At 67.3% G+C, this 57,478-nt stretch carries 52 protein-coding genes, 1 tRNA gene and 1 pseudogene (1 of these 54 cut by a window edge); 26 read left to right on the top strand and 28 right to left on the bottom strand.

The features are described from left to right. Window positions 1–556 carry the 5' portion of a 50S ribosomal protein L3 gene (rplC, locus tag ABC337_RS12000; protein ID WP_290255932.1) on the bottom strand. It extends 95 nt beyond the left edge of the window, so the window shows 556 of its 651 coding nt (coding positions 1–556); it begins with the start codon at window positions 554–556; the stop codon falls past the left edge of the window. 17 nt (window positions 557–573) lie between these two features. Then, window positions 574–882: a 30S ribosomal protein S10 gene (rpsJ, locus tag ABC337_RS11995; RefSeq protein WP_003803825.1), complete on the bottom strand. Its 309-nt coding sequence runs from the start codon at window positions 880–882 to the stop codon at window positions 574–576. Window positions 883–1,277: 395 nt separating this feature from the next. Here rpsJ and ABC337_RS11990 point away from each other — a divergent pair, with 395 nt between their 5' ends. Further along, the gene (locus tag ABC337_RS11990; RefSeq protein WP_412883761.1) at window positions 1,278–2,711 is read left to right on the top strand and encodes a GH1 family beta-glucosidase; all 1,434 of its coding nucleotides are present in this window, start codon (window positions 1,278–1,280) and stop codon (window positions 2,709–2,711) included. Between the two features lie 106 nt (window positions 2,712–2,817). On the opposite strand, the gene tuf is transcribed toward ABC337_RS11990, so the two are convergent. From tuf to rpoB, 6 genes are all read right to left on the bottom strand, one after another. Next, window positions 2,818–4,008, bottom strand: a complete 1,191-nt coding sequence (gene tuf / locus ABC337_RS11985; RefSeq protein WP_290255934.1) for an elongation factor Tu — start codon at window positions 4,006–4,008, stop codon at window positions 2,818–2,820. Between the two features lie 240 nt (window positions 4,009–4,248). After that, the gene (fusA, locus tag ABC337_RS11980) at window positions 4,249–6,363 is read right to left on the bottom strand and encodes an elongation factor G (RefSeq protein ID WP_290255935.1); all 2,115 of its coding nucleotides are present in this window, start codon (window positions 6,361–6,363) and stop codon (window positions 4,249–4,251) included. Between the two features lie 69 nt (window positions 6,364–6,432). Further along, window positions 6,433–6,903 (bottom strand): 30S ribosomal protein S7, encoded by a 471-nt coding sequence (gene rpsG / locus ABC337_RS11975; RefSeq protein ID WP_026531948.1) that lies wholly within the window; start codon window positions 6,901–6,903, stop codon window positions 6,433–6,435. A gap of 1 nt (window position 6,904) precedes the next feature. Next, window positions 6,905–7,279 (bottom strand): 30S ribosomal protein S12, encoded by a 375-nt coding sequence (gene rpsL / locus ABC337_RS11970; protein WP_003803830.1) that lies wholly within the window; start codon window positions 7,277–7,279, stop codon window positions 6,905–6,907. Between the two features lie 453 nt (window positions 7,280–7,732). Next, window positions 7,733–11,632 (bottom strand): DNA-directed RNA polymerase subunit beta', encoded by a 3,900-nt coding sequence (locus ABC337_RS11965; protein ID WP_412883762.1) that lies wholly within the window; start codon window positions 11,630–11,632, stop codon window positions 7,733–7,735. 106 nt (window positions 11,633–11,738) lie between these two features. Next, a complete protein-coding gene (rpoB, locus tag ABC337_RS11960) occupies window positions 11,739–15,251 on the bottom strand; it encodes a DNA-directed RNA polymerase subunit beta (protein ID WP_412883763.1) in 3,513 nt (1,170 codons plus the stop codon). A 421-nt stretch (window positions 15,252–15,672) separates the two neighbouring features. Between rpoB and ABC337_RS11955 the strand changes: the two genes are divergently transcribed. After that, window positions 15,673–16,872 (top strand): acetyl-CoA C-acetyltransferase, encoded by a 1,200-nt coding sequence (locus tag ABC337_RS11955; protein WP_412883764.1) that lies wholly within the window; start codon window positions 15,673–15,675, stop codon window positions 16,870–16,872. Beyond that, on the top strand, window positions 16,872–17,402 hold the full coding sequence (locus ABC337_RS11950) for an aminoacyl-tRNA deacylase (RefSeq protein WP_412883765.1): 531 nt from the start codon (window positions 16,872–16,874) through the stop codon (window positions 17,400–17,402). Before ABC337_RS11955 ends, ABC337_RS11950 begins: the two co-directional genes overlap by 1 nt. 138 nt (window positions 17,403–17,540) lie before the next feature. Here ABC337_RS11950 and ABC337_RS11945 read toward each other — a convergent pair whose 3' ends face one another. The 10 genes from ABC337_RS11945 to ABC337_RS11900 form a co-directional block, all read right to left on the bottom strand. Further along, window positions 17,541–19,382 carry a bifunctional metallophosphatase/5'-nucleotidase gene (locus tag ABC337_RS11945; RefSeq protein ID WP_412883766.1) on the bottom strand — a complete coding sequence of 614 codons (1,842 nt, stop codon included), beginning with the start codon at window positions 19,380–19,382 and terminating at the stop codon, window positions 17,541–17,543. A 202-nt stretch (window positions 19,383–19,584) separates the two neighbouring features. Then, window positions 19,585–19,962 (bottom strand): 50S ribosomal protein L7/L12, encoded by a 378-nt coding sequence (rplL, locus tag ABC337_RS11940; protein ID WP_290255942.1) that lies wholly within the window; start codon window positions 19,960–19,962, stop codon window positions 19,585–19,587. Between the two features lie 76 nt (window positions 19,963–20,038). Further along, complete coding sequence (gene rplJ, locus ABC337_RS11935) at window positions 20,039–20,620, bottom strand: 50S ribosomal protein L10 (RefSeq protein WP_412883767.1); 582 nt, start codon at window positions 20,618–20,620, stop codon at window positions 20,039–20,041. A gap of 292 nt (window positions 20,621–20,912) precedes the next feature. After that, window positions 20,913–22,031: a GNAT family N-acetyltransferase gene (locus ABC337_RS11930; protein ID WP_412883768.1), complete on the bottom strand. Its 1,119-nt coding sequence runs from the start codon at window positions 22,029–22,031 to the stop codon at window positions 20,913–20,915. Between the two features lie 137 nt (window positions 22,032–22,168). Continuing rightward, the gene (locus tag ABC337_RS11925; protein WP_412883769.1) at window positions 22,169–23,278 is read right to left on the bottom strand and encodes a GNAT family N-acetyltransferase; all 1,110 of its coding nucleotides are present in this window, start codon (window positions 23,276–23,278) and stop codon (window positions 22,169–22,171) included. A gap of 111 nt (window positions 23,279–23,389) precedes the next feature. Beyond that, window positions 23,390–24,097, bottom strand: coding sequence for a 50S ribosomal protein L1 (gene rplA, locus ABC337_RS11920; RefSeq protein WP_290255946.1), 708 nt, complete (start codon window positions 24,095–24,097; stop codon window positions 23,390–23,392). A gap of 183 nt (window positions 24,098–24,280) precedes the next feature. Further along, on the bottom strand, window positions 24,281–24,712 hold the full coding sequence (rplK, locus tag ABC337_RS11915) for a 50S ribosomal protein L11 (protein ID WP_003803853.1): 432 nt from the start codon (window positions 24,710–24,712) through the stop codon (window positions 24,281–24,283). 130 nt (window positions 24,713–24,842) lie between these two features. Beyond that, entirely contained in the window at window positions 24,843–25,658 is an 816-nt protein-coding gene (nusG, locus tag ABC337_RS11910) for a transcription termination/antitermination protein NusG (protein ID WP_412883770.1), read from the bottom strand. Window positions 25,659–25,769: 111 nt separating this feature from the next. After that, window positions 25,770–26,054, bottom strand: a complete 285-nt coding sequence (gene secE / locus ABC337_RS11905; RefSeq protein ID WP_290255948.1) for a preprotein translocase subunit SecE — start codon at window positions 26,052–26,054, stop codon at window positions 25,770–25,772. Between the two features lie 79 nt (window positions 26,055–26,133). Next, window positions 26,134–26,206, bottom strand: a tRNA-Trp gene (locus tag ABC337_RS11900). 214 nt (window positions 26,207–26,420) lie between these two features. On the opposite strand from ABC337_RS11900, the gene ABC337_RS11895 reads away from it, so the two are divergent. After that, complete coding sequence (locus ABC337_RS11895) at window positions 26,421–27,638, top strand: pyridoxal phosphate-dependent aminotransferase (RefSeq protein ID WP_400158582.1); 1,218 nt, start codon at window positions 26,421–26,423, stop codon at window positions 27,636–27,638. Between the two features lie 76 nt (window positions 27,639–27,714). Here the strand turns inward: ABC337_RS11895 and ABC337_RS11890 are convergent. Further along, window positions 27,715–28,401, bottom strand: a pseudogene (locus ABC337_RS11890) (LuxR C-terminal-related transcriptional regulator); the annotation flags it as partial. Next, entirely contained in the window at window positions 28,398–29,810 is a 1,413-nt protein-coding gene (locus ABC337_RS11885; RefSeq protein WP_412883772.1) for an ATP-binding protein, read from the bottom strand. The pseudogene ABC337_RS11890 and the gene ABC337_RS11885, both read right to left, overlap by 4 nt. 125 nt (window positions 29,811–29,935) lie before the next feature. Here ABC337_RS11885 and ABC337_RS11880 point away from each other — a divergent pair, with 125 nt between their 5' ends. The 5 genes from ABC337_RS11880 (at window position 29,936) to ABC337_RS11860 (ending at window position 34,045) form a co-directional block, all read left to right on the top strand. Further along, window positions 29,936–31,549, top strand: coding sequence for a PspC domain-containing protein (locus tag ABC337_RS11880; protein ID WP_412883773.1), 1,614 nt, complete (start codon window positions 29,936–29,938; stop codon window positions 31,547–31,549). Between the two features lies 1 nt (window position 31,550). Next, entirely contained in the window at window positions 31,551–31,826 is a 276-nt protein-coding gene (locus ABC337_RS11875; RefSeq protein WP_412883774.1) for a hypothetical protein, read from the top strand. 3 nt (window positions 31,827–31,829) lie between these two features. Then, on the top strand, window positions 31,830–32,084 hold the full coding sequence (locus tag ABC337_RS11870; protein WP_290255953.1) for a PspC domain-containing protein: 255 nt from the start codon (window positions 31,830–31,832) through the stop codon (window positions 32,082–32,084). A gap of 169 nt (window positions 32,085–32,253) precedes the next feature. Next, a complete protein-coding gene (locus tag ABC337_RS11865; RefSeq protein ID WP_290255954.1) occupies window positions 32,254–33,279 on the top strand; it encodes a 6-phosphofructokinase in 1,026 nt (341 codons plus the stop codon). A gap of 55 nt (window positions 33,280–33,334) precedes the next feature. Beyond that, complete coding sequence (locus tag ABC337_RS11860) at window positions 33,335–34,045, top strand: GNAT family N-acetyltransferase (protein ID WP_412883775.1); 711 nt, start codon at window positions 33,335–33,337, stop codon at window positions 34,043–34,045. Window positions 34,046–34,117: 72 nt separating this feature from the next. On the opposite strand, the gene ABC337_RS11855 is transcribed toward ABC337_RS11860, so the two are convergent. The 6 genes from ABC337_RS11855 to ABC337_RS11830 all read right to left on the bottom strand — a co-directional run bounded on the left by ABC337_RS11855 (window position 34,118) and on the right by ABC337_RS11830 (window position 39,631). Beyond that, window positions 34,118–35,686: a DHA2 family efflux MFS transporter permease subunit gene (locus ABC337_RS11855; RefSeq protein WP_412883776.1), complete on the bottom strand. Its 1,569-nt coding sequence runs from the start codon at window positions 35,684–35,686 to the stop codon at window positions 34,118–34,120. A 75-nt stretch (window positions 35,687–35,761) separates the two neighbouring features. Further along, complete coding sequence (locus ABC337_RS11850; protein ID WP_412883777.1) at window positions 35,762–36,169, bottom strand: ankyrin repeat domain-containing protein; 408 nt, start codon at window positions 36,167–36,169, stop codon at window positions 35,762–35,764. Next, the gene (gene ygfZ / locus ABC337_RS11845) at window positions 36,166–37,248 is read right to left on the bottom strand and encodes a CAF17-like 4Fe-4S cluster assembly/insertion protein YgfZ (RefSeq protein WP_412883778.1); all 1,083 of its coding nucleotides are present in this window, start codon (window positions 37,246–37,248) and stop codon (window positions 36,166–36,168) included. Before ygfZ ends, ABC337_RS11850 begins: the two co-directional genes overlap by 4 nt. A 22-nt stretch (window positions 37,249–37,270) precedes the next feature. After that, window positions 37,271–38,005, bottom strand: a complete 735-nt coding sequence (locus ABC337_RS11840; protein WP_412883779.1) for a flavodoxin family protein — start codon at window positions 38,003–38,005, stop codon at window positions 37,271–37,273. Between the two features lie 91 nt (window positions 38,006–38,096). Then, window positions 38,097–38,717 (bottom strand): nitrobindin family protein, encoded by a 621-nt coding sequence (locus ABC337_RS11835; protein WP_412883780.1) that lies wholly within the window; start codon window positions 38,715–38,717, stop codon window positions 38,097–38,099. Window positions 38,718–38,896: 179 nt separating this feature from the next. Next, the gene (locus ABC337_RS11830) at window positions 38,897–39,631 is read right to left on the bottom strand and encodes a permease (protein ID WP_412883781.1); all 735 of its coding nucleotides are present in this window, start codon (window positions 39,629–39,631) and stop codon (window positions 38,897–38,899) included. Between the two features lie 344 nt (window positions 39,632–39,975). On the opposite strand from ABC337_RS11830, the gene ABC337_RS11825 reads away from it, so the two are divergent. The 15 genes from ABC337_RS11825 (at window position 39,976) to asd (ending at window position 54,071) form a co-directional block, all read left to right on the top strand. Beyond that, complete coding sequence (locus ABC337_RS11825; protein ID WP_290255962.1) at window positions 39,976–40,674, top strand: winged helix-turn-helix transcriptional regulator; 699 nt, start codon at window positions 39,976–39,978, stop codon at window positions 40,672–40,674. Window positions 40,675–40,976: 302 nt separating this feature from the next. After that, complete coding sequence (mshD, locus tag ABC337_RS11820) at window positions 40,977–41,990, top strand: mycothiol synthase (protein ID WP_412883782.1); 1,014 nt, start codon at window positions 40,977–40,979, stop codon at window positions 41,988–41,990. A 97-nt stretch (window positions 41,991–42,087) separates the two neighbouring features. Then, on the top strand, window positions 42,088–44,352 hold the full coding sequence (locus tag ABC337_RS11815) for an RNA degradosome polyphosphate kinase (RefSeq protein ID WP_412883783.1): 2,265 nt from the start codon (window positions 42,088–42,090) through the stop codon (window positions 44,350–44,352). A gap of 11 nt (window positions 44,353–44,363) precedes the next feature. After that, window positions 44,364–45,329, top strand: coding sequence for an NUDIX hydrolase (locus ABC337_RS11810; protein ID WP_412883784.1), 966 nt, complete (start codon window positions 44,364–44,366; stop codon window positions 45,327–45,329). A gap of 78 nt (window positions 45,330–45,407) precedes the next feature. Beyond that, window positions 45,408–47,042: a hypothetical protein gene (locus tag ABC337_RS11805; RefSeq protein WP_412883785.1), complete on the top strand. Its 1,635-nt coding sequence runs from the start codon at window positions 45,408–45,410 to the stop codon at window positions 47,040–47,042. After that, window positions 47,039–47,428, top strand: a complete 390-nt coding sequence (locus ABC337_RS11800) for a GntR family transcriptional regulator (protein WP_412883786.1) — start codon at window positions 47,039–47,041, stop codon at window positions 47,426–47,428. The genes ABC337_RS11805 and ABC337_RS11800 overlap by 4 nt, the downstream gene beginning before the upstream one ends. A gap of 57 nt (window positions 47,429–47,485) precedes the next feature. Then, the gene (locus tag ABC337_RS11795; RefSeq protein ID WP_412883787.1) at window positions 47,486–48,289 is read left to right on the top strand and encodes a thymidylate synthase; all 804 of its coding nucleotides are present in this window, start codon (window positions 47,486–47,488) and stop codon (window positions 48,287–48,289) included. Then, entirely contained in the window at window positions 48,286–48,897 is a 612-nt protein-coding gene (locus ABC337_RS11790) for a dihydrofolate reductase (protein WP_412883788.1), read from the top strand. Before ABC337_RS11795 ends, ABC337_RS11790 begins: the two co-directional genes overlap by 4 nt. Continuing rightward, window positions 48,897–49,112, top strand: coding sequence for an NF038396 family protein (locus ABC337_RS11785; protein WP_290255970.1), 216 nt, complete (start codon window positions 48,897–48,899; stop codon window positions 49,110–49,112). The genes ABC337_RS11790 and ABC337_RS11785 overlap by 1 nt, the downstream gene beginning before the upstream one ends. A 197-nt stretch (window positions 49,113–49,309) precedes the next feature. Further along, window positions 49,310–50,389, top strand: a complete 1,080-nt coding sequence (locus ABC337_RS11780; RefSeq protein WP_412893229.1) for a WXG100 family type VII secretion target — start codon at window positions 49,310–49,312, stop codon at window positions 50,387–50,389. A 14-nt stretch (window positions 50,390–50,403) separates the two neighbouring features. After that, complete coding sequence (locus tag ABC337_RS11775) at window positions 50,404–51,057, top strand: hypothetical protein (protein WP_412883790.1); 654 nt, start codon at window positions 50,404–50,406, stop codon at window positions 51,055–51,057. Further along, window positions 51,044–51,445: a hypothetical protein gene (locus ABC337_RS11770; RefSeq protein ID WP_412883791.1), complete on the top strand. Its 402-nt coding sequence runs from the start codon at window positions 51,044–51,046 to the stop codon at window positions 51,443–51,445. The genes ABC337_RS11775 and ABC337_RS11770 overlap by 14 nt, the downstream gene beginning before the upstream one ends. Window positions 51,446–51,705: 260 nt before the next feature. Then, window positions 51,706–52,146, top strand: coding sequence for a hypothetical protein (locus ABC337_RS11765; protein WP_412883792.1), 441 nt, complete (start codon window positions 51,706–51,708; stop codon window positions 52,144–52,146). 492 nt (window positions 52,147–52,638) lie between these two features. Continuing rightward, window positions 52,639–52,836 (top strand): hypothetical protein, encoded by a 198-nt coding sequence (locus ABC337_RS11760; protein ID WP_412883793.1) that lies wholly within the window; start codon window positions 52,639–52,641, stop codon window positions 52,834–52,836. A gap of 92 nt (window positions 52,837–52,928) precedes the next feature. Further along, entirely contained in the window at window positions 52,929–54,071 is a 1,143-nt protein-coding gene (asd, locus tag ABC337_RS11755) for an aspartate-semialdehyde dehydrogenase (protein ID WP_412883794.1), read from the top strand. Window positions 54,072–54,080: 9 nt separating this feature from the next. Here the strand turns inward: asd and ABC337_RS11750 are convergent, their stop codons facing one another. Continuing rightward, the gene (locus ABC337_RS11750; RefSeq protein WP_412883795.1) at window positions 54,081–55,205 is read right to left on the bottom strand and encodes a winged helix DNA-binding domain-containing protein; all 1,125 of its coding nucleotides are present in this window, start codon (window positions 55,203–55,205) and stop codon (window positions 54,081–54,083) included. A gap of 99 nt (window positions 55,206–55,304) precedes the next feature. On the opposite strand from ABC337_RS11750, the gene ABC337_RS11745 reads away from it, so the two are divergent. Both ABC337_RS11745 and ABC337_RS11740 read left to right on the top strand, forming a co-directional pair. Continuing rightward, window positions 55,305–55,787, top strand: coding sequence for a hypothetical protein (locus ABC337_RS11745; protein WP_412883796.1), 483 nt, complete (start codon window positions 55,305–55,307; stop codon window positions 55,785–55,787). 42 nt (window positions 55,788–55,829) lie between these two features. Beyond that, entirely contained in the window at window positions 55,830–56,318 is a 489-nt protein-coding gene (locus ABC337_RS11740; protein ID WP_412883797.1) for a hypothetical protein, read from the top strand. Here ABC337_RS11740 and ABC337_RS11735 read toward each other — a convergent pair. Beyond that, window positions 56,315–57,382, bottom strand: a complete 1,068-nt coding sequence (locus ABC337_RS11735) for a UDP-N-acetylmuramate dehydrogenase (protein ID WP_412883798.1) — start codon at window positions 57,380–57,382, stop codon at window positions 56,315–56,317. The two genes, ABC337_RS11740 and ABC337_RS11735, sit on opposite strands and share 4 nt — an antisense overlap. Window positions 57,383–57,478: the final 96 nt, after the last annotated feature.

Genomic DNA, 57,478 nt, shown 5'->3' with positions numbered 1-57,478 from the left:
CCGCGTGGACCGTGAGGTTCAGCGTGGTGTGACGAACGGCGCCCATGCGGCCGGCCATTTTCATGCCCTTGAAGACGCGGCTCGGGGTGGATGCGCCACCGATTGAACCGGGCTTACGGTGGTTCTTGTGAGCACCGTGGGAAGCTCCAACGCCGTGGAAGCCGTGACGCTTCATAACACCGGCGAAGCCCTTACCCTTGGTGGTGCCGACGACGTCGATCTTCTGGCCGGCTTCGAAGAGCTCAACGGAGAGCTCCTGGCCCAGCTCGTAAGAGTCGGCATCTGCAGTGCGCAGTTCGACGACGTGGCGGCGAGGCGTGACGCCTGCCTTTTCAAAGTGACCAGCCAGCGGCTTGGTGACCTTGCGGGGGTCGATCTGGCCGTAGCCAATCTGAACGGCGACGTAGCCATCAGCCTCTGCGTTGCGCAGCTGGGTGACGACGTTCGAGTCTGCCTGGACCACAGTGACGGGGATGAGCTTGTTGTTCTCGTCCCAGACCTGGGTCATGCCGAGCTTCGTGCCCAGCAGGCCCTTTACGTTACGGGTTGCGGTCATAGTCTCTCAGCACCTCCCTACAGCTTGATTTCGATGTTCACGTCGGCCGGCAGGTCGAGACGCATGAGCGAGTCAACAGCCTTGGGCGTGGGGTCGATGATGTCGATAAGACGCTTGTGCGTGCGCATTTCGAAGTGCTCGCGGCTGTCCTTGTACTTGTGCGGAGAGCGGATAACGCAGTACACGTTCTTCTCCGTCGGCAGCGGCACGGGGCCAACTACAGTTGCGCCTGCGCGCGTGACCGTCTCAACGATCTTCCGTGCTGAAACGTCAATGACCTCGTGGTCGTATGACTTCAGCCGGATGCGGATTTTTTGTCCCGCCATGTCGCCTGACTCTCTTTCAGTCTGTGCTTCCCCTGGTTAGGGCTGCCCTGTTCACTTACGTGTTGTGCGGCTGCCGAAGCATTTGAGGTCGTAACCACCACCCGCCGCACAAGCTGAATCCGGATGAATCCGGGTTCCTCAACCTGCCGGCGTAACCGACCCCCGCGGTCGGGCGTGTCGCGCTGTGCACGCGTACTCGTCCGCAAATTCATGGGGAGTGGGTTATGTTTGGGCTCTTACCTGGACCCTGACACCCGGCATTATCCGGATCGGGACGCGAAAGAGCGCTTGAACAACTCATCTAGTATGCCGGAAATATCAGGCAGACGCCAATTGGCGGGATTTTCGGCCGCCGATCCGTTGCCTTCGGCGCCCACGCGGACGAGGATGTGGTGATGACCGTGCAGGACTCCGCCGCCGTCCGCGACCTCGCCGAACGCCTCCCCGCAGGTTTCCTCCTGGGAGTGGCCTCCGCGGCCTTCCAGATCGAGGGTGCCTTGTCCGCCGGCGGCCGCGGCCCCTCCGGCTGGGATGCCTTCGCCGAGAAGCCCGGAACCATCCAGGACGGCCACTCCCCCGCCGTCGCGTGCGACCACTACCACCGCATGGACGAGGACGTGGACCTCATGCGGGACCTCGGCGTCGACTCCTACCGCTTCTCGCTCTCCTGGCCGCGGATCCAGCCGGACGGGACGGGCCCGGTCAATCCGGCCGGCCTGGACTTCTACGACCGGCTGATCGACCGGCTGCTGGCCGCAGGCATCGCCCCCATGGCCACCCTCTATCACTGGGACACTCCCCTGCCGCTGGAGCACCGCGGCGGCTGGATGAACCGGGATACCGCCCTGCGCTTCGGCGACTACGCCGCCGCGGCGGCCGACCGGTTTGGCGACCGCGTCTCCCACTGGGTGACGCTGAACGAACCGGCCTCGGTGACGCTGAACGGCTATGCCCTCGGCGTGCACGCGCCCGGCCAGGACCTGCTGTTTAACGCCCTGCCCTCCGTCCACCACCAGCTGCTGGCGCACGGCCTGGCGGTGCAGGCCCTCCGCGCCGCCGGCGTCCCCGGGGCGGTGGGCGTCACCAACCTGCACTCCCCCGTGCATCCGGCCAGCCGTTCGTTCCTGGACCGGCTGATGGCCACCGTCTTCGATCTCGCCCTCAACCGGATCTACGCCGACCCGATCCTGCTGGGCCGGTACCCCACGCCCCCGCTCGCGGCCAGGCCCTGGTTCCGCCACCTTTCCCGGGTGTCCGACGCCGATCTGGACACCATCCACCAGCGGCTGGATTTTTACGGGCTGAACTACTACTACCCGGTGCGCGCCGCCGCAGGCCGGGGCCCGGCGGAAAGTCCCGCCGGGACCGCGGAGGCGATGGCACGGCTGCCGTTCCACCTGGCCGCCTTCCCGGAGTACCCCACCACCGGCTTCGGCTGGCCCGTGGCACCGGAGCACCTGGGCACCCTGCTGCGCGGACTCAAGGACCGGTACGGCGCCGCCCTCCCTCCTCTCTTCATCACCGAGAGCGGCGCCAGCTTCCCGGAGCCGGAGCATGTCGACGGGACTCTGCCCGATCCCAGCCGCATCGCCTACCTCGAGGGGCACCTGGGCCAGGCACTGGCGGCGACCGCTCCCGGCGGCATCGCCCACGACGTCGAGCTCCTCGGATACTACGTCTGGACGCTGATGGACAACTTCGAATGGGCCGCCGGCTATTCGCAGCGCTTCGGCCTGGTCCACGTGGACTTCGAGACCCTGGAGCGGACGCCCAAGGAATCCTACTACTGGTACCGCGCGCTCAGCCAGGCCCGCCGCCGGGGTACCTGACAGCGCGCGGCCTCTCTTAAAAGCAAACAGCCCCGCTGCAGTGCAGCGGGGCTGTTGTGATCGTGGCGGCTCCGGGGAGCCGTTCCGATCGTGCTAGGCCATCAAATTACTTGATGATCTTGGTGACACGTCCCGAACCAACGGTGCGGCCGCCTTCACGGATAGCGAAGCCGAGGCCCTCTTCCATTGCGATCGGCTGGATGAGCGCAACGGTCATCTCAGTGTTGTCGCCGGGCATAACCATTTCCGTGCCTTCCGGCAGGGTGATGACGCCGGTAACGTCCGTCGTACGGAAGTAGAACTGCGGGCGGTAGTTCGAGTAGAACGGGTTGTGGCGTCCGCCTTCGTCCTTGGAGAGGATGTAGACGTTGGCCTCGAAGTCGGTGTGCGGGGTGATGGAACCCGGCTTGACGACAACCTGGCCACGCTCGACATCGTCGCGCTTGAGGCCACGGAGCAGCAGGCCACAGTTCTCGCCGGCCCATGCTTCGTCGAGCTGCTTGTGGAACATCTCGATGCCGGTAACCGTGGTCTTCTGGACCGGGCGGATGCCGACGATCTCGACCTCGGAGTTGATGGCGAGGGTGCCACGCTCGGCGCGGCCCGTAACAACGGTGCCACGGCCGGTGATGGTGAAGACGTCTTCGATCGGCATCAGGAACGGCTTGTCGCGGTCACGAACCGGGTCCGGAACGGACTCGTCGACGGCTTCCATCAGGTCCTCAACGGACTTGACCCACTCCGGGTCGCCTTCCAGAGCCTTGAGGCCGGAAACGCGAACGACCGGGGCGTTGTCGCCATCGAAGCCCTGCGAGCTCAGGAGCTCACGAACTTCCATTTCGACGAGGTCGAGGAGCTCTTCGTCGTCGACCATGTCAGCCTTGTTCAGGGCGACCAGCAGGTAGGGAACACCAACCTGGCGGGCGAGCAGAACGTGCTCGCGGGTCTGAGCCATCGGGCCGTCAGTAGCGGCAACCACCAGGATTGCGCCGTCCATCTGGGCAGCACCGGTGATCATGTTCTTGATGTAGTCAGCGTGACCGGGGGCGTCAACGTGTGCGTAGTGACGCTTCTCGGTCTGGTACTCAACGTGGGAGATGTTGATGGTAATGCCGCGCTGACGCTCTTCGGGAGCAGAGTCAATCGAGGCGAAGTCACGCTTCTCGTTGAGAGTCGGGTACTTGTCGTACAGCACCTTGGAAATGGCGGCCGTCAGCGTCGTCTTACCGTGGTCAACGTGACCAATGGTACCGATGTTAACGTGCGGCTTAGTCCGCTCGAACTTTGCCTTTGCCACAGGTTCCTCCTAGAACGTTTTCAAATGACTTACCCTTCGCCCGCGCTTGTCGCGGCCGAAACTCCAGTAAGTCTACTTGGGGGGCTTTGGATTGGTGAAATTGCAGATTCAGGAACTAATACTAGTGCCTCGAGCCTGTTCGTGCTGGCGGCCGGACCGGGTCCGGCCGCCCGCACAAGGTGAATCTCCCCTGGAGGAAACGCACCCGAGTTTTTGTCGCAGCTGCGTGCAGTCCGGAGACTACTCGCCGCGGCTCTTCTGGATGATCTCGTCGGCAACTGCCTTCGGGACCTCCGCGTAGCTGTTGAACGTCATGGAGTACACAGCGCGGCCCTGGGTCTTCGAACGCAGGTCACCGATGTAGCCGAACATGCCGGACAGCGGAACGTGTGCGCGAATGACCTTGACGCCCTGGGCATCCTCCATGGACTGCATCTGGCCACGGCGGGAGTTGAGGTCACCGATAACTTCACCCATGTATTCCTCAGGGGTGCGGACCTCGACATCCATCAGCGGTTCAAGCAGGACAGGGTTCGCCTTGCGGGCGGCTTCCTTGAAAGCCATCCGGCCGGCGATCTTGAACGCCATTTCCGAGGAGTCAACATCGTGGTAAGCGCCGTCAATCAGCGTGGCCTTGATACCGACAACCGGGTAACCGGCCAGGACGCCGTCGTTGAGCGCATCCTGGATGCCGGCGTCAACCGAAGGAATGTATTCGCGCGGAACGCGGCCACCGGTGACCTTGTTCTCGAACTCGTACATCTCGCCCTCGGCGGTGTCCAGCGGCTCGATCGCGATCTGGATCTTTGCGAACTGGCCCGAACCACCGGTCTGCTTCTTGTGCGTGTAGTCGTGACGCTCCACAGCACGCTTGATGGTTTCGCGGTAGGCGACCTGGGGCTTGCCCACGTTTGCCTCGACCTTGAATTCGCGGCGCATGCGGTCCACCAGGATGTCCAGGTGGAGCTCGCCCATGCCGGCGATGATGGTCTGGCCGGTGTCTTCGTTGAGGGAGACCTGGAAGGTCGGGTCCTCAGCGGAGAGCTTCTGGATGGCCGTGGAGAGCTTCTCCTGGTCACCCTTGGTGTTCGGCTCGATGGCAACCGAGATCACGGGCTCCGGGAAGCTCATGGACTCGAGGACGATCTGGTTGGACGCGTCGCACAGGGTGTCGCCCGTGGTGGTGTCCTTCAGGCCGATCGCTGCGTAGATGTGGCCAGCGGTAGCGCCGTCAACCGGCATTTCCTTGTTGGCGTGCATCTGGAACAGCTTGCCGATGCGCTCCTTCTTGCCCTTGGTGGAGTTGACCACCTGGGCGCCGGCCTCAACGTGACCGGAGTACACGCGGATGAAGGTCAGCTGACCGAAGAAGGGGTGTGCGGCGATCTTGAACGCCAGAGCGGAGAACGGCTCGTCAGCGGAAGGCTTACGGGTCAGTTCCTTCTCTTCGTCGCGCGGGTCGTGACCGACCATCGGCGGGACGTCAAGCGGGTTCGGCAGGTAGTCCACGACGGCGTCGAGCATCGGCTGGACACCGCGGTTCTTGAACGCGGAGCCACAGAAGACCGGGTAGAGCTCGGAGTTGATCGTCATCTTGCGGATGCCGGCCTTGAGCTCGTCGATCGTGATCTCTTCGCCCTCGAGGTACTTCTCCATGAGCTCTTCGGAGGACTCGGCAACGGTCTCAACGAGGGCGTTGCGGTACTCCTCGGCCTTTTCCTTGAGGTCAGCCGGGATCTCCTGGATCTCGTACTTGGCACCCATGGTCACGTCGCCCTTGGCATCGCCGGGCCACACCAGGGAGCGCATGTAGAGCAGGTCGACGACGCCGATGAAGTCGTTCTCGGCACCGATCGGCAGCTGCATGACCAGCGGCTTGGCGCCGAGGCGGCTGACGATCGTGTCAACGGTGAAGTAGAAGTCAGCGCCCAGCTTGTCCATCTTGTTGACGAAGCAGATACGCGGAACGTTGTACTTGTCGGCCTGGCGCCAGACAGTCTCAGACTGCGGCTCCACGCCTTCCTTGCCATCGAACACGGCGACTGCACCGTCGAGGACGCGCAGGGAGCGCTCAACCTCAACCGTGAAGTCCACGTGGCCGGGGGTGTCGATGATGTTGATCTGGTTGTTTTCCCAGAAGCAGGTCACGGCGGCAGACGTGATGGTGATGCCGCGTTCCTTTTCCTGTTCCATCCAGTCGGTGGTCGACGCGCCGTCGTGGGTCTCGCCGATCTTGTGGTTCACACCCGTGTAGAACAGGATGCGCTCGGTAGTAGTGGTCTTGCCGGCATCAATGTGGGCCATGATGCCGATGTTGCGGACCTTGCTAAGGTCGGTAAGCACGTCCTGTGCCACGGTGTCTCCCTTTCGGATGGACTGCACGTTCGCCGCCGGCCCGGTTGAGCCGGCGGCGTCCGGGAAGTATTACCAGCGGTAGTGTGCGAAGGCCTTGTTGGACTCGGCCATCTTGTGGGTATCTTCGCGACGCTTTACAGCGGCTCCGAGACCGTTCGAGGCATCCAGGATTTCGTTCTGGAGGCGCTCGGTCATCGTCTTCTCGCGGCGGGCCTTGGAGTAACCGACCAGCCAGCGGAGGGCCAGGGCCGTGGAACGGCCCGGCTTGACCTCAACGGGAACCTGGTAGGTTGCGCCACCGACACGGCGGGAGCGGACCTCGAGGGAAGGCTTGACGTTGTCCATGGCCTTCTTGAGGGCTGCAACGGGGTCGCCGCCGGACTTGGCGCGGGCGCCTTCGAGGGCACCGTAAACGATGCGCTCTGCGGTGGACTTCTTGCCGTCAACCAGCACCTTGTTGATCAGCTGAGTGACCAGCGGGGAGCCGTAAACGGGATCTAGTACTAGCGGCCGCTTGGGGGCCGGACCCTTGCGAGGCATATTACTTCTTCTCCATCTTTGCGCCGTAGCGGCTGCGGGCCTGCTTACGGTTCTTCACGCCCTGGGTATCGAGGGCGCCACGGACGATCTTGTAGCGGACACCCGGGAGGTCCTTCACACGGCCGCCGCGGACGAGCACAATGGAGTGCTCCTGCAGGTTGTGGCCAACACCGGGGATGTAAGCGGTGACTTCAATGCCACCGTTGAGGCGCACACGGGCAACCTTACGCAGAGCCGAGTTCGGCTTCTTCGGGGTGGTCGTGTAGACGCGGGTGCAAACACCGCGGCGCATCGGGCTGCCCTTAAGCGCGGGAGCCTTGGTCTTCGAGACCTTAGGCGTGCGGCCCTTGCGGACCAGCTGGTTAATCGTAGGCACTCTCGTGTTCTCCGTTTTATCCGGAACGGCCGTTGGCGGCCGCTCTCTTGTCGCTGCGCCCCGCCGCTCGAGCTTTGAAGTGATCTCCAGAGCAGCTGAGGCGAAGCCTTAATAGTCGGACCGCACACCAGGGCCGGCGGACTCACGTCCGGGACTACCCCTAGGCATGCAAAAATGTGGCATACGTTGCACAAGAACCCTGCAAACCGGAAACGTCGTCTCGGTTCATCCTCAGCCTGAAGCTGTTTCCTGAACCGGCGCACTCATCCACTGCCACAATAACAATTAGTCTCCAGTCTACCACGGGCGGTCCCCAGCCCTTAATCGGCGCGGAAACCGGGCCCCCGGACCATCGGAAGACGGCGTTAGGCGCGTAAAAGGGAACGGTCCCCCACCGTGAGGTGGAGGACCGTTCCAGAGACCCGTTACCGGGGCGGCGGACCGCCCGGCGGGTTAGCGGAAGTCGCTGCCCAGGTCGTAGTCATCCAGCGGGATGGCGTGGAACTCAGGAGCTCCGTCGCCGCCCAGGGAATCGTAGGAGAAGTCGCTGAACGCGCTCGGGCCGGTGAAGAGATTGGCCTTCGCTTCCTCGGTCGGCTCGACCGTGACCTCGGTGTAGCGCGGGAGACCCGTGCCGGCCGGGATCAGCTTACCGATGATGACGTTCTCCTTGAGGCCCAGCAGCGGATCGCTCTTGCCTTCCATGGCCGCCTGCGTCAGGACGCGGGTGGTCTCCTGGAAGGAAGCTGCGGACAGCCAGGACTCGGTGGCCAGGGAGGCCTTGGTGATACCCATGAGCTCGGGACGGCCGGAGGCCGGCGTCTTGCCCTCGGAAACCACACGGCGGTTCGCGTCCTCGAACCGGCTACGCTCGGCGAGCTCGCCGGGCAGCAGGTCGGATTCACCGGACTCGATGACCGTGACGCGGCGCAGCATCTGGCGGACGATCACCTCGACGTGCTTGTCGTGGATACCGATGCCCTGGCTGCGGTACACGCCCTGGACCTCGTCCACCAGGAACTTCTGCGCGGCACGGGGACCCATGATGCGCAGCACCTGCTTGGGGTCGACCGGACCGTTGATCAGCTTCTGGCCGACGCTGACGTGATCGCCGTCTTCGATCAGGAGACGGGAACGGCGCAGCACCGGATAGGCGATTTCTTCGGAACCGTCATCCGGGGTGATGACCAGACGCATCTGGCGCTCGGACTCTTCGATGGTGATGCGACCGGCTGCCTCGGCAATCGGTGCGACACCCTTCGGGGTACGGGCTTCGAAGAGCTCCTGGATACGGGGCAGACCCTGGGTGATGTCGTCGCCGCCGCCGGCGGACACAGCACCACCGGTGTGGAACGTACGCATGGTCAGCTGGGTACCGGGCTCACCGATGGACTGTGCGGCGATGATGCCGACGGCCTCGCCGATGTCCACGGTCTTGCCGGTGGCCAGCGAACGGCCGTAGCACAGGGCGCAGGTACCGACGCTGGACTCACAGGTGAGTACGGAGCGGACCTTGACCTCGGTGATGCCGGCCGCGAACAGCTCAGCGATGACCACGTCGCCGCAGTCGGTGCCGGCAGCCGCCAGGACCTTGCCCGAGGAGTCGACGACGTCCACGGCCAGGGTGCGGGCATAGGCGCTGTTCTCCACGTTCTCGTCCAGGACCGGCTCGCCGTTGGCGTCAGCCACGGCAATCGGGGTGACGAGGCCGCGTTCGGTGCCGCAGTCCTCTTCACGGACGATGACGTCCTGCGAGACGTCCACCAGACGACGGGTCAGGTAACCCGAGTTGGCGGTACGCAGTGCGGTATCGGCCAGACCCTTACGGGCACCGTGCGTGGCGATGAAGTATTCCAGCACCGACAGGCCCTCGCGGTAGGAGGACTTGATCGGACGCGGGATGATTTCACCCTTCGGGTTGGCCACCAGGCCACGGATACCCGCGATCTGACGGACCTGCATCCAGTTACCACGGGCACCGGAGGACACCATGCGGTTGATGGTGTTCATCGGCGACAGGCTGTCACGCATCGCCTGGGCGATCTCGTTCGTGGCCTTGTTCCAGATCTCGATCAGTTCCTGGCGACGCTCGTCGTCGTCGATCAGGCCCTTGTCGTACTGGCCCTGGATCTTCGCGGCCATGGTCTCGTAACCGGCCAGCAGCTCCGGCTTGGAGGCCGGAACCTCGATGTCGGAGATGGCGACGGTGACGCCCGAGCGGGTGGCCCAGTAGAAACCGGCATCCTTCAGGTTGTCCAGCGTTGCCGCGGTGACGACCTTCGGGTAGCGCTCGGCGAGGTCGTTGACGATCCGGGACAGTTCGCCCTTGTCGGCAACAGCCTCAACCCACGGGTAGTCCGCGGGCAGCGTCTGGTTGAAGATGACCTGGCCCAGGGAGGTCTCGACCAGTGCGGTCTGACCCTGCTCCCAGCCCTCCGGGGCTTCCCAGCCGACGTAGGGCACGAAGCCGTCAAGACGGATCTTGATCTTGGAGTTCAGGTGCAGCTCGTGCAGGTCGAACGCCATGATGGCCTCGGAGATCGAGGAGAAGATCCGGCCTTCGCCCGCCGAACCCACACGCTTGGTGGTCAGGTGGTAGAGGCCGATGATCATGTCCTGCGACGGCAGGGTCACCGGGCGGCCGTCGGACGGCTTCAGGATGTTGTTCGAGGACAGCATCAGGATCCGGGCTTCGGCCTGGGCTTCGGGGCTCAGCGGCAGGTGGACTGCCATCTGGTCGCCGTCGAAGTCGGCGTTGAAGGCGCCACAAACCAGCGGGTGAAGCTGGATGGCCTTGCCTTCGACGAGCTGCGGTTCGAACGCCTGGATGCCGAGGCGGTGCAGGGTAGGTGCACGGTTCAGCAGCACCGGGTGCTCGGTGATGATCTCTTCGAGAACGTCCCAGACCTGCGGACGGTAACGCTCGACCATGCGCTTGGCCGACTTGATGTTCTGGGCGTGGTTGAGGTCAACCAGGCGCTTCATCACGAACGGCTTGAAGAGCTCCAGAGCCATCTGCTTGGGCAGGCCGCACTGGTGCAGCTTCAGCTGCGGGCCGACGACGATGACCGAACGGCCGGAGTAGTCGACGCGCTTGCCGAGGAGGTTCTGGCGGAAGCGACCCTGCTTGCCCTTGAGCATGTCGCTCAGGGACTTCAGCGGGCGGTTGCCCGGTCCGGTGACCGGACGGCCGCGGCGGCCGTTGTCGAACAGGCTGTCGACGGCTTCCTGAAGCATGCGCTTCTCGTTGTTGACGATGATCTCGGGGGCACCGAGGTCCAGGAGCCGCTTGAGGCGGTTGTTGCGGTTGATCACGCGGCGGTACAGGTCATTGAGGTCGGAGGTCGCGAAGCGGCCACCGTCGAGCTGGACCATCGGGCGCAGTTCCGGCGGGATCACCGGGACGGCGTCCAGCACCATGCCCAGGGGGCTGTTGTTGGTGGTCAGGAACGCGTTGACGACCTTGAGGCGCTTGAGGGCGCGGGTCTTGCGCTGGCCCTTGCCGTTGGCGATGATGTCGCGCAGCAGGTCGGACTCGGCCTGCATGTCGAAGCTCTCAAGGCGCTTCTTGATGGCTTCGGCACCCATGGAGCCCTCGAAGAACATGCCGTAGCGGTCACGCAGTTCGCGGTACAGGCCCTCGTCGCCTTCGAGGTCGGCGACCTTGAGGTTCTTGAACCGGTCCCAGACCTGCTCGAGGCGCTCGATGTCGGCGTCGGCACGCTTGCGCACGTTCGCCATCTGGCGGTCGGCGGAGTCGCGGGCCTTCTTCTTGTCGGCAGCCTTCGCGCCTTCGCCCTCGAGGCGTGCGATTTCGCCTTCGAGGTCGCGGGCGATCGCGGCGATGTCGGCGTCGCGGTTGTCGATCAGCTGCTTCTTCTCGATGTCGTGCTCAACCTGCAGGTTGGGCAGTTCCTCGTGGCGGGCATCGGTGTCGACGCTGGTGATCATGTAGGCGGCGAAGTAGATGACCTTTTCGAGGTCCTTCGGAGCCAGGTCAAGGAGGTAGCCCAGACGGGACGGAACACCCTTGAAGTACCAGATGTGCGTGACCGGGGCGGCCAGCTCGATGTGGCCCATGCGCTCACGGCGGACCTTGGCGCGGGTGACCTCAACGCCACACCGCTCGCAGATGATGCCCTTGAAGCGCACGCGCTTGTACTTACCGCAGTAGCACTCCCAGTCGCGGGACGGGCCGAAGATCTTCTCGCAGAAGAGGCCGTCCTTCTCGGGCTTGAGCGTGCGGTAGTTGATGGTTTCCGGCTTCTTAACCTCGCCGTAAGACCAGCCGCGGATGTCTTCCGCGGTGGCGAGGCCGATCTGCATGAGGCCGAAGGAGGATTCGCTGGACATATGGTCCCTGTTCTCTCTTGTTCTCTAAATTCTGAAGTCTTGGGTTACGGGAAGAGGGAGGTCGTCCACGACGGCGGGCGGCAAGCCCGCCGTCGTGGACTCCCTGCTAGACCTCTTCTACGGAACTGGGCTCTGCACGAGACAGATCGATGCCCAGTTCTTCCGCAGCCGTGAAGACTGCGTCATCAGAGTCACGCATTTCAATTGTGGTTCCGTCCGTGGAAAGAACTTCCACGTTCAGGCACAGCGACTGCATTTCCTTGATCAAGACCTTGAAGGACTCAGGAACGCCCGGCTCGGGGATGTTCTCGCCCTTGACGATCGCTTCGTAGACCTTCACACGACCGTGGATGTCATCGGACTTGATCGTGAGGAGTTCCTGGAGCGTGTAGGCGGCGCCATAAGCTTCGAGCGCCCACACTTCCATCTCACCGAAGCGCTGGCCGCCGAACTGTGCCTTACCACCCAGCGGCTGCTGCGTGATCATGGAGTACGGGCCGGTGGAGCGCGCGTGGATCTTGTCGTCCACCAGGTGGTGGAGCTTCAGGATGTACATGTAGCCGACCGAGATCGGATCCGGGAACGGCTCGCCGGAGCGGCCGTCGAACAGGCGGGTCTTGCCGGAGGAGTTGATCAGGCGGTCACCGTCGCGGGTCACGTTGGTGGAGTCCAGCAGACCGGTGATTTCCTCTTCGCGGGCACCGTCGAAGACCGGCGTCGCGACGGTGGTGGAACCACTCTCGCGCGGCAGGTTCGGCAGGTTCTTGACCCACTCGGGCTCGCCTTCGATCTTCCAGCCGGTCTTGGCAACCCAGCCCAGGTGCGTTTCCAACACCTGGCCGACGTTCATACGGCCCGGAACACCCAGCGGGTTCAGGACGATGTCGACGGGGGTGCCGTCGGCAAGGAAGGGCATGTCCTCGATCGGAAGGATCTTGGAGATAACACCCTTGTTGCCGTGGCGGCCGGCGAGCTTGTCACCGTCGGTGATCTTGCGCTTGGCGGCCACGTAGACGCGCACCAGCTGGTTCACGCCCGGGGGCAGCTCGTCGTCGTTGTCGCGGTCGAAGACGCGGACGCCGATGACGGTGCCGGACTCGCCGTGGGGCACCTTCAGGGAGGTGTCGCGCACTTCGCGGGACTTCTCACCGAAGATGGCGCGCAGCAGGCGCTCTTCCGGGGTCAGTTCGGTCTCGCCCTTGGGCGTGACCTTGCCGACCAGGATGTCACCGGCTTCGACCTCGGCACCGATGTGGATGATGCCGCGCTCGTCCAGGCCTGCCAGGACTTCCTCGGACACGTTCGGGATGTCACGGGTGATTTCCTCGGCACCAAGCTTGGTGTCGCGGGCATCGATCTCGTGCTCCTCGATGTGGATCGAGGACAGGACGTCCTCGGCAACGATCCGCTGCGAGAGGATGATGGCGTCCTCGAAGTTGTGGCCTTCCCAGGACATGAATGCCACGAGGAGGTTCTTACCGAGGGCGAGTTCACCTTGGTCCGTTGCCGGGCCGTCGGCGATGATGCCGCCGACCTCGAGGCGCTGGCCTTCGTTGACCAGGACACGGTGGTTGTAGCAGTTGCCCTGGTTGGAGCGGGCGAACTTGTTGATCCGGTAGTTCGTCTCGGTGCCGTCGTCGTTGAGCATGATGACGAGCTCGGCGGAGACCTCGGTGACCACACCGGCCTTCTTCGCGATGACAACGTCACCGGCGTCGACGGCGGCGGCGCGCTCCATGCCGGTGCCGACAAACGGCGCCTCGGAGCGGACCAGCGGCACAGCCTGGCGCTGCATGTTGGCACCCATGAGTGCACGGTTGGCATCGTCATGCTCGAGGAACGGGATCAGGGCGGTAGCCACGGACACCATCTGGCGCGGGGAAACGTCCATGAACTCGACGTCGGCGGCGGGAACCAGCACGGGCTCGCCTCCACCACCACGGGCACGGACAAGCACGGTGTCCTCGGCGAACTTCTTGTTCTCGTCCAGCGGCGCGTTGGCCTGGGCGATCAGCACTTCGGCCTCGTCGTCGGCGGTCAGGTACTGGACGTCGTCGGAAACGACGCCGTCCTTGACCAGGCGGTACGGGGTCTCGATGAAACCGAACGGGTTGATGCGGCCGTAGGACGCCAGCGAACCGATCAGACCAATGTTCGGGCCTTCAGGGGTTTCAATGGGGCACATACGTCCGTAGTGGGACGGGTGCACGTCACGGACTTCCATGCCGGCACGGTCACGGGACAGACCGCCGGGGCCCAGCGCGGACAGGCGGCGCTTGTGGGTCAGGCCCGAGAGCGGGTTGTTCTGGTCCATGAACTGCGAGAGCTGGGAGGTTCCGAAGAACTCCTTGATCGCGGCGACGACCGGGCGGATGTTGATCAGGGTCTGCGGCGTGATCGCTTCGACGTCCTGGGTGGTCATCCGCTCGCGGACAACGCGCTCCATGCGGGACAGGCCGGTGCGGACCTGGTTCTCGATGAGCTCGCCGACGGCGCGGATGCGGCGGTTGCCGAAGTGGTCGATGTCGTCGATCTCGACGCGCAGCTCGTGGTCCTGGCCATCGCGCTTGCCCATGATGGTCTTCTCACCGGCGTGCAGCGCGACGAGGAACTTGATCATGGCGACGATGTCTTCAACGTGCAGGACCGAGGCTTCCTTGTCGCCAAGGGAGCGGTCGATGCCCAGCTTGCGGTTGATCTTGTAACGGCCAACCTTGGCCAGATCGTAGCGCTTGGAGTTGAAGTACAGGTTGTCCAGCAGCGACTGGGCAGCCTCGACGGTGGGCGGCTCGCCCGGTCGCAGCTTCCGGTAGATGTCCAGCAACGCGTCTTCGCGGGTTTCGGTGGCGTCCTTCTCCAGCGTGGCACGCATGGAGTCGTACTGGCCGAACTCCTCGAGGATCTGGCCTTCGGTCCAGCCGAGGGCCTTCAGCAGCACGGTGACGGACTGCTTGCGCTTGCGGTCGAGGCGGACGCCGACCTGGTCGCGCTTGTCGATCTCGAGTTCGAACCAGGCGCCGCGGGACGGGATGATCTTCGCGGTGAAGATGTCCTTGTCGCTGGTCTTGTCGGCGGTGCGCTCGAAGTAGGCGCCCGGCGAACGGACCAGCTGGGAGACGACGACACGCTCGGTGCCGTTGACGACGAAGGTGCCCTTCTCGGTCATCAGCGGGAAGTCACCCATGAACACGGTCTGCTGCTTGATTTCGCCCGTGTTGTTGTTCATGAACTCGGCCTTGACGTAGAGCGGAGCCGAGTACGTAGCGTCCCGGTCCTTGCACTCGGCCATGGTGTACTTGGGGTCAGCGAACTCCGGCTCGGAGAAGCTCAGGGACATGGTGCCCTGGAAGTCCTCGATCGGGGAGATCTCTTCGAAGATGTCGGACAGACCGGACGTCGTTGCGACGCTCAGGTCACCTTCTTCGACTGCCTTCGCTACGCGTGCCTGCCAGCGTTCGTTGCCGACCAGCCAGTCAAAGCTGTCGGTTTGCAGGGCAAGCAGATTCGGAACATCCAGCGGTTCGTGAATCTTAGCGAAGGAGAGCCGGCGGGTGGCACCATCGGTGCTGTCGGCATTAATAGCGGCGTTGTTTTCATTAGAGGTGCTCGAGGCGACCAAGAGGGATCCTTCCACAGACCTTCAGGCGTTTTCAGATCTCCCCCGTCATGCAGTCTGCGGAGTGACTCCGCAGTGCTACCAATCCGGTTCCGCTATATGACCCGGGACCCACACTGCCCATGCTGGTGCACGTTGTAGACGGCACATTGATGGAACAGCTGTCAGGCTAAGCCCACCGCTATATGAAGGCTGAAGGTAAACAGGGAAGACGCAAATATCTACGATACGGCAAAGCAACCTACTTGTCTACCCCACTTGCGCCGTGATTGCAAACACCGGCCCTCCCCCGGGCGGCGGGGTTGGCCACCGGAGCGGGAGTGGGGCGGGCGGCTCGGTGGGCGGCCGGGCCGGTTCCCCGGATAGCCCCGTGATGGGGCTCACGATAACCTTGGGCTATCCCCAAAGATCGGAAAAGACCATCATGAACAACTCGCCGGACAACAACGATGTTGTCATCCTCGCCGCCGCCCGCACCCCGCAGGGCCGGCTGAACGGACAGCTGTCCAGCTTCACCGCCGTCGAGCTCGGCACCCACGCCATCCGCGCGGCCCTCGCCGCCAGCGGTGTCGCCACCGACCAGGTGGACGCCGTGATCATGGGCCAGGTCCTGCAGGCCGGCGCCGGGCAGAACCCCGCCCGCCAGAGCGCCATCGGCGCCGGTGTGGGCTGGAACGTCCCCACCGTCACCATCAACAAGGTCTGCCTCTCCGGCCTGACGGCGGTGATCGACGCCGCCCGGATGATCCGCAGCGGCGACGCCACCGTGGTGGTGGCCGGCGGCCAGGAGTCGATGAGCCGCGCGCCGCACCTGCTACCGGGCTCCCGCCAGGGCTGGACCTACGGCTCCATCCAGGCCCTCGACGCCGCCGCACACGACGGCCTGACGGATGCGTTCGACGGCCAGTCCATGGGCCTCTCCACCGAGAGCAAGAACGTCACCCTGGGCATCGACCGGACCGCGCAGGACGAGGTGGCGGCCGCGTCGCACCAGCGGGCCGCCGCCGCCGGCAAGGACGGCGTCTTCGACGGCGAGATCGCGCCGATCAGCGTGAAGCAGCGCAAGGGTGAACCGGTGACGGTCAGTACGGACGAGGGGGTCCGGCCGGACACCTCCGTGGCGTCCCTCTCCGGGCTCCGCGCCGCCTTCGCCACCGACGGTACGATCACCGCCGGCAATTCCTCCCCGCTCTCCGACGGCGCTGCCGCCCTGGTGCTGACGTCCCGGGCCTACGCCGAGGAGCACGGTCTGGAGTACCTTGCGGTCGTGGGCGCGCCGGGCCAGGTGGCCGGGCCGGACAACTCTCTGCACTCCCAGCCCTCCAACGCCATCAAGAAGGCCCTGCAGCGGGCCGGCTGGACGACGGCGGATCTGGACTTCATCGAGATCAACGAGGCGTTCGGCTCCGTGGCGGTGCAGTCCCTCAAGGATCTGGACTACCCGCTGGAGCAGTGCAACATCCACGGCGGCGCCATCGCGCTCGGCCACCCGATCGGCGCCTCCGGCGCACGGCTGGCCCTGCACGCGGCGCACGAACTGAAGCGGCGCGGCTCCGGCAAGGCGGCGGTGTCCCTCTGCGGCGGCGGCGGACAGGGCGAGGCCCTGCTGCTGTACCGCGACTGATGACCGGTCCGGAGGAGGTCCCGGCGCCCGGCCTGGGCGCCGGGAACGGCCCCGTCGGCGGCGCCGGGCGCCGGCGGTTCCTGGCCGACGCCGCGGCCCGGGGCCTCAGCGTGGAGCTGGTAGAGCGGCAGGCGGCGCGCAGCCTCGAGGAGGCGGCCGCCATCCTGGGGATCACCCCCGCTGACATCGTCAAGTCGCTGGTGGTCAAGCACAAGGACGGCACGTTCCTCTTTGCCCTGGTCCCGGGCGACCGGCAGATCTCCTGGCCCAAGCTGCGCCAGGCGGTCGGGGTCAACAAACTCTCGCTGCCCAGTGCCGACGTCGCCCTCGACGCCACCGGCTACGAACGCGGCACCATCACTCCCCTGGGCAGCACCACGGCGTGGCCGGTCTACGCGGACAGCACGGTCGCCGGCCGGCGGATCTCGATGGGTGCCGGGGAGCACGGCTACAGCGCCTTCGTCGACGCAGACGCGCTGCTGGCCGCCCTCGGCGCCGTCGTCACGGACATCACCGACCCGATGTCCTAGCAGCACCGGTCGAAGTAGCCGGCCCGGGTTAAGACAGCAAAGGTGCCCCGGCGGCCCGCCCCCAGATCGGGGGCGGGCCGCCGGGGCCCCGTGCTGTCCGACGTCCCTAAGCTGCGGGACGGGCTGCGGGGGCGGCCGTCAGGCGGTGACCGTCAGGGGCTGGTCGTTGACGGTCAGGCGCCAGTTCGACTGGCTGAACACCGCGGCGTCCAGGGTTCCCTGCGCCACCACGTAGTCGATGATCCGCTGCCGGATCTCCTGCTGGCTGTTCGAGAGCACCGGGGCGGTCTTGACCGCCGGGAAGTTGCCGCCGCCGCTCTGCCGGTAGTTGTTGATCGCCATGGCGAACTCCTTGCCCGCGGGCAGGGGTACGCCGTCGTAGCTGAGGTTGCGGATCCGGTCCCCCACCGGCCGAGCGAGGTCGATCTCGTAGTTCAGCGGTGCGTCCAGGCCGTAGACGACGTCGTAGTTGTAGTCCGGGGTGCCGTTGGGGGCCAGCGCGGTGGCCGCGTTGGTGATTTGGTCCGCCTGCACGCTGGTACCGCTGGCCGGCTTGAAGTACTGGGCCGACCACTCCAGGTAGTCCTTGACCTGCGCGCCGGTGACCTTGATGGAGAGCAGGGTGTTGTCGAAGATGTACAGGCCCGCCACGTCCCGGATGGTCAGCGGACCGGCTTTGACGTCCACCGACCGGGAGAATGCCGCGGCGATGGAGAGCACCGGTAGGCCGGCGGAGGGGCCGTTGGCGAGCTCGGCCTTGATGGTGCTGGCCTGGACGTAGTTGATGGCGTCAATCGCCGCGGAGTCGGACCAGCAGGCCGTCGCGGTGCTCAGCGGCGCGGTGCACGTGCCGATGACCTGGTTGACGTATTTGACGGTGGCGTCGTGGCCGGCCTGGACGGCGCCGACGACGGCGGGATCGGCGTCGACGGTCTTGGCGTCCAGGAGGTGGGCGTGCGCCGCGGCGACGCTCCACCGGCCCTGCTCCTTGTTCAGCTGCAGGTCGATCACGGCGACGCGCATGCCCCATTTGAGCGGCTCGGTCAGCAGTACCTGGCGGCCGGTGGCCTTGTTGGTGACGAAGCGCTCCGGGATCTCCAGGTGGGCGTGGCCGACCAGAATCGCGTCGATACCCGGGACCTCCTCGGCCAGCTGGGTGGAGGCGTTCTCCGGGAACGGGAGGGCGTCACCGTAGGAGGAAGCCGGGGTGGCGCCCGAGTGGCTGGAGACGATGACGACGTCGGCGCCCGCGGCCTTCATCTCGGGGATGACGGTCCTGGCTTCCTCGACGATGCCATTGAAGTCCAGCTTGCCGTGGACGTTGTCGCGGTCCCAGAGCGCACAGCCGGGCGTGACGAAGCCGACCAGGCCCACGGTGACCCAGCCGCTCTCGGTTTTGACGCGCTTGAGCACGTAGGGCGTGAACGCGCGGCTTCCGCTGACGGCGTCGTGGACGTTGGCGCCCAGGAGCGGGAAGTCCAGCTGCTTCTCCCAGGTCCGCAGCAGGGGGATGCCGTAGTTGAATTCGTGGTTGCCGAGGGCGACGGCGTCGTAGCCGACGGCGTTCATGGCCAGCGCCATGGGGTGCTTCACCTCGGTGGAGATCGGGTTGACCTTGGCGAAGTAGTAGGCCAGCGGAGTGCCCTGGATGGTGTCGCCCGAGTCGATGGTCAGCGTATTGGCGGCCCCGCGCTCGGCGCGTACCGCCTTGATGAGGGTGGCGGCCTGGGCGATGCCGATCTTGTTCCCGGCGGTGTCCGCGTAGGGGGCGTTCTTGAAGTAGTCCCAGTTGAAGACGTTGTTGTGCAGGTCGGTGGTGCCCAGGACGGTCAGGGTGAACTGCTTCTTCGCAGCCCCCTGGCCACCGGCGTCGGCCTGTGCGGCCGGGGCTCCGGCGACGGCGGCCGCCGCGGCGCTGCCTCCGACGAAGGCTGCCGCGAGCATGGCGCGGCGGGACACGTGGGGGTTCGGATCGGTCATGGATGGACTCCTCGGGGTTGGCGGCCGGTTGGCACAATGCCACAGTCTAGGCCGCCGGCTCCCGGCTGAAAAGGAGAGGAGACGATCATTTTCCGAGCGTTTACCGGATGTTTTCTGCCCCGGAACGCAGGAAACCCCGCCCACCGGAGTGGACGGGGTTTCCCGGAGCTGAAAGGCGTGATGCCTTCCGAAGAGCCGGTCGTTACTTGACGGTAACGGTGGCGCCGGCAGCCTCGAGCTGCTCCTTGGCCTTCTCGGCAGCTTCCTTGTTGGCGCCTTCGAGGACGGCCTTCGGGGCGCTGTCAACCAGGTCCTTGGCTTCCTTGAGGCCCAGGGAGGTGATGGCGCGAACTTCCTTGATCACTGCGATCTTCTTGTCGCCAGCAGCCTCGAGGATGACGTCGAAGTCAGTCTTCTCTTCGGCTTCCTCAGCGGCACCGCCACCGGCGGGGCCGGCGACAGCAACAGCAGCTGCGGTAACTTCGAAGGTCTCTTCGAAGAGCTTGACGAACTCGGAGAGCTCGATGATGGTCAGTTCCTTGAAAGCTTCAATGAGCTCTTCGTTGCTGAGCTTCGCCATGGTTTGGCGTCCTTCCTATAGTGGTGCTTGGCGGGCTTGGCCGTGCCGTCACACCGGAGTCTTGGGTGAGAGAGAGTTAGTTCTCTTCGGCGGCTGCGGCTTCGGCCGGAGCCTCGGCTTCTGCTGCGGGGGCTTCTTCAGCGGCGGGTGCTTCGGCTGCTGCCGGGGCACCGTTCTCTTCTTCAAGCTTGAGGCGCAGAGCGTCGATGATACGAGCGGCTGCGGCAGCAGGGGCCTTGAGGACGCCTGCGACCTTGGCGAGCTGAAGCTCGCGGGACTCGAGTGCTGCCAGGGCAGCAACTTCGGTGGCGTTCAGTGCCTTGCCCTCGAAGTAACCGGTCTTGATGACCAGCTGCTTGTTGGCCTTGGCAAAATCCGTCAGGCTCTTTGCAGCGGCAACTGCGTCACCCTTGATGAACGCGATTGCAGTGGGGCCGGCAAGCTGGCCGTCGAATGCTTCGACACCGGCTTCCTTGGCTGCAATGGCGGTCAGGGTGTTCTTGACGACCGAGAACTTGGTTTCCTGGCCGAGAGAAACACGCAGCTGCTTGAGCTGTGCAACGGTGAGCCCACGGTATTCGGTCAGGACAGCGGCGGTCGATTCCTTGAAATCGTTAGTGATCTCAGCTACTGCTGAAACCTTGCTAGGCGTTGCCATAACCCTCCTTCCGGGGATAAATGCCGGTGTGTCCGGGTCCCCTCAGGATCGCTAAAACTAAAAACGCCCCGCGCAGATGCACGGGGCTTGTCTCGACGCGGCGTGCCGCGGAGCTTTGCTTCGTTCACCTGCGCCGGCCGCCCTGCGTTGAGGGGCCTTCGTCCGGAAACCAACTTGAATCCCCCGCACACAACTGCAGAAGTGAGCCATGCTCAGGAGAGTGGATTTCCAACAACCGACGGTCTTTGGTTCTTCAAGGGTACGGGATAGGAGCGGGCCCCACCAAATCGGGTCAGCTGGTGCTGGGCCGCAGGTCCGGGAGCTCCTTCTGCCACAACCCGGTGACACCGGCCGTGGTGAACCCGAGCTTCTGGTTCACCGTGAGGAGATAGCGGTTTTCCGGGGCGTTCCAGGTGTAGAGCACCCGAGCGTCCGGGAACTGTTCCGAGAGCCGTTCCATGTTGGCCAGTTTGATCAGCAGGCCCAGTTTGTTACCGCGGTGCTCGGCCAGGACCACGGTATCGTCCTGGAAGACGACGTCGGGACGCAGTCCCAGGACACTGATCGTGGTCAGCCCCACCAGCGCGCCGCTGGCGATCTCCTCGACGGCGGTGACCACGGTCCGGCGGCCCTGCGCGATGGCGACGTCCTCGGTCTCGCGCAGGAGTTCGCCGTCGAACACCAGCGCGTCCTCAGCCTCCTCCGGCACGCCGCCCTCGCCCGCCCGGTTCTCCAGCAGGGCCACGGCCTCCAGCCAGCGGTCGGGGCACCGGTCCGTCCAGTGGTGCAGCCGGTACCGTCCGGCGTTGGCCTCTTCCGCCTCGGCCTGCAGGTCAGCCACCAGCTGGCTGTCCAGCGGCAGTGTGCAGGCGCTGAACTGTTCGATGTGCTGCAGCGTGTAGCCGGTGAGCCGGGCGAACTCCACCTCGCGGCTGTTCAGCGGGACGTACCCCAGGCCGGCCCCGGGGATCAGCTGGCCCGCCGACTGGTCGGCGAGTGTGACGCCGGGGTGGTTGGTGTCGATCAGGATGATCCGCCGGCCCTCGTCGCGGGCCAGGTGCTCGGCGGCGTCGAGCAGCTGGCGCCCCACGCCGCGGCCCTGGAAGTCAGGGAGAATGTCCAGGGTGAACTCGGCCAGTTCCTGGTTGTCTGCGAGCGGCAGGGCAATGTCCACGGTCCCTACGATCCGTCCGTCGACCTTGGCCACGAGGATGATCTGGCGTTCGTACGGGTCCGCCATTTCCAGCAGTTTCTCCTGCGGGGCATAGGCCAGGTCATCGGTGCCCCAGGTGGCCATCCGGACCTTGCGTCCCACCTCGACGGCGGCGATGAAGTCCGCCGCGTCCTCCCCCTCCAACGAATCCGGGATCCAGAGCTGCTCGATCCTTACATCGCCTGCCTGAGCGGTCATGTTCCCAGCCATTCTGCCGCCTTCGCCTGGCCCCGCTGGTGCCAGGCTTTGAGCGTCAGCATATGCCCGATACCCCTTGCGTTCCATGCCCCGCCACGGGGATTTTTGGCAGCGCGTCGCACCGCGGGCGGCGCGGGCTACTCCCCCGCCAGGCCCGGCCCGGCGACGCGTTGCCACTCGCCATCCCACCCCGCGGGCCGGAAGCCCAGGGCCTCGTTGATGGCGAGCATGTAGCCGTTTTCGGCCGCGTTGAAGGTGGTGACGCGTTCGACGGCGGGGGCGGCCAAGGCGAGGCGGCGGAGGTTCGCGATCTTCACCAGCATGCCCAAGCGGTGTCCGCGGTGCGGGGCGGCGACGAGGGTGTCGTCCTGCTCGGCCAGCCAGGGTTTACCGGCCGGGAGCTCCAGCACCGAGTAGGCGGCGAGGTCCCCGGTGTCCCGGTGCCGTGCGGCGGCCACCAGCGAGGTGTTTCCGGCTTCCTGCCAGGTTTTCTCCACGTGCCGGACCCGCGCCGCGTCCCAGTGTTCCTCTTCATAGCTGATGCCGCCGCTGGGGGCGTCGGAGCTCATCCGGGACATCAGGACGGCCAGTTGCGGCAGCAGCGTCTCCGGGCAGTGGTCGGTCCAGGTGAGGATGTCGTAGCCGCCGGCCTTCGCCAGCGCCTCGGATTCCAGCCGGTCCAACTCCGGGGCCGATGCCGCGATGTCCAGGCTGCTGTACCGCTCGACCTGTTCGAGCCGGTAGCCGGCGGCGGTGGCGAAGCGGACGCTGCGCGCCCCCGCCGGGAGGGCCCCGGTCCCGGTGGCGGGGCGGACCACGGCGCCGCCGTCGACGTCGAAATCCGCATGGTGCTGGGTGGAGCCGAGGAACACGGTCCGGTTCTCGGCGGCTGCGGCGGCTTCGGCGTGGGCCAGCAGGGCCCGTCCGATGCCGCGCCCGGTGTGGGCCTGCAGCACCGCGACCTGGATCCCGGCGCGGTCGAGGTTTTCGGTCAGGCCCAGCCGGACGCTGGCGCGGGCCACCATCCGGCCGTCGGACCGGACGACGAAGAGCCGGGTCCGGCCGTACCCGCTCTCCTGCCAGAAGCGAAGGCGGGACCGGGCCGCCGTCGTCCGGTCGTGGTTGCCCCACGATTCGAGTGCCAGCGCGTCGCAGAGTTCATTGAACTCCCGGAACTCCGCGGCGTCGTCGTCGTCGAGCGAGGCGGGCAGGCGCAGTTCGTCGATGCGGTGGGGTGCTGGATTCACCCGCACAGCCTAGCCGGGGCGCCGACAGCAGAAAAGACCGCCCCGCGGGTGCGGGACGGTCTTCGCTGGCGCCTGCCGCCGAAAGGCGGCGCGGGCGCGGGGTCCGGAAACTTACGCTTCGGTCAGGACCTTGGTGACGTTCGGGTCAACCGAGATGCCGGGGCCGAAGGTGGTGGCCACGGTGGCCTTCTGGATGTACCGGCCCTTGGAAGCGGACGGCTTGAGGCGCAGGACCTCTTCCAGTGCGGCGGCGTAGTTCTCGGCCAGCTTGACGGCGTCGAAGGAAACCTTGCCAATGATGAAGTGCAGGTTCGAGTGCTTGTCGACGCGGAAGTCGATCTTGCCGCCCTTGATGTCGTTGACAGCCTTGGTGACGTCAGCGGTCACGGTGCCGGTCTTCGGGTTCGGCATCAGGTTACGCGGACCCAGGACCTTACCCAGACGGCCAACCTTGCCCATGAGGTCAGGGGTGGCGACGGCGGCGTCGAAGTCGGTCCAGCCGCCGGAGATCTTCTCGATCAGGTCGTCGGAGCCAACGAAGTCGGCGCCGGCTGCGATCGCGGCCTCGGCCTTGTCGCCGGTCGCGAAGACCAGGACGCGGGCGGTCTTACCGGTGCCGTGCGGCAGGTTGACCGTACCGCGGACCATCTGGTCGGCCTTACGGGGATCAACGCCGAGGCGGAACGCGACCTCAACGGTGGCGTCGAACTTGGACGGGTTGGTGTCCTTGGCGAGGGTCACTGCCTCGAACGGCGCGTAGAACTTCTCCGCGTCGATCTTGGCGGCGGCTGCCTCATATGCTTTGCTGCGCTTTGCCATGCTGCTGTTTCTCCTTGTGCAGTTGTGGTCTGCGGACCGCGCTGGGCCCTGCCACAGTCGGATATTCGGACGGCGTGTCCGGGGTTCCGATCTTTCGATAATTAGGGGGTGCCGGTTGCCCGACGGGTGCTGGTCGCTGCCGTTCGCGGTGTTCCGCGGCGGTGTTCTCCCAGCGGGTGGGGACTAGCCCTCGACGGTGATACCCATGGAGCGGGCGGTGCCGGCGATGATCTTCGCTGCGCCTTCGAGGCTGGTGGCGTTGAGGTCTTCCATCTTGGTGGAGGCGATCTCGTTGACCTGGGCCTGGGTCAGCTTGGCAACCTTGACGGTGTGCGGGGTAGCCGAACCCTTGGCGACGCCTGCAGCCTTCTTGATCAGCTCGGCGGCCGGCGGGGTCTTGGTGATGAACGTGAACGAGCGGTCCTCGTAAACGGTGATCTCAACCGGGATGACGTTGCCGCGCTGGGCTTCCGTTGCAGCGTTGTACGCCTTGCAGAATTCCATGATGTTGACACCGTGCTGGCCGAGCGCAGGACCGATCGGCGGGGCCGGGTTAGCGGCACCTGCCTGGATCTGCAGCTTGATGAGGCCGGTGACCTTCTTCTTGGGAGCCAATGTAGGGTCCTTCTCTCAATTTCGTCCTGGGACACAGGAGCGTGTCTCAGGTGGTTGGCCGCCATGGCGAGGCGGCCGGCCGCTCCGGGGCCGCAAAGCGGGCAGCCTGGAGCGAATTCTGTAATCGGTGCTAGATCTTGCTGACCTGGTTGAACGCCAGGGTGACCGGGGTCTCGCGCTCGAAGATGGAGACGAGGACCACCAGGGTCTGGGATTCGGGCTTGATCTCCGAGATCGTGGCAGGCAGGGTCTCGAACGGGCCCTCCTTGACGATGACGGACTCGCCAACCTCGAAGTCCACGGCAACCGGGGTCTGGTTCTGCTTGTTGACCGGCTTGCCCTTCTCGGCCTGCTCGCCCTCGAAGACGGGGGCCAGCATGGAGAAGACCTCGTCCAGGCGCAGCGGCACCGGGTTGTGGGCGTTGCCCACAAAGCCGGTCACGCCGGGGGTGTGGCGGACGGCGCCCCAGGAGGCGTCGGTCAGGTCCATGCGCACCAGCACGTAGCCGGGGATCCGGACGCGGTTGATGATCTTGCGCTGGGCGTTCTTGATCTCGACGACTTCTTCCATCGGGACCTGGATTTCGAAGATGTAATCTTCCATGTCCAGGGTCTGGATGCGGGTCTCGAGGTTGGCCTTCACGCGGTTCTCGTAGCCGGCGTAGGAGTGGATGACGTACCAGTCACCTTCCTGGCGGCGCAGCTTGGCCTTGAACTCCTCGGCGGGGTCGGCTTCGGCCGCGGCGGCAGCGGCTGCCAGGGCATCGCCTTCTTCCGCCTCGCCCTCGTCCTCGGAGCCGGCGGAAGCCTCGTCCACGGCGTCGTTCGCGTCAGCGTCGGCGGCGTCGTCGAATTCGGGCGCAGCAGCCGGGGCCTCGGACTCCTCCACGGCGTCCTGGCTCTTCTCCAGCTCAGTCTCAGTTACCTCGAGCTCCTGCTCAGACACTTGGTCTCCTGCTTCCTCATTGCCTTACATGCCTATTTAAATGACTCAATTCCGCACACCCCGTTACTGCCCCGATTTCCCGGGGCGGCACGCGGCCTGCGGACGGTCGCCTTAGCGGTCCGTGGGACCCGTTCCGCCGAAGACCCAGCCGACGCCGGTCCCGAAGGCCAGGTCCAGCAGGGTGACGACGACCATCATGATGACCACGAACACCAGCACCACGAGCGTGTAGTTGACCAGTTCCTTGCGGGTGGGCGCGACGACCTTCTTCAGTTCGCCGATGACCTGGCGGAAGAAGAGTGCGATCCGGGCGAAGAAGCCTGCCTTGGGGGCCTTCTTGGCGGGGCGGCCTTTGGAGCTGCTGGCAGCTGTTTCGGTCACCTGACCCTCACTCATCCTCGCGATGTCGGATACCCGGCTCCGGACTGAACCATGGTTGCTGCGCTGGTTCCGGTGCATTCCGGAACAGCTTGCGCAGGGCAGACAGGACTCGAACCTGCAACCTGCGGTTTTGGAGACCGCTGCGCTACCAATTGCGCCACTACCCTATGGATTAAAAACCGTGCCGGCGGCAGACTGTACAGGTTTCCCTGAGGCGCACGCCATCATCGTGTTTTCAACACCGGAGAACCATTCTACGCATGAACTACGTCCACGTCGAACCGGCTCTCCTGGCATCCCGGAGGATCCGGTGAACAGCATAGAGTAGATTCCGTCGAATCCCACATCCAGCCCCGTGCTGACGCGAAGAACGGACCCGCGATGCCTGCCGCCCGCATTTCCAAGCGCATTTCCGCCATAGCCGAATCCGCCACCCTGGCCGTCGATGCCAAGGCGAAGGCACTGAAGGCGGCTGGACGTCCGGTCATCGGGTTCGGTGCCGGCGAGCCCGACTTCCCGACTCCGGGCTACATCGTGGATGCCGCCATCGAGGCCGCCCGCCAGCCCAAGTACCACCGCTACTCCCCCGCCGGCGGCCTCCCCGAGCTGAAGCAGGCCATCGCGGAGAAGACGTTCCGGGACTCCGGATACCGGTGCGAGGCGTCGCAGGTCCTGGTAACCAACGGCGGCAAGCAGGCCGTCTACAACACCTTCGCCACCCTGCTGGATCCGGGCGATGAGGTCATTGTCCCGGCACCGTTCTGGACCACTTACCCGGAGGCCATCCGGCTGGCCGGCGGTGTGCCGGTGGAGGTCTTCGCCGGGCCGGAGCAGGGTTACCTGGTGACCGTAGAGCAGCTCGAGGCCGCCGTCACGGACCGGACCAAGATCCTGCTGTTCGTCTCCCCCTCGAACCCCACGGGCGCCGTCTACTCCCCCGAGCAAGTCACGGCGATCGGCGAGTGGGCCGCGGCCAAGGGCCTGTGGGTGGTCACCGATGAGATCTACGAGCACCTGACCTACGACGGCGTTCCGTTCACCTCGATCGCCACGGCTGTCCCCGCCCTCGGGGACAAGGTGGTCATCCTCAACGGCGTCGCCAAGACCTACGCCATGACCGGCTGGCGGGTGGGATGGATGATCGGCCCGGCCGACGTCATCAAGGCCGCCACCAACCTCCAGTCCCACGCGACCTCCAACGTCTCCAACGTTCCGCAGATCGCGGCACTGGCCGCGGTCTCCGGCCCGCTGACCGCCGTCGAGGAAATGAAGGTGGCCTTCGACCGCCGCCGCAAGGCGATCGTCGCGGGGCTGAACGCGATCGAGGGCGTCGACTGCCCCACCCCCAAGGGCGCGTTCTACGTGTACGCGGACGTCCGCGCACTGCTGGGCAAGGAATTCCCGACGGCGAACGGGCCGGTGGCGCCGTCGACGTCGGCCGAGCTCGCCGCGCTGATCCTCGACGAGGTCGAGGTGGCCGTGGTGCCCGGTGAGGCGTTCGGCCCCTCCGGCTACCTGCGCCTGTCCTACGCCCTCGGCGACGAGGACCTGGCCACCGGCGTCGGACGCCTGCAGGAATTCCTGGGCAAGGCCAAGTAGTCGCCCCCCCTGTTCCGCTGTCACTGAGGCCCCCATTCCGCCGGGATGGGGGCCTCAGTGCCAGCGCATCCGGGTTAAGCAGGCGGCGTTCGGCGGCCCAGCGGGTCAGTTCGTGGCGGCTGGAGAGCTGGAGCTTGCGGAGCACTGCCGAGACGTGGGTCTCCACGGTCTTGATGGAGATGAACAGTTCCTTGGCCACCTCCTTGTAGCTGTACCCGCGCGCGATCAGCCGCATCACCTCGAGTTCGCGGGCCGAGAGCCGGTCCAGTTCGTCGTCGGCGATGTCCGAGGGTGAGGTCCCGAAGGCGTCCAGCACGAAGCCGGCGAGCCGTGGCGAGAAGACCGCGTCCCCGCCCGCGACGCGGCGCACGGCGTTGCTGATTTCGGCGCCCGAGATGGACTTGGTGACGTAGCCGCGGGCGCCGGCGCGGATCACGGAGACGACGTCCTCGGCGGCGTCGGAGACGCTCAGGGCCAGGAAGCGGGTGGTGCCCAGCAGCGCGGCGCAGCCGGCCAGGACGTCCCGGCCGCCGCCGCCGGTCCCGCCCGGCAGGTGCACGTCGAGCAGCACCACGTCCGGCCTGGCCTCGCCGATGACACGCACCGCCTCTTCGACGGTGGCGGCCTCCCCGACGACGGCGATCCCGGCGTCGAGGTCCGCCTTCAGGCCGGAACGGAAGATGGCGTGGTCGTCCACAATCACCACCCGGGTGGCGGGGACGGGGGCTCCCGGGGGCAGGGTGCTGTCGGGCTGGCTGGTCATGGTATGTCCTTCGTGGTGGCGCCGGCGGGTGTGGGCCGGTGTGGTTCGGGAGGCGGGGTGGTGGACGGCGGCACGGGAGTCGGTGCTCCCGTGGCGGCGGACGACGGCGGCGGCGGGGCCGTGGCCGCGTCGGGGACCAGGGGCAGGCTGAGCCGGACCTCGGTGCCGTCCGGGTTGCTGACGATCACGGCCGTTCCGCCGTGCCGCCGCATCCGGCCGATGATGGATTCGCGCACGCCCAGCCGGTCCGCGGGGATGGCGGCCGGGTCGAACCCCGGGCCGCGGTCCTTGACGAAGATTTCCGCGGCCGCGCCGGTGGCTTCGAGGTATACGGAGACGGGGCCGCCGCCGTGCCGTGCGGCGTTGAGCATGGCCTCCCGCGCGGCCATGACGAGGGCCTCCAGCCGTCCGGTCATGGCGCAGTCCCCGACGCTGACGACGTCGACGGGCTGGCCCAGCGCGTCCTCCACCTCCGCGGCGGCGGCCAGGAGGGCGTCCGAGAGCTGCCCCTCGTCCCGTTCCGCGTTGCGGTACAGCCAGCCGCGGAGTTCGCGCTCCTGGGCCCGGGCAAGGCGGATGACGTCCTGTTCGTTCCCGGCCCGGCGCTGGATCAGCGCGAGGGTCTGCAGCACCGAGTCGTGCAGGTGGGCGGCGATCTCGGCCCGTTCCGTGGCGCGGACCCGGCCTTCCCGCTCGGTCTCGAGGTCGCGCCAGAACTTCAGCCCCCAGGGCAGCAGCACCAGAGCAACGCCGCCCAGGACCGCCACCGAGGCCAGGAGCGCCAGCCAGGTCTGCTGCCACGATCCGGAGCCGGAGACCATCACCAGGACCCCGGCCACCACCAACGCCAGGCCGGCCGCGAGCCGTGCCCAGCCGCCGGCCTGGTTTGCCTTGGCCCTGTCCATGATCCCGGTGCGGCGGGTCTCATCCAGCTGCATCCAGGCGATGGCCGCGCCGCCGAGGATCGCGGCCACGGGAATCAGGGTGCCCAGCGGGACGTCCAGCCCCAGCAGCCGCGCCACCAGGATCCCGGCGGCCAGCAGCAACCCGACGCCCAGGAGGATCTCTTTCCCGTAGGGCATCCCGGCGAGCCGGAAGCGCCACGGCTCCCCGGCGGTGGCCGTGTTTCCTTGGGCCTCCGGGGATTCCACGGGGGCGCTCACGGCGGGGGCGATGGGCGACGCCGGACGCCGGGCGTTGCGGCGGGCGCTCTCGTCCGCCGTCGGCACCATGATCCACAGCCAGGCGTAGAACGCGACGCCGGCGCCGCCGGCGAACGCGGCAACCACCATCCCGGCGCGGACCATCTGCACGGGCCAGCCCAGGTGGCGGGCAAGCCCCGCGCAGACACCGGCAATCATGCGGTCGCCGCCGCGGGTCAGCGGTGGGCGGAGGGGCGCGGTGGTCATGGATCCATCCAAGCACGGCAGGGGCCTTCCGGAGGCGGTTCACGGCCCGAACCGGGGGCCGGTCAGGGACCGGTCAGGGGTTTCCCCAGTAGAGCGGACGGTCCCGCCGGCGGGAGGATCGAACTATGAACACGCACCCTGACCCCGATGAGGTCCCGGCCGCCGGCAGCCAGCCGGACGGCCGTCCCGCCACTGACCCGGCGGACAGCACGGCGGACGCCTCCGCGTCGTCGCCTTCCGCACCGTCGCCGTCCGGCCCGTCGCAGGCCTCCTCGGCGGAACCGGACGGCGCGCCCCGGTATGCGCCGCCGTCGTACACCCCGCCGCCCTACACCCCTCCCCCCGGCGGCACCCCGCCATACACTCCGCCCCCGGGCCCTCCCTACGCCGGCGAGCGCCGGCCGGCCGGGTCCCAGCAGAACTTCTTCGACTGGATCCGCAGCCACGGCATCCACCGGGGCCGCGAGCGCTGGGTGGCCGGCGTGGCCAGCGGCATCGCCCAGCGGCTGGGCGTCGATCCACTCATTGTGCGCGGCATCCTGATTGTCCTGACGGTCTTCGCCGGCGTCGGGGTCCTGCTGTACGGACTGGCCTGGGCCCTCCTGCCCGAACCCGACGGCCGGATCCACGTCCAGGAGGCCGCCGCCGGACGGTGGAGCACCGGCATGACCGGGGCGCTGATCACCACGCTGATCGGCTTCCCGAGCCTGGGCAACGGCGTCTGGGGCTGGGACCGGTACGGTTTTGGCGCCGTCGTCTGGACTGTCTTCTGGGTGGGCGGGGCGATCTATGCCTTCTATTACTTCTCCCAGCGGGGCAGGACGCGCCGGCCGGCCGACAGCCACGGCGTCGGGTTCCCGCAGCAGGGCCCGGCGGCAACCGGTCCTGCGGCAACCGGTCCGGGATCGTCCGGCACGGCACCGTACGGGACCGGCACCCCCGCCGGTTTCCCGTCGGACGGCACACTTCCCGTGGGCACCTATCCGGCCGCCTCGTATCCAACCACGACCTACCCCACCGGGCCCGACTACACTGCGGCGCCCGCTGCCCCCGCGCCGGGCCGTAGCGCAGACCCGTCAGCATATGCGCCGGTGCCCGCTCCGAAGGTCCGGGCCACCGGTCCCGGCGCCCCCGCCGTCGCGGTCACGACCGGCCTCGCACTCCTGGCGGGTGGCGGGCTCAAGGCACTCGACGCCGTCCACGCAATCAACCTCGGACCGGCCGGCAACGCGGTGGTCTGGGCGGTAGGAGCCGCCGTCCTGGGCCTCGGCATCCTGGTCTGCGGCCTGCGCGGCCGCGGCGCCGGCATCCTCAGCTTCTTCGCCGTGGTGGCGCTGGTCACCGGGGCGGTCTACGGCCTTATCCCGAACGCGGACCGGGCACGGTTCCAGAACGTCGACTGGGCGCCCACCACCATCGGGCAGGCCGCCGACGGCTTCGACATCACCGGCGGCAGCGGCACGGTGGACCTGACCCGGCTGGACCTGAACGCACCGCTGAGCTCCGACGTCGTGGTGCCCCTGGACGCGACCGCCAGCAACATCACCGTGCTGATTCCGCGTAATGTCCCCGTGCAGATCCGGGCGGACCTGACGATGGGAAACCTCAACGACTCCAACGGCAACCACGGCGGCATGACCAGCCAGCAGAGCGACTACAACACGGACGTCGCCGGATCCCGCCTGGTCATCAAGGTCTCCGGCACCCTGAGCAACATCACCGTGAAGGAAGGGAACTGACATGAGGAGCTACGACCCGGGAACCACCCCGGACGGCACCCCGTTGGTCACGGAGAACGCACCCGCCAGTGAGGGCGCCCGGGTGGGGACGGTGGTGTGGGGGTTGATCGTGCTGGCCCTCGCCGCGCTGATCATCATTTCCCGTCTGGGCCTGGTGGTCCTGAACGGGACCTACGTCCTGATCGGCCTGATGATAGGGGCCGGCGCGGCCCTCGTGATCGGCGGACTGGTCTCCGCCCGCAAGCGTGACAAAGCCACTACTACAAGGAAGTCTTAATCCATGGAAAAGTTCTTCAGCATTGTCCGGGGCCTCGGCCTGCGCCGGGGACCGCAGCGGTGGCTCGGCGGTGTCTGCGGCGGCATCGCGGCCAGGCTCAACGTGGACGTCGCCTACGTCCGGATCGCGTTCCTCCTCTTCGCCCTGCTGCCGGGCCCGGCCTTCGTGTTCTATCTGGCCGCCTGGGCCCTCCTCCCGGACCAGCAGAACGCCATCATCGCCCAGACGTTCCTGGAGCGCCGCGCGAACCGCCCCTGACCCCGGCTCATGACTGACGCTGCCCCCGCCACTGCCTGTGGCGGGGGCAGCGTGCGTCCGGGCCCCCGGGACCGGTTTGTGTCCTGCCCCACATCCCCGGCTAAACTTCTTGGTGAGCTCAGCGTGGCGCTCTGCCCGTATACCTTCAAACCAGGATTTGAGCCCAGATATGAAAATTGGAATCCTCACCAGCGGCGGCGACTGCCCCGGACTGAACGCCGTCATCCGTGGCGCCGTTCTCAAGGGCATCGCGGTCCACGGCCACGAGTTCGTGGGATTCCTGGACGGCTGGCGCGGCGTCGTCGAGGGCGACATCATCGAGATTCCCCGGACCATGGTCCGCGGCATCGCCAAGCAGGGCGGCACCATCCTGGGCACCTCCCGCACCAACCCGTTTGAAAACAACGGCGGCCCCGAAGTCATCAAGGCCCACATGGACCGGCTGGGCATCGACGCCATCATCGCGATCGGCGGCGAGGGCACCCTCGCGGCCGCCAAGCGCCTCACCGACGCCGGCCTCAAGATCGTCGGCGTCCCCAAGACCGTCGACAACGACCTCGACGCCACGGACTACACCTTCGGCTTCGACACCGCCGTCGAGATCGCCACCGAGGCGATCGACCGGCTGCGGACCACCGGTGAATCGCACCACCGCACCATGATCGCCGAAGTCATGGGCCGGCACGTGGGCTGGATCGCCCTGCACGCCGGCATGGCCTCCGGCGCCCACGCCATCCTCATCCCCGAGCAGCAGGCCTCCATGGAGCAGATCACCGAATGGGTGGTCTCCGCCCATGAGCGCGGCCGCGCACCCCTGGTGGTCGTCGCGGAGGGCTTCGTCCCCGAGGGCCAGGAATCGCCGCACTCCGAGCGCGGGCTGGACACCTTCGGCCGGCCCCGGCTGGGCGGTATCGCCGAACTGCTGGCCCCCGAGCTCGAGGCCCGCACCGGCATCGAAACCCGCGCCACGGTCCTCGGCCACATCCAGCGCGGCGGCGTCCCCACTGCTTTCGACCGGGTCCTCGCCACCCGCCTCGGCATGGCGGCCATCGACTCTGTGGTGGAGGAGCGCTGGGGCACCATGGTCTCGCTCAACGGCACGGACATCGTCCACGTCGGTTTCGAGGCGGCCCTGGGCAACCTCAAGAGCGTCCCGCAGCACCGCTACGAGGAAGCCGCCGTCCTCTTCGGCTAAGCCGCCGCAGCCGCGCCCGGCCGATGCCCGCTACGGGTCTGGGTAGGGTTGAACCATGACACTCACGCCCGGCTCCGCCGACATCATCCAGCTCGCGTGGGCCCGCCGCTTGGGGCTCGACGACGGCGCGTTCGCGGCCTCCGGCGGGCAGCGGATCACCCGCGTCGTCGACGATGCCCGGGCGCTTCAGTTCGTTCGGCTGTTCGGCGGCTCGGCCCTGGTGGGACCGGGTTGGGCGTTGGAAGCCGCCGAGGCCTACTCCGACGAGGAGCTGGCCCAACACGTGACGCTCCTGACGATCACCCGTGCCCGGGGCGGCCACGGCCTCGGGGCCGCTGCCCTTTTCTTCGCCGATGACCTGCCCCTGCGGCAGCCTGCCGAAGAGCTCACCGTCTCCCACGGCAACCCCGAGGCCATCGAACTCGAGGGCCTGTGCCCGCCCGACGACGTCAACGAGGTGGGCCTGGCGGACCTGGAAAACCGATTCACCATTATGCACGTCGAGGACGGCCGCCGTTCCCCGGTGGCCTGCGGCGCTTACAGCGAGTGGGAGGGGATCCTGGCGCACCTTGGTGTCCTGGTGGCCCCCGAGTGGCGGCGGCGCGGGCTTGGGACGCTCGCAGCCTCGATCGTTGCCCACGAGGCCCTCGCCTCCGGGCTGACCCTTCAGTGGCGTGCCGATGTCAGCAACAAGGGCTCGCTGGCCCTGGCACGGAGCATGGACTTCACCGCCGGCGGGATCCAGACCAGCGTCCTGCTGGGCTAGCGCCGAATCTGCAGCCCGGACCAGCAGGGCCGCTCGACGGGGCATCCCATCGAGCGGCCCTGGCGTATCGCCTTAGACCTGCCGGGCTTCCACGCCGTCGGCCACGACGTCGCTACCCTCCTTGGCGGGCTCCGCCGTCGCAGAATCCGACGTCGGCTTGGACTCTGCTGCCGGTGCCGTCCACGGCTGGGTGACCTGGGGCTTGGCGAAGAACAGCGCCACGGCCGCACCGAGCAGGATCACGACGGCGGGGAGCAGGATGGATTGGCCCATCGCGGTCGAGAAACCCTCATGCAGCTGCGGCGGCAGCGCACCGCCAAAGGCCATCGGGCTGGCCTTGCCGGCCGATCCCGGCGCCGCCGGAAGCTCTGCGGCCAGCCGGGACTGGATCAGCACGGCGATCGCGGCACTGCCCAGGACGGCGCCAATCTGGCGGGTCGTGTTGTAGACGCCCGAACCGGCGCCGGCCTGCCGCGGCGGCAGGTTGCGGGTGGCGGTGGAGCTCAGCGGAGCCCAGATGCCCGCGTTGGCGAAGCCGAGGACGGTGCTGGGCAGCAGGAACAGCCAGATGGGCGTGTCCGGGTGCATCAGCGAGGAGTTCCAGAACAGGGCCACGGACATCAGGACCAGACCGGTGGCCGTGATGTACTTCGGGTTGACCTTGTCGATGATCCGGCCCACTACCGGGGCCAGGCCGCCGGAGATAACGGCCATGGGCACCATCATCAGCGCCGACTGCGTGGGCGTGAGGCCGCGCACCACCTGGTAGTAGAAGATCAGGGGCAGACCAAACCCGGTGACCGTGAAGCCAACCGAAGTGATGGCGATATTGGCCAGCGAGAAGTTGCGGTCCTTGAACAGGCCCAGCGGCAGGAGCGGCTCACCCTTGTTGAAGTGCTGCCAGAGGACGAAGCCCACGAGCACGATGATGCCGGCGACGATCAGGCCCCACACGGTGATCGGGCCGCTGATGGTGCCCCAGTTGTAGGTCTCGCCCTCCTGGATGCCGAACACCAGCAGGAACAGGCCGACGGCGCTGAGCAGCACGCCGGGGATGTCGAACTTGTGCGGGTGGGTGTCCAGCGCCGGGACGAACCGCAGTGCCAGCACGAAGCCGACGATCCCGACCGGAATGTTGATGAAGAAGATCCACTCCCAGCCCAGCCCGTCCACCAGGACGCCGCCGAGGATAGGGCCCACCAGGGTGGCGACGCCGGCGGTGGCGCCCCAGATGCCCATGGCGGCACCGCGGCGGTCCGGCGGGAAAATCCTGGTGATGACGGCCATTGTCTGCGGCGTCATCAGCGCGGCGCCGAGGCCCTGCAGCACGCGGGCCGCGATCAACGTCTGGATGTCGCCGGAAAGCCCGCACCAGAGTGAGGCAAGAGTGAAGACCACCAAGCCGGTGAGGTAGAGCCGCTTCGGACCGAACCGGTCGCCCAGGCGTCCGGTGATCAGCAGCGGAACCGCGTAGGCCAGCAGGTACGCGCTGGTCACCCAGATCACCGAGTTGATGTCGGCGTTGAGTCCTTCCATGATCTTCGGGTTCGCCACCGAGACGATGGTGGTGTCGATCAGGATCATGAAGAACCCGATCACCAGGGACCAGAGGGCCGCCCAGGGCCGCGCTACGTTTTCCATCGGTTCTTCCTTTAGGTGCTTACTGCCGGGGTGAAGGTGGAGCGTTGAGACTACAGCCGGGGTGGGACAACCAGGTCAGCGCAACAGGGCGAGGATCTCGCTGCGCGCGAACATGGTGGCCGCGTCCCGGGCGGTGGGGCTGCCGGCGTCGGGGTCCGCGCCGGCATCGACCAGCGCCTCGACCACGTCGCGGTAGCCCTTGAAGACGGCGCCGGCCAGCGGCGTCTGGCCGCGGTCGTTGGCGGTGTTGGCATCGCCGCCGTGGCTCAGGATCAGCCGCACCGTCTCCGCGTGGCCATGGTAGGCGGCCAGCATCAGGAGGGAATCGCCGGCGGCGGTGCTCAGCGTCGCGGGGGCGCCGGCGGAGAGGTACGCCGCCAGAAGTGGCGTGTCACCCTCCCTGGCGGCGTCGAAAAGCCTGTGCGCGAGGTCGACGGCGTCCGCATCGGGGGCCTGCGTGGCTGAATGCTGTTCGCCGGTCATCGGGGGCTCCTCAGGAATCCGGTCTGCCGGCCGACAACCTGGCCGGCGTCGGGCGCGACCACGAGTTCCTGGGCCGCGGGGTACGTCTCGGTGCCGTCGGCGACGGTCAGGACCTGCGCCGGATCGGCGGAGCGCTTGATCACCGCGAGGGCCACCGGGCCCATTTCGTAATGCTGGCCCACCGAGGTCACGGTGCCGACCTTCTTGTCCCCGGCGAACACGTCACTGCCGACGGCGGGCAAGGTGTGCTGGGAACCGTCGAGCTGGAGAAATACCAGGCGGCGGGGCGGGTGGCCCAGGTTGTGGACTCGGGCGACGGTTTCCTGGCCCTTGTAGCAGCCCTTGGCCAGGTGGACGGCCGTGCGCAGAAGGTCCAGCTCGTGCGGGATGGTCTTCTCGTCGGTCTCAGCACCCCAGCGCGGACGCCAGGCGGCGATGCGCAGCGCCTCGGCGGCGAGGGTACCGGCGATGGGGCGCTCCCCTACCGTGGCTTCCAGGTCCGCTGCGGGGACCAGGTACTCGAACCACGGCCGCTCCAGCCCGGGGTGCTCCTGCTCGGCCACGACGGCGTAGGAGTACCCTCCGGCGCCGACGTGCGGCCAGGGATCCTCCCAGACGGTCAGGCGGTCCCATTCGGGGACAGCCCGGGTGCTGCCCAGCACGGCCCAGTCCGCGCTGACATCGGCGATTTCCACCCGGAGCATGAACTTCATCCGGTTCAACCACTCGGCCAGCGGGGCGGCCTCCGCGGCCTCGACGATCAGCCAGGTGGTGGCACCGTCGTCGACGACGCGGGCGTCGAACTCAATCCGGCCCTGCACGCTGAGCAGCAGCAGCTCGGTGGACTGGCCCGGGGGCAGGGCCGTGACCTGCTGCGAGGACAGGGTGTTGAGCCAGCTCAGGCGGTCGGGCCCGGTGACCGTGACCACCCCGCGGTGCGAGAGGTCGACGACGGCGGTGCCGGCCGCCAGGGCGCGCTGCTCACGCAGGGGCTCGCCGTAGTGGGCGGCCACGCCGGCGTCGGGTCCGGCGGCCTCCACGGCTCCGGGGCGCGACAGCAAAGGGCTCTTGGTGCTCATATGAAGTAGAAGTCCTCTGTCCTCAGCGGTATTCCGGATTTTCGAAGTCAAAACGGGTGCCCGATTTCCAGGCCTCGGGCAGGTTGCCGTAGGCCGGGATGCCGCCGGCGTCCTTGAGCATCCGGGCCAGGTGCAAAAGGTTCCAGGTCATGAACGTGGCGTTGCGGTTGGTGAAGTCGTTCTCCGGGCCGCCGGAGTCCTCGTCGAGGTAGCTGGGACCGGGTCCCACGGCGCCGATCCAGCCGGCGTCGGCCTGGGGCGGGATGGTGAAACCGATGTGCTGCAGGCTGTACAGCACGTTCATGGCGCAGTGCTTGATGCCGTCCTCGTTGCCGGTAATGAGGCAGCCGCCGACCTTGGGGTAGAACGCCCACTGGCCCCGGGAGTTTAGTTCGCCGGAGTGGGCGTAGAGACGTTCGATGAGTTTCTTGGTCTGCGAGGAGTTGTCGCCCAGCCAGATGGGGCCGGCGACGACGACGATGTCCGCGTCCCGCACCGCCGGGTACAGCTCCGGCCACGCGTCGGTGGACCAGCCGTGCTCGCGCATGTCCGGGTACACGCCGCTGGCGATGTCGTGGTCAACGGTCCGGATGACCCGGGTGGCGACGCCCTGCTTCTCCATGATCCGGCGGCTGATCCGGATCAGCCCGTCCGTGTTGGAAGTCTCCGGCGACTTCTTCAGGGTGCCGTTGAAGAAGACGGCGGAGAGGTCGTCATAGCGGCGTTTGCCGGCTTCGCTGGTCTGCGGATCACTCATGGCACTGCTCCCTTTATTGGCACTGCTCCCCGCGTTCGATGCGGACTTGTGGAAAGCCGGCGGCGGGGAGCGGTCCCGGGCAGCTGCGCTGTCAGCCGACCTTACTGAGGATGGCGGAGGCGTGGGCTTCCAGGCCGCTGCCGCCGTCGGTAGCCTGGCTCTTTCCGGCTGCAACGTCCCACCGCCAGAGGAGGTTCCCGTCCACCAGCCCGAAGATGCGGGTGGCCGCGGTGTAGTCCTTGGAGTGGCTGCCACGCATCACCAGGTCCGTGCTGAGCTGGATCTGTGGTCCCTTGATCTGGCCGTAGTACAGCTCGGAGATGCAACCCGGGTGGGCGATGGAGACGGAGATGTCGAACCCGCCGTCGGCGTTGCGGAGCTCCTCGACCTCTTCGGCGCTCTTGAACACGGGGACGATGTCGGCCGGGATCAGGCCGGGACCGCCGTCCTCCTCGCGCTGTTTCCGGTCGAGGGCCCAGAAGCCGGTCTCCACCGTCAGCGGGCGCAGCTTGGTGCCCTCGTCATCCGTCAGCCACGATTCGGCCCGGTACTGCAGGTAGGGCAGGCCGTTGTGGGTGAAGGAGACGTGCTGCAGGAAGTGCTCGGAATCCTCGTCGCCGGCGCCGAGCCGGCCGCGGCCCTCCCACTCACCAATGAGCCAGGACAGCGGAACGATTTCGGGCGTCAGATCGGTTGGGATCTCAATGGGCACGGCGATGACCTCTAAAGCGACGGTTTCCGGGCGGTTGCGGGGTGGTGGTTACTTCTGGCCCTTGAAGAGGCGGTAGACCACGAATCCGGCGAACCAGGCCATGGACAGACCGGCCACGGCAAGCAGGACAAGGAAGAAGATTTCAAATGCAAGTACGGACATGATGACATCCTAACGCGTTAGTGGATGAGGAGTTTATCGATGAAGTAGGCCAGGGATCCGACGGCTGAGACGGGTCCCAGCCCCATTCCAAGGACCGCGGCGAGGTTTAGGGTTTCGCCGCGGATGATCACGAGGCGGCGGAAGCTGACCAGCACGGCGCCGACCACTATTCCAACCAAGGCCGCGGGCACCACGGCGATGTTCGAGATCGCCAAACCCGCCAGCGGTCCGGCCAGCCCGGCCCCCACAATGCCCAGCGGCGCCACCACGCGGTCCGGCCAGCGGATCAGGCCGGCCGCCAGCGCGATCGCCGCGCTGATGGCGGCGATGAGCAGCATCTCCTTGACTCCGTTGAACCGCGAGCAGGCGATCCAGCCTGCGCCGAGGCAGGAGAGCAGGACGCCGGCGCAGGAGCCCAGGGTGGATTCGAGCCGCTGCGCCTGGCCGGTCCCGCGGATCAGCTGCATGACGAACACCGCCATCACGCCGGCGGCGATGAAGGCCGGGGTCCAGGCGAGGAATGCCGGGCCTGGCAGGTAGGTTGCGGCCACCGCGGATCCGATCCCCGGCAGCCCGATCAGCGCGGCAAGGGTCTTTTTGGCCGGGATGCCCAGGAAGTGCGGCCATCCGAAGCCCACGAGGGCTGCGGTCAGCACGGCGACGGCCAGCAGGACCTCCGGGGTGGAGTAGGCTCCGGCGACGATTGCGGCGAGCCCGGCCAGGCCGATAACACCGACGCTCCAGGACTTCATGCGCTTCTTCCCAATGCGGTTCTCCCCCGTGCGGCTCTGTTGACTGCCGTGTTGGCTGCTCTGTGGACTGCGGTTCTTCCCGCGGCGGTTCTCCGGTCAATCCTGCCCTATATGAACGTTGTGTGTCGCAGCAGCGGGCGCGGCAAGCCGCGAAACCGTGCCCGTTGGAGGGCGTTTGGGTATACTCAGAGCCTCAGCTACGCTCCCCCGGCCGGCCCCACCCAGGGCTGCACCAGACTTCAAGCAGGGCTCCGCACACCGGAGTCCGGACCGGGAGTCCAGTACCGGCCGGTGAAAGCCCGGCACAAACGCCCAACGATGCGCGGACACCCCTTGGAGGAACCATGTCGCACATCCTGTTATTGACGAACAGCACCGGCTCATCGGTGGACGTCCTGCCTGCGCTTGAGTTGCTCAACCACCGGGTCCACATCCTGCCGGCGGAGCCCACGGCACTGCTCGAGACCGACCCCTGCGACATCGTCCTGCTCGACGCCCGCAAGGACCTGGTGGGCGCCCGCTCCCTGACCCAGCTCCTGAAGGCCACCGGCCTCAGCGCCCCGCTCATGCTGATCCTCACCGAGGGCGGCATGGCCGCCGTTTCCTCCGCCTGGGCCGTTGACGACATCCTGCTCGAGTCCGCCGGACCGGCCGAGGTGGAGGCCAGGATCCGGCTCGGCATCGCCCGCGCCATGCCGGACCAGGACGACACCCCCACCGAGATCCGCGCGGCCGGCGTCGTGATTGACGAGGCCAGCTACACCGCCCGGGTCAACGGCGCCGTGCTGAACCTGACGTTCAAGGAATTCGAACTGCTGAAGTACCTGGCCCAGCACCCCGGACGGGTGTTCACCCGCCAGCAGCTGCTCACCGAGGTCTGGGGCTATGACTACTACGGCGGCACCCGCACCGTGGATGTGCACGTCCGGCGGCTGCGCGCCAAGCTGGGAGCGGACCACGAGAACCTGATCAGCACCGTACGCAACGTCGGCTACCGGCTCACCCTGGCCCGGCAGCCGGACGAGGAACTCTCCGAGGCGTAGCCCCTCGGCGCGGCTGTAAACCTCCGACATAAACCGCAAAATGCAGTAAGCCGAACACAGCAAAGGCCCCGGACCATCAGGTCCGGGGCCTTTGCTGTGCATCTTTCGGCACTTTCGTGGAGGACATACGGGTCGAACGTATCGAGGCCACCCCACTGGTGGATCCCCCTCACATTCCGAAACAGCGATCCAATCGATCGATCCCTGCGCCGGATGAGTTACCGACTATACCCATCCGCCGGCGATGCATCAAATCCGGCGGATACCCCCTTCCCGGGCCCGGGGACGTATAGCCTTGCACCATGAGTCCCGCGCACCCGGAAAACTGGCCCGTACTCACCCTGCAGGGAGCTGTCGATGAGCAGCTGCTGCGTGATGTCAGGACGCTGGTGGCCGCCGCGGAGGAATCCGACGGCAACCCGCCCCTGTCCGAGCAGACGCTTGTCACCCTGCGGGCCGCGGACGCCGGCCCGCATTCGGTGATGACCCTGGCGCTCTACTCCCCCGACTATTCCGGCAAGGCCGCCGACGCCGACGTTCCGCAGGCTTCCGGCGCTCCCGCCGGTCCGCACGGCAACGACCTGGCCGGCGTCGCCGTCGTGATCGGGGAGCCGGACGACGGCGCGGTGCTGGAGGTGGCGGTGCACCCCAGCTACCGCAATCAGGGCGTGGCGGACCGTCTGGTCAGCGAACTGCAGCGCGTGCGTGGCTTCGCCGGCCTGAAGGCGTGGTCGCACGGCAACCATGAGGCCGCGGCGGACCTTGCCGCCCGGTACGGGTACGTGCCGGTCCGGGAACTGTGGAAGATGCGGCTGGCCACGGCAGCCTCGGACCTGCCGGATGTGCCGCTGCCGGAGGGCGTGACGCTGCGCAGCTTCGAGCCGGGACGGGACGAGGAGGCTTGGCTGGCGGTGAATCGTGCCGCGTTCGCCCACCACCCCGAACAGGGCGCCATGACCCGCGCCGACCTGGATGCCCGGATGGCCGAGGACTGGTTCAGCCCCGAGGGATTCCTGCTTGCCGAGGACGCCTCCGGCCGGCTGCTCGGCTTCCACTGGACCAAGATCCACCCCCGGCACGGCGACCACCCCGCGATCGGCGAGGTCTACGTCGTCGGCGTCGCCCCGGAGGCCCAGGGCACCGGACTCGGCAAGGCCCTCACCGTCGCCGGGATCCGGCACCTCCAGCGGCAGGGCCTGCACGCGGTGATGCTGTACGTCGACGGCGACAACATCCCCGCCGTCGCGCTCTACCGCCGGCTCGGCTTCACCCGCTGGGACATGGACGTCATGTACGCCCCGCGGACCGCCGGCTAGGGCGCACCACGGCCGCCGGACCGGGCGTCAAACGGGCTCGCCGGGGTGCGAATCCTTGTAAGGTTGAAGCTACATCGCGCCAGCATTAGGAGAGACCATGCAACGGGAACACGCCGGGACGGCCACGTCTGAGGCCGGAACGCAGAAGAGCTCCTCCCGGCCGGCGCGGGCCCGGTTCGGCTCCTCCGAAGTTCCCGCCTCGCGCGCCACCCAGGACCGGATCGACATCCCGGAGTTCGCCCCGAACCTCGAACCGGAGGGCGACATCAGCCCGGACCGTTTCCTGGACCGTGAGCTGAGCTGGCTGGCCTTCAACGCCCGCGTCCTGGAACTGGCCGAGGATCCGAACCTGCACCTGCTGGAGCGGGTCAGCTTCCTGTCCATCTTCGCCTCCAACCTGGACGAGTTCTTCATGGTCCGGGTGGCCGGCCTCAAGCGCCGCATCGCCACCGGACTCGCCGTGCCGTCCCCGGCGGGGCTGAGCCCCATGCAGGTCCTGGAACAGATCGGCGAGGAGGCGCATCGGCTGCAGCAGCGCCACGCCCGGGTCTGGGCCGAGCAGATCCGCCCGGCCCTGGCCTACGAGCACATCCATCTGATGCACTGGGACGAGCTGGATGACCAGGCCAAGGACCAGCTCAGCGCCATGTTCGCCGAGAAGGTCTTCCCGATCCTGACGCCGCTGGCCGTGGACCCCGCGCACCCGTTCCCCTACATTTCCGGGCTCTCCCTGAACCTCGCCGTCGTGGTCCGCAACCCGGTAAGCGACAAGGAACTCTTTGCCCGCGTCAAGGTCCCCGACCAGCTGCCGCGGCTGATCTCCATCGACGGCCCGCGCGCCGGGTCCGTGCCCGGCCGGGTGGCCCGTTTCATCGCGCTCGAGGAAGTCATCGCCGTCCACCTGGACCAGCTGTTCGCCGGCATGGAGGTGCTGGAGCACCACACCTTCCGCGTGACCCGCAACGAGGACGTCGAGGTTGAAGAGGACGACGCCGAGAACCTGCTGCAGGCGCTGGAGAAGGAACTGCTGCGCCGCCGCTTCGGCCCGCCCGTCCGGCTGGAACTCACCAACGACATCAACCCCAACATCCGGGCGCTGCTGATCCGCGAACTGGGCGTCGAGGAATCCGAGGTGTACTCCGTGCCCGCGCCGCTGGACCTGCGCGGCCTCTCCGTCGTCGCCGGGATCGACCGGGCTGACCTGCACTACCCCAAGCACGTTCCGCACACCTCCCGGTACCTGAACGAATCGGAGACCTCGAAGGCGGCCAACGTCTTCGCCGCGATGCGCCGCCGGGACATCCTGCTGCACCACCCCTACGACTCCTTCTCCACCTCGGTCCAGGCGTTCCTGGAGCAGGCCGCCGCGGACCCCAAGGTCCAGGCCATCAAGCAGACCCTGTACCGCACCTCCGGTGACTCGCCGATCGTCGACGCCCTGATCGACGCTGCCGAGGCCGGTAAGCAGGTCCTGGCCCTGGTGGAGATCAAGGCCCGCTTCGATGAGCAAGCCAATATCTCCTGGGCCCGGAAGCTCGAGCAGGCAGGCGTGCACGTGGTTTACGGCATCGTAGGCCTGAAGACGCACTGCAAGCTCTCCCTGGTGGTCCGCCAGGAAGTCGACGGGCTGCGCCGCTACTGCCACATCGGCACGGGCAACTACCACCCCCGTACCGCCCGCTACTACGAGGACCTGGGCCTGCTGACCGCCAACGAGCAGGTGGGCGAGGACCTGTCCCGGCTGTTCAACCAGCTCTCCGGCTACGCTCCCAAGTCCACGTTCAAGCGGCTGCTCGTGGCGCCGCGGTCCGTCCGGTCCGGCCTGATCGACCGGATCGAAACCGAGATCCGCAACGCCCGGGCCGGCATCGCCTCCCGGGTGCAGATCAAGGTCAACTCCATGGTCGACGAGGCCATCATCGATTCCCTGTACCGGGCTTCGCAGGCCGGCGTGAAGGTGGACGTGATCGTCCGCGGCATCTGCTCGCTGCGGCCGGGTGTGCCGGGCCTGAGCGAGAACATCACGGTCCGCTCCATCCTGGGCCGGTTCCTGGAACACTCGCGCGTCTTCGCCTTCGCCAACGCCGGGGACCCCGTGGTCTACATCGGTTCCGCGGACATGATGCACCGCAACCTGGACCGCCGGGTCGAGGCCCTGGTCCAGCTCTCCAGCAGCGACGACGTCACCTACGTGCTGGACATGCTGCGCCGGTACATGGACCCCGCGACGGCCAGCTGGCACCTGGACCGCAGCGGTGAGTGGTCCCGCCACCACCTCGCCGAGGACGGCACCGAACTGCAGGACGTCCAGTCCTGGCTGCTCGCGTCCCGTTCCCGGCAGCGCCCGGCGAGCCTGCGCTAGGGCCGCCGCTAGTGAACAGCGACGCGCTGGCAGCGGACCAGACCGAGCATGCCGGCGAACCGATCGCCGTCGTCGCCGCCGGAGCCCTGCCCTGGCGGGTGAAGAAGGACAAGCTGGAGGTCCTGCTGATCCACCGGCCCCGCTACGACGACTGGTCCTGGCCCAAGGGAAAGCTGGATCCGGGCGAGACGGTTCCCGAGTGCGCGGCGCGGGAGGTCTCCGAGGAGATCGGCCTGCGGGCGCCGCTGGGCATCCCCCTGCCGTCGATCCACTACCGGGTCAACGCCGGGCTGAAGGTGGTGCACTACTGGGCGGTCGACGTCGACGGCGCTCCCCTGCACCCGGACGGCAAGGAAGTGGACAGCGTGCTGTGGTGCGCGCCGGAGAAGGCAGCCCGCCTGCTCACCAATCCCTCCGACCGCGCGCCGCTGGACGCGCTCGTGGCCGCCCACGAGCGGCACGAGCTGGAGACCTGGCCCCTTGTGGTGATCCGGCACGCCAAGGCCAAGCCCCGCTCCTCCTGGTCCAAGGCCGAGGGTGACCGGCCGCTGGCGGCCACCGGAACCCGCCAGGCCCAGGCCGTGGGGAGGCTGCTGCAGGCATGGAGCCCCTCCCGCGTGGTCACCAGCCCGTGGCTGCGCTGCGTCGCGACGGTCGCGCCCTATGCCAAGGCCGTGGACGCCAAGGTCAAGTTGCACGAGTCACTCACCGAACACCTGCACAGCCGCAGCCCCCACAAGACAGCCAACGTGGTGGAGGGCCTCTTCGACAAGGAACGGCCGGTGGCGCTGTGCACGCACAGGCCGGCGCTCCCCACCGTGTTCGCGCAGCTGGGCAAGCACATGAACTCCAGGCTCCGCGCCCTGCTGCCGGAGTCGGATCCGTATCTTGCGCCGGGCGAACTCGTGGTCTGCCACGTCTCGCGGGCCAAGGGCAAGGTTATCGCCGTGGAGCAGTTCCGCCCGTTCGACGACTAGATCCTTGACCCCCGTGTCCCGCCGGGCTAGTTTGTATCAACTGCTTGATACAAAATAGGCGGATCATTGGGGGATCTTATGCCGGGCCTTCTGTACGTGCCATCGATGCTGGTGGTGGGGCTCTCGCTGGGCGCCATGGTGGTGTACGTCGTGCTCCGCTGGGTGAGCCGCGACCCCGCCACCGGAACATCGGCCGCGTCGCTGTCCAATCATGCGCTGTGGGTGGGGATCATCGGCTGGTTTGCCAGCTCGCTTCAGGGCGCGATGAACCTCGGCATCATCCCGGCCAATCCCTCGGGGGCGCCCTATGCCAGGACCACAGACGCCGTCGCTCTCGCCCTGGCCTGGCCGGTCCTGGGCTGCCTCGCGGTGCACGCCGTGGGACAGCTCAGCTACCCCGGGCCCCAGCAGGCCCGACGTCGGACGGTGCTCTCCGTACGGCGGATCCGGGATTTCCTGCCGCGCCGCCTGGCGCTGGTGACGGGCGGGATTTTCGCAGCGGCCGGTGCGTTGATCGCCGTCGTTGCGACGCTGCCGGGCTTCGACGCCGTCCCGGCCGTTACCGTGAACGACGGATCCGTCCCCCTGATCCTGGGAGGCCGCGACGGGCGCATCCCCGGACTGGAACTGGCCGCCTGGCTCGGCGGGGCGCTGGTGGTCCTGGCCGGCGGCACTGTGCTGGTGCTCCTTCTCATCGCCGGCCGCCGTCAGCTGGAGGCCCTCGACGCCGCGGACAATGCGACCCTGCGCAGCATCGCCATGAACCGCCTGCTGAGGACCGTCGCCACCATCGCCGCGGGCCTGGGCGTCATCGCAGGCAACTTCGCGACGCACCCGGGTCCGGCCGCCGTTTCCACGGGGTGGGTCAATCTGGCCGGACTGGCCGGCATGGCGGTGTTGCTGGTGATGTTCTGCTGGCGGCCGCCCACGCTGGCGGCGTCGCTGCTCGGACCCGATAACCGTCCGGTTGAGGGGCTGCGATCCGGCCAGCATCCGGCGGCACGGCTGCTGTTCTCGCTTGGGCCGCTCCACGCCGCTGCTGCCGGGTTGCCGGTGGTGGTGGGGGCATTCGTCCTCTCCGGTCCGGCTGCCGAAACCTTCGAGCTGGGCTGGGCCGTCTTCGCCACCGTCGCCGCGGTTGCCTCATCAGCCGTCCTGGCCGCCGGGGAGCTGGTGCTCCAGCACAACTACGGCGACGCCGGAGTCCCCCGCAGCCAGCCACGCAGGACCGTCGGCCCGGCGATGCTGACCACGGCCATCCTGGCGCTCGTCGCATTCCTGCTGGCCTTGGCCATCACGGCCGTCGGTCAGAGTTCACTCGGTGCCGCGGCGGACTGGCTGCCCATCGCGGGGCTGGCGGCTGTCGGCGCGGCCGCCTCCCTGCCGGTCGCACTGCTCTCCCGGTTCCGGCGAAGCGTCCTCAACGGGCCGGACACAGCGCTCCGGACCGTCACCGTGCACCGGGCCGTGCGGACCATGTCGTCGCTCCTGGCCGCGTTGACCGCCGCCTTGCTCATGACCCAAACCCCGGCATGGGCTGCGGTCTTCGCGCCGGCCGGGACCGGAGTGCCTTTCGGGTACTCCGTCGGTGAGTGGTGGCCCGCTTCCGCGGCGGGCGCCGTCTTCGTTGCTGCCGCCATCGTCATCGCCATCGTGCCCGTCCGTCTTCCGCACGGAGGTTTCGTACGGTCCAGCCCGCAGCCTGCCGCATGACCGCAGGACTTTCCATCGATCTCCGCTCGGCAGTTCCCCCGTTCGAACAAATCCGGGCGCAGATTGCGGCGTTGATCTCCGCCGGTGCCCTTGAGCCGGGGGCGCACCTCCCGACCGTGCGGCGGCTGGCGGCAGACCTGGGCATCGCCGCGGGTACGGTCGCCCGGGCGTACCGGGAGTTGGAGCACGCCGGTTTGGTCGAGACGGGCCGCCGGAAGGGGACGACGGTGGCAACCTCACTGCCGCCGGGGGCCAGCCCGGGAGGCACCGGCGTCGAGGTGGCGCAGGCTGCCGACCGCCTCATCACCGCTGCCCGCTCTGCCCATCTGGACGATGCGACGGTCCTCGAACTGCTCAGGGTGCGGCTGTCCCGCACCTACGACTAGGGTCGGCTGCCGAACACCGCCTCCGGGTTCCGGTCAGTAGGTCAGTAGACTGGTGGGGTGAGCATCCCAACGCCCTACGAAGACCTGCTTCGCGACGTCCTGGAGCACGGCACCCACAAATCCGACCGCACGGGGACGGGCACCAGCAGCGTCTTCGGCCGCCAGCTGCGCTTCGACCTGGCCGACAGCTTCCCGCTGATCACTACCAAACGCGTGCACTTCAAGTCGATCGCCGCCGAACTGCTCTGGTTCCTGCGCGGCGACAGCAATGTGAAGTGGTTGCAGGAGCAGGGCGTCACCATCTGGAACGAATGGGCCGACGCCGACGGCGAGCTGGGCCCGGTTTACGGCGTGCAGTGGCGGTCCTGGCCCACGCCCGACGGCGGCCACATCGACCAGATCGCCGAGCTGATCGAGAACCTCAAGAGCAACCCGGACTCCCGCCGGCACATCGTCTCGGCCTGGAACGTCTCCGAACTCAAGAACATGGCACTGCCGCCCTGCCACGCGTTCTTCCAGTTCTACGTGGCCGACGGCAAGCTCTCCTGCCAGCTGTACCAGCGTTCGGCGGACCTCTTCCTCGGTGTCCCGTTCAACATCGCCTCCTACGCCCTGCTGGCCCTGATGGTCGCCCAGCAGACCGGGCTGGAACCCGGTGAGTTCGTCTGGACCGGCGGGGACGTGCACATCTACGACAACCACGTGGACCAGGTCCGCACCCAGCTGGAACGCGAACCATACGAGTACCCGGCGCTGAAGCTCACCCGAACCCCGGCGTCGATCTTCGACTACACCCTTGAGGACTTCGAGGTGGTCGGCTACCGGCACCACCCCACGATCAAGGCCCCGATCGCCGTATGAGCACCGATCCCCAGCAGGGCAACACGGCGGCCGCCCCCGCAGAGCCCGGCGGCTTCACCGACCAGTTGCACGGCAGCCTCACCGGCCTGGGCCTGGTGTGGGCACAGACAAGCACCGGAGTGATCGGCCAGGACGGCACCATGCCGTGGGAGCTGCCCGAGGACATGCGGCACTTCAGCCGGCTCACCGCCGGACACCCGGTCATCATGGGGCGGAAGACCTGGCAGTCCTTCCCAGCGAAGTTCCGCCCGCTTCCGGGCCGGGCCAACATCGTCATCACCCGGCAGGACGGCTGGGGCGACACCCCCGAGGCGGAGGGCGCCCTGGCCGTGGCATCCCTCGATGAGGCGCTCTTGGAGTCCCAGTTCGCGCCCGGCCCGGAGATGGTCTGGGTGATCGGCGGCGGGGAGATCTACGCGCAGGCTCTGGACCTGGCGGACGTCGCCGTCGTCACCACTATCGATACCGCCGCCGAAGGCGACACCTTCGCCCCCGAGCTCGGCTACGAGTGGCGCACCGATGCCACGTACCCGGCCGACGGCTGGCTCACCGCCGCCAACGGCACCCGCTACCGGATCACCCTCTGGCGCCGTACGGAGGCCAAATAATGCTGCGCAAACCCGAAACCCTGTTCGTCCTGGGCTACATGCTCCTGCCCCTGCTGGCGCTGCTGTCCGCGATCGTCGGACTGACCATGATCCTGGGCGGCAACAAGATCGCCGGGGCGATCGTGCTGGTGATCGTCACCCAGGTGTTCGCCTTCGGCGCCATGTTCGCGCTGCGGCGGCGCAAGAGCGCCCTGCTGGCCGACGACGGCGAGTAGCGGCCGACGTCTTCCCTCTCTTCGCCCCGGCGGACCCGGATGGGGAGAGCACCCCATCGCGGGCTGCCGGCAACCGGGTTAGATTGGGGCGGTCCGGTTCACGGGTCCCCTCGCTGAGGTGGACGGCGGCCGGTGGAATACGTGGGAGTGCGGCAACGGCACAGTAGGCTCGTGCCCGACAAAGGGGGATGTACATCGTGGCAGGTAACGTGTGGGGCGCCGACGTCGCCCAGCTGCGCATGCTGGCGCAAAGCTTCGGGCAGACCTCGGAGACGCTGCTGCAGCAGTCGACGGCCCTGACGGCGGCGATCAACAACAACACGTCGTGGAAGGGCGCGGACAGCGCGCGGTTCACCTCGGAGTGGAACGGCAGCCACCGCGCCCTGATCCAGCAGACCGCCCGGGCACTCAAGCAGCAGTCCAAGCAGCTCCTGACGCAGGCCGACGAGCAGGAGAAGGCCAGTAACGCCAAGGCCGGGTCCGGCGGCGGGCCGCTGGGTCCGCTCGGCCATGGCGCCGGTGCATGGGCTGTGGAAGGCGGCGGCGCGGCCGCCGGGGGCGTTGCCACGATCAGGTCCATCATGGGGATCCAGAAGAACATCAAGGCTCCCCTCACTCTGGCCAAACACCTCGGGCAGTATGGCTGGGTGCTCAAGAACGAGCGGGATGCACTGTCCAAGGCGTTCTTTACCAGCGGTCGTCACCGGGTGGGCGGCCCCGGATTCACCGCCCGCAACCTCTTGCGAAGTGATCCTCTCAAGAAGCTGCTCACGAAATCGACGGAGTCAAGCAAGACGATCGGCCTGATCGACAAGGCCTCGGACATCGCATCGCTCAAGGACCTTAACAAGCACCTCCCCGGGCTGTCACGATTGGCGCCGCTGCTAGAAGAGCGGCAACTCTTTGGGGCTGGCAAAAGCTGGGACTGGCTAGGGAAATCCGGCCTGTCCCGAACTCTCGGCTGGGCCGGGGTCGGATTCAATGCCGTGGACACGGTCAAGAACTTCTCGGAAGGCAAACTCCTGGACGGCGCCGCCAGCCTGGGCAAAACGATGCTCGGTGTCGGATGCTTCATGCCACCACCAGCGGGGACCATCTGCCAGGTGGCCAGCGTGGGCGTAGCCATTTACGAGAATTGGGACACCATTACCAGCGTGGGCAAGAACGTCGGCGAAGGCATCGCCAATGCCGTCAAGGATCCCGGGAAGTTCGTCAGCGATGCCGCTGACAGGGTCACAGATGCTGGCAAGTCCGTGGCACACTTCTTCGGCTTTTAGATTAGGAGAACTACATGACAGTCCAGGACGAAACCGCCTACGAGCCCCGGCTCGGCGTCGATGTCGTCGGGTTCGGCGTTGGCGAAATCGCCTACCTGCTTGACGTTTTCGAGGGACCGGCCCGTGACCGTTCCGTCAGCGTCTTCCGGGCTGAAGAGATGGTGGACGACGTCACTCTGGCGACCGCCGGCGCCTCCTCACTGCTGGCACGGGATATGGCCACGGTCGATGAAGAGGGAGACCTCGGCGTGACCGGTGTCGCCGCCGCCGTCGCGGCTGCCTTTGGCCAGGCGACCCGCTGGACGGAGGTGTCCCTCCTGGCACCCGAGTCGATGGACAACGTGCTGCTCATCGAGGCCCCCGACATCGCGCTGATGCTCCAGCCCCGACTGCTGGGCACATGGTTCGCGTTCGCGCAGGACCCGGCCATCACATCTGCGGAAGCGACACTGCGCTTGGTCCGGCAACACGCTCAGGACAACCCCGGAGGCTCCGCCTATTTCGTTTTCAAGACCCTTGAGGAAGAAACCCACCTGCTGGTGCGCAGGGAGGGCGACTTCTGGACGACCGGCGTTCCCGACTTCGCCACTGATCAGGTCGAGGAAACTGAAGGCGTGGACGATGCCGCCCTGCTGCGGGCCATCGAGGAGCGCCGTGGCGAGGCGTAGCAGGGACGTCCCGCAGGATCCGGGATATGTTCCGCCCGAGCCTCCGGAGAGCCGGGTTCGGCACCGGCTGGGAGATAACGGTGAGGTTGTCGCTTACACCGACGAAGAATATGGCGTACGCAAAGACGACGGGCTGGGCGTCATCAAGCCGGTCAATAGCGCCAACGGCATTCTTTTCCTGGCTATCCTGCTGACGATCGGAATGGGTGGGCTGGTCTACTTCGTCGTCCAGGTCATCAGACAGGACGCCTGGCACATCGCTGGCGAGGTCTGGTGGGTCTTTCCCGCCTGCATCTTCCCCTTCACCGCTGCCTGGTTCAACTACTTTAAGGAACGCAAAGCCGAAAAGCTTCGCAAGGCCCGCAACCTGCCCCGGCCAGTGGAATAGCGTGACGGAGGATCCGCATGCGCGTCTGTCGCCGTCCCGAAATGATGACAATGCGGAGCCGGGCGCGGAACACCCATGAAGCGCCGTCCGGCCGAGAACGGCTGCGTCGTCCCTTACGCCGATAAGGAGTTCGGGGTCCGCAAGGGCCACGGCCTCGTAGTCGTCATGCCCATGAACTCCCCCGGCGGGCGCAGTTGTCCTCTGCAGGGTGCTGACAACCGTCATTTTGGCCATCTCCGCACCAAGAGTCAGGACGAACAGTGAGCTTCGATCGCGAGCGCGAACGCGAACGCGAACGCGAACGCGAACGCCGCAACGATGACGTCTATGCCGAGCACAAGGAGGCACTCGTACGGGGTGAAAAGCGCGTGCTGCGGAAGACGGACAGCGGCGAACTGCACAGCTACCCCGCCGACGAAATCGGGTTCTCCCCCGGCCGTGGCCAAGCGCAGGTCAGGTCCTGGTGGGGTATGGGCATTCTCACCGCGGTGATGGGCCTGCTGGTGGTTCTTTCCTTGGTGATACTGCTGAGCCCCGTGGGCCGTGGCGAGCAGCCGTTCTGGGCTGCACTGCTCCTAACGGCGCTCGGAGGTTATGGGGCCTGGTACATCTTCGGCATGGCAAGGGGCGAATACAACGCCAAAAGGCTGCGGACAGAGCGGCGGGCACCCGAGCCGGGCGCCGGGCACGTTCCTCGGTAGTAGTTGTGGTCGGCGTCGGGCTCCTGATCGACCACAAAGTGACGAATTGGGCGCAATTGATCATCGGCTTTACGGTCGTCCTTTTCCTCGTGCCCACTTCATGGACGTACTACCTCAAGGAACGCAGGGCGGCGCGCCTTCGACGTGCCAGGGGCAAGACGCTTGAGCACCCCACACGCCGCTCAAGCGTGCGCGACTAGCCAGCATCTGCCCCAGCCGAACTTCTTCAATGCACGCCCCGGGACGCCGGGAATAGGACCAATGAAGGAGAACCATGCCGAATGACGATACCGACCGCCGGCATGACGACGAGGCTCGCGCCCGGCACGAACGTGCCGTGGCCGCCGGAGAAGAACGGCTCCTGACCAGGACATTGGACCGCGGCCGGCTGCACTCCTACGCCCCGGACGAGATCGGCTTTGCCCCGCCGGATCGGGGCCGATCGTCACCACGGCGTTCGGGATGGTCGTCCTGGCGGCCGTTTTCGCAGCCGTGACCGTATTCTCTGTCGTCCTCGTGGCAGCCCCGACCTCGCAGGGCGAAAGCCCGATGTGGGGTGCGCTCGTGCTGACTGTGGTTGGCGCCGCGGGAGTGCTCTACGCCGTCCGGCTCGCCGTCTCCGAGTTCAAGGCCCGGCGCATCTGCCGCGAGCGTGGACTTCCGGAGCCCAGCCCGCGCCAACTGGACTAACAGGGAGCTTGCGCTCAGGGGTAACCGCCATCGCACACTGGCTGTGGCGTAACCGACTGCGGCTCCGGCGGCGCGAAGTCTAAACTGGCCCAATGACTACAGCAGCTTCCCCGACCGTCGGACTGGTCGGATGGCGCGGCATGGTCGGCTCCGTCCTGATGCAGCGCATGCAGGACGAGGGCGACTTCGCCGCCATCAACCCGGTCTTCTTCTCCACCTCCAACGCGGGCGGTGCAGCCCCGGACATCGCTGGTGCCGCGTCCGGCGCGGCCGGGAAGCTGGAGGACGCCTACGACGTCGAGACCCTCGCGAAGCTGCCGATCATCGTCACCGCCCAGGGCGGCGACTACACCAAGCAGGTCCACGGCGAACTGCGCGGCCGCGGCTGGGACGGCCTCTGGATCGACGCCGCCTCCACCCTGCGGATGAGCGAAAACTCGATCATCGTCCTGGACCCGATCAACCGCGACGTCATCGACGCCGGCCTGGACGGCGGGGTCAAGGACTTCATCGGCGGAAACTGCACCGTCTCCTGCATGCTCATGGGCCTGGGCGGGCTGTTCACCAACGGCCTGGTCGAGTGGGGAACCTCCATGACCTACCAGGCGGCCTCCGGCGGCGGCGCCCGGCACATGCGCGAACTGCTCAGCCAGTTCGGCACGCTCAATGCCGAGGTCAGCACGGAACTGGACGACCCGGCGTCGGCCATCCTCGAGATCGACCGCAAGGTCCTGGCCCACCAGCGCACCGACATTGACGCTACCCAGTTCGGCGTGCCGCTGGCCGGCTCGTTGATCCCCTGGATCGATGCGGACCTGGGCAACGGCCAGTCCAAGGAAGAATGGAAGGCCGGCGTGGAGACCAACAAGATCCTTGGCACCTCCGTCGCGGACCGGGTGATCATGGACGGCCTCTGTGTCCGGATCGGCGCCATGCGCTCCCACTCACAGGCCTTGACCCTGAAGCTCCGCGAGGATCTCTCCGTTGCCGAGATCGAGAAGCTGCTGGACGCAGACAACGAGTGGGCCACCGTGGTGCCCAACACCAAGGAAGCGTCCATGGCTGACCTGACCCCCGTGGCGGCGTCCGGCACGCTGAACATCCCGGTGGGACGGATCCGCAAGCTGGAGATGGGCCCCGAGTACATCAGCGCCTTCACCGTGGGTGACCAGCTCCTCTGGGGCGCAGCCGAGCCGCTGCGCCGCATGCTCAAGATCGCCACCGGCACGCTCTGACGCCCGGGGCTATAGCCCCAGGAACCGCCGGTACTCCGCGGCCCGCAGCTCGAACGATTGTCGGGCGGCGGGCCGCAGTCCGTCCCGGCCCTCGAAGGGTTCTGCGACGACGTCGACGCCCTGGTTCCCGCCGGCGCCCCGGCCGCGGCGCGCCGTGGCGCTCCACGTCCCGACCACCTGCCCGCCGGCGACGATGGTCTTCTTGAAGACACCGTTGCTGCCCGGCACGATCTTGTCAGCGTGGTCGGCCGGGAGGACTACGGACCGGTCCGTGTAGCCGAGGACGAATTCGTCGAATCCCGGCAGCGCCAGCACGGAGCGGCCGCCGGGAACACCCTCGGCCAGCAGCGCCGCGGTTTCCGGGGCCAGCCAGTAGCGATTCCCCTCGAACTCCAGCTCCGCCAGTTGGTCCCGGATCTGCGCCAGCGCGGCGCGGGTCTCGGTGAGCGGAATCCCGGACCACCAGGCGAAGTCCCGTTCGGTGGCCGGGCCGTGGCTGAGCAGGTAGCGCAGCAGCCATTCGGCCGTCCCCTCCGCCCGATCCAGGGTCCGCGACGCCGTGATCCAGTCATCGAAGGCGACCACCAGCTGCTGGTTGCCCGCAAGCGGCCCCAGGACCAGCAGGCGCAGCTGGCAGAGGGCCGCGAGCAGGTGGATACCGCGCTGCCCTGCCGGAGACTGGCCCGCCTGGTCAAACGCCTCGAACAGCTCCGCCCGGCTGACCGCGGCACCGCCGGCCACCCGTTGCAGCGCGGCGTCGGCGGCGGCGTCGATGTCCGCGCTGGTGATGTCCAGTTGCCGGTGCCGGGCGCCCAGGCTTCGGAGGAGCCGGCCGGAGGTGATCTGCAGGATCCAGCCCAGGTCCTCGGGAGCGAGCAGGTGAAGGGTCCCGCGCACCGGCCAGGACCGGACCACTTCGCCGCGGTCCAAGGCGTCGCGCACGTCGGCCAGGGCAGCCCCGGGGACCCGCACGCCCACGGCCCAGAGTGCGGCCGGCAGGTCCTGGGCCTGCATCGCCGTCATGGTCCGTACCGCCTCCGGAACCGACGCGAAGCCCGCCCCGACCAGTCCCTGCGACACGAGCCGGAGCCGCCCCAGCAAAGGACGGGTCAGGCGCGGACCGGTGCGTTCCATGGCACCATCCTAGGACCGCCTTCCGGCCGCCCGCGGGAACCCGCGGAACCCCCGGATCCCTCCCAGCGTCCGCCCAGCCGGAGTCCTTAAACTGGATCAATGACATTGGGAGACGTGTGGCCCCGGCTGCGGCCGCTGTGCCGGAGGCTGGCCCTGCTGGGCTGGGTCGCCAGCGCGGTGGGCATGGCCGCGGGACTCGCCGTCGCCATCGCCAGCGGCACCCGCCTCTCTCCCCTGATGACGACGTTCCAGACCGTCTCCGTGGCCGCCATGGCCGTCGCCGTCGTAAGCTTCGCGACCGCCGCCACCCTGCAGCCCCGGCGGACCCCCAGGGAGCAGGAGCGCCGGGACCTGGAGCTGGACCCGGGCGCCGCGTTCCCTGCCACGGTGCAGAGCCTGCTGCTGGGGTCCCTGGCCCTGCTGGCCGGAGCGGTGGCCTTCGCATGCGCCGGGCTGATGCTGCGCAGCGGCCCGAGCGTGCAGTCCGTGGCCTTCTGCCAGGTGTTCCTTCTGGGCGCGGCCGCCTCCGGCTTCACGTTCATGCTCTTCACCAAGGTGGTCCCGCGGCGGGGACGCAACTAGTCCGCTGCTGACGTGGCCCGGCCCCTCCCGTAGGCTGGCACGATGACTGTGGGGAGTTTACTTGGCGGGGTGGGACGCGCCCGCCTCTGGTGGCTGTCGCTGGCGAGCCTTGCCGTCGCCGCAGGAACCGCCGCGACGGCGGGAGCCCTGGGCCAGGAGGCGACCGGCCGCGACCCGGAGCCCTATCTCATCTGGGGAATCCTGGGGTTGGCCGGCGGGTACGCCTCACTCTCGGCCGGAGGCCAGGCTGTCACTGCGGCGCCCGGGAAGGTCAGGCTGCTGCGCGGCTGGCGTGAGCATCCCGGATCGGTCCGGGTGCTGGTGGTGCTGACCGCCCTGGGCACGGCGGCATCCATCACAGCCATGGCGCTGGGTCTGAACCATGTTTTCGGCGGGATACGGGCGAGCACACTTTCCGCGGCCGTCTATTACCCCACCATGGCGCTGGCGGGCTGGGCGCACGCGCTGGCGGCGTCGGCTCTGAAGACCCGCGCACGGCAGGAAGACCCCGCCCCGGATACCCTCCGCTAGAGTTCGACGCCGATTAGCAGTGGTTCTGGGTGCAGCTCGATGCCGAACCGGTCGGCGACCCCCCGGCGCACCTCGCGGGCGATGGCCAGCACATCATCGGTGCTGGCGCCGCCGCGGTTGGTGATGGCGAGGGTGTGCTTAGTGGACAGGGATGCCCTGCCGCCGGACACGCTGCCCGGTTCCAGGCCGAACCCCTTGCCGAAGCCGGCCCGGTCGATCAGCCACGCTGCGGAAAGCTTGACCATGCCTTCGGCGCCCGCGGGGAACCGGGGCGCATCGGCCGGCAGCCGGTCAGCGGTCCCGGCCGGCACGATCGGGTTGGTGAAGAAGGACCCGGTGGAATAGGTATCGCGGTCCTCGGCGTCCCAGACCATGCCCTTGGAGGAACGCAACCGCAACACCTCGCGGCGGACATCGTTGGAATATGCCCGCTGGCCGACCTCCACGCCGAGGGCCCGGGCCAGCTCGGCGTAGCGGATGGGGGCGCTCATGCGTCCCAACGGAAGCTGGAATTCGACCGTGAGGACCACGTAGCGGGGCGAACCAGCGACGGTGGTCTGCTTCAGGATCGAGTCGCGGTAGCCGAACTTCAGTTCGGAATTGGTGAAGGTCTGCACGGCGTTCCGCTGCCGGTCCCAAGTGCGGACCGTAGCGATGGTCTGGGACACGTCAGCCCCGTAGGCGCCGACATTCTGGACCGGGGTGCCGCCGGTGGCGCCGGGGATGCCGGAGAGCGCCTCGATGCCCGACCACGCGTGCCTGACGGCGTGTTCCACCATCGCGTCCCAGTTGTGACCGGCCTGGACCACGACGGCGACGCCGCCGCAGGAGTCCTCGGCGTTGACGGTGAACCCTTGGGAAGCGATCTTCACCACCGTGCCGGCGAACCCGGCGTCGGCAACCAGGAGGTTCGAGCCGCCGCCGAGGATCAGCACCGGCTCCCCCGCGGCGTCGGCGGTGCGGACGGCGTCGATAATCTCCGCCTCGGTCCGGGCCTCCACATAGCGGGCGGCGGGACCGCCGACGCCGGCGGTGGTCAGGGAGGAAAGCAGAGTCTGGGTCACCCCTCCAGCCTAGCCGCGTTCGGCGGCGCCTCCGAAAGCGTGGGCGGCCGCCGGGGAAGGCAGGCCGGCACCCGGGTGGGTATGCGGCCTGGCACC

Source organism: Arthrobacter phoenicis, from assembly GCF_047238215.1.
In the GTDB taxonomy this organism is placed as follows: domain Bacteria; phylum Actinomycetota; class Actinomycetes; order Actinomycetales; family Micrococcaceae; genus Arthrobacter.
Note: the sequence above shows the minus strand (reverse complement) of the source record. Positions and strands in the feature narration are given on the sequence as shown.

Excerpts from the sequence above, each read along its gene's own strand:
- mshD (WP_412883782.1), top strand. The coding sequence starts at position 40,977 with ATGAGTCCCGCGCACCCGGAAAACTGGCCCGTACTCACCCTGCAGGGA.
- ABC337_RS11885 (WP_412883772.1), bottom strand. The coding sequence starts at position 29,810 with ATGACCACCGCGCCCCTCCGCCCACCGCTGACCCGCGGCGGCGACCGC.
- ABC337_RS11880 (WP_412883773.1), top strand. The coding sequence starts at position 29,936 with ATGAACACGCACCCTGACCCCGATGAGGTCCCGGCCGCCGGCAGCCAG.
- ABC337_RS11805 (WP_412883785.1), top strand. The coding sequence starts at position 45,408 with ATGCCGGGCCTTCTGTACGTGCCATCGATGCTGGTGGTGGGGCTCTCG.
- ABC337_RS11800 (WP_412883786.1), top strand. The coding sequence starts at position 47,039 with ATGACCGCAGGACTTTCCATCGATCTCCGCTCGGCAGTTCCCCCGTTC.
- ygfZ (WP_412883778.1), bottom strand. The coding sequence starts at position 37,248 with ATGAGCACCAAGAGCCCTTTGCTGTCGCGCCCCGGAGCCGTGGAGGCC.
- ABC337_RS11830 (WP_412883781.1), bottom strand. The coding sequence starts at position 39,631 with ATGAAGTCCTGGAGCGTCGGTGTTATCGGCCTGGCCGGGCTCGCCGCA.
- ABC337_RS11740 (WP_412883797.1), top strand. The coding sequence starts at position 55,830 with ATGACTGTGGGGAGTTTACTTGGCGGGGTGGGACGCGCCCGCCTCTGG.
- secE (WP_290255948.1), bottom strand. The coding sequence starts at position 26,054 with ATGAGTGAGGGTCAGGTGACCGAAACAGCTGCCAGCAGCTCCAAAGGC.
- rpsG (WP_026531948.1), bottom strand. The coding sequence starts at position 6,903 with ATGCCTCGCAAGGGTCCGGCCCCCAAGCGGCCGCTAGTACTAGATCCC.
- ABC337_RS11775 (WP_412883790.1), top strand. The coding sequence starts at position 50,404 with ATGACAGTCCAGGACGAAACCGCCTACGAGCCCCGGCTCGGCGTCGAT.
- rplA (WP_290255946.1), bottom strand. The coding sequence starts at position 24,097 with ATGGCAAAGCGCAGCAAAGCATATGAGGCAGCCGCCGCCAAGATCGAC.
- ABC337_RS11945 (WP_412883766.1), bottom strand. The coding sequence starts at position 19,382 with ATGACCGATCCGAACCCCCACGTGTCCCGCCGCGCCATGCTCGCGGCA.
- ABC337_RS11855 (WP_412883776.1), bottom strand. The coding sequence starts at position 35,686 with ATGGAAAACGTAGCGCGGCCCTGGGCGGCCCTCTGGTCCCTGGTGATC.
- ABC337_RS11815 (WP_412883783.1), top strand. The coding sequence starts at position 42,088 with ATGCAACGGGAACACGCCGGGACGGCCACGTCTGAGGCCGGAACGCAG.
- ABC337_RS11930 (WP_412883768.1), bottom strand. The coding sequence starts at position 22,031 with ATGACCGCTCAGGCAGGCGATGTAAGGATCGAGCAGCTCTGGATCCCG.
- ABC337_RS11860 (WP_412883775.1), top strand. The coding sequence starts at position 33,335 with ATGACACTCACGCCCGGCTCCGCCGACATCATCCAGCTCGCGTGGGCC.
- rpsJ (WP_003803825.1), bottom strand. The coding sequence starts at position 882 with ATGGCGGGACAAAAAATCCGCATCCGGCTGAAGTCATACGACCACGAG.
- ABC337_RS11955 (WP_412883764.1), top strand. The coding sequence starts at position 15,673 with ATGAACAACTCGCCGGACAACAACGATGTTGTCATCCTCGCCGCCGCC.
- ABC337_RS11750 (WP_412883795.1), bottom strand. The coding sequence starts at position 55,205 with ATGGAACGCACCGGTCCGCGCCTGACCCGTCCTTTGCTGGGGCGGCTC.
- ABC337_RS11990 (WP_412883761.1), top strand. The coding sequence starts at position 1,278 with ATGACCGTGCAGGACTCCGCCGCCGTCCGCGACCTCGCCGAACGCCTC.
- ABC337_RS11790 (WP_412883788.1), top strand. The coding sequence starts at position 48,286 with ATGAGCACCGATCCCCAGCAGGGCAACACGGCGGCCGCCCCCGCAGAG.
- ABC337_RS11865 (WP_290255954.1), top strand. The coding sequence starts at position 32,254 with ATGAAAATTGGAATCCTCACCAGCGGCGGCGACTGCCCCGGACTGAAC.
- ABC337_RS11950 (WP_412883765.1), top strand. The coding sequence starts at position 16,872 with ATGACCGGTCCGGAGGAGGTCCCGGCGCCCGGCCTGGGCGCCGGGAAC.
- asd (WP_412883794.1), top strand. The coding sequence starts at position 52,929 with ATGACTACAGCAGCTTCCCCGACCGTCGGACTGGTCGGATGGCGCGGC.
- ABC337_RS11875 (WP_412883774.1), top strand. The coding sequence starts at position 31,551 with ATGAGGAGCTACGACCCGGGAACCACCCCGGACGGCACCCCGTTGGTC.
- ABC337_RS11965 (WP_412883762.1), bottom strand. The coding sequence starts at position 11,632 with ATGTCCAGCGAATCCTCCTTCGGCCTCATGCAGATCGGCCTCGCCACC.
- ABC337_RS11785 (WP_290255970.1), top strand. The coding sequence starts at position 48,897 with ATGCTGCGCAAACCCGAAACCCTGTTCGTCCTGGGCTACATGCTCCTG.
- rplL (WP_290255942.1), bottom strand. The coding sequence starts at position 19,962 with ATGGCGAAGCTCAGCAACGAAGAGCTCATTGAAGCTTTCAAGGAACTG.
- ABC337_RS11745 (WP_412883796.1), top strand. The coding sequence starts at position 55,305 with ATGACATTGGGAGACGTGTGGCCCCGGCTGCGGCCGCTGTGCCGGAGG.
- ABC337_RS11870 (WP_290255953.1), top strand. The coding sequence starts at position 31,830 with ATGGAAAAGTTCTTCAGCATTGTCCGGGGCCTCGGCCTGCGCCGGGGA.
- ABC337_RS11850 (WP_412883777.1), bottom strand. The coding sequence starts at position 36,169 with ATGACCGGCGAACAGCATTCAGCCACGCAGGCCCCCGATGCGGACGCC.
- rplJ (WP_412883767.1), bottom strand. The coding sequence starts at position 20,620 with ATGGCAACGCCTAGCAAGGTTTCAGCAGTAGCTGAGATCACTAACGAT.
- ABC337_RS11825 (WP_290255962.1), top strand. The coding sequence starts at position 39,976 with ATGTCGCACATCCTGTTATTGACGAACAGCACCGGCTCATCGGTGGAC.
- ABC337_RS11840 (WP_412883779.1), bottom strand. The coding sequence starts at position 38,005 with ATGAGTGATCCGCAGACCAGCGAAGCCGGCAAACGCCGCTATGACGAC.
- ABC337_RS11895 (WP_400158582.1), top strand. The coding sequence starts at position 26,421 with ATGCCTGCCGCCCGCATTTCCAAGCGCATTTCCGCCATAGCCGAATCC.